The sequence below is a fragment of the Polynucleobacter finlandensis genome, from assembly GCF_018881755.1.
GTDB lineage: Bacteria > Pseudomonadota > Gammaproteobacteria > Burkholderiales > Burkholderiaceae > Polynucleobacter > Polynucleobacter finlandensis.
The window spans coordinates 1-55598 of record NZ_JACVPS010000014.1; the positions used below are offsets into that span (position 1 = coordinate 1).

Genomic DNA, 55598 nt, shown 5'->3' on the forward strand with positions numbered 1-55598 from the left:
ACAAGGGCTTCGAGTTCCAGATCTCGTTCGATGTGATAAATCCGAAAATCACTATTGCCAAAGAGCACGGCTAAATCGGTTTTTGCCATTCCGGTAATGGCCATATACCAAATACATTGCGCTAGATAACTCATAGGCACTTGGTCTGATCCTGCCTCGCCCCATTCATGTTGGCTAAAAGGATTGGCCGTCTTGCACTCTAAAATTTTGCAAGGAGCACGATCAGCTCCCACCTCCTTGCTTTTACTTTCATCCCCCAGTACAAAGCGATCGATATGGGCGCTCATAAATGAATGGGTGGGGTGGATATAAATTGATTCATCGTGCAGCAGGTCTTCTCCAGTAGCCTTGCTGTATTCCCGGGCGACAAATTCTTCAGCAAAAGAGCCAAAGCGCATGGGAAGGGTGTCGCCCTGATTAGTTTCTTTCCCCGTCTTTTCCATCCAGACCTCTAAAGGGGTGCGGAACTTAGATAGACCCAAAATAGCCCCAATGTCTGAGCCACCTATATATTTTGTGCGATCCACGGTAAAATCTTGTTTAATAAGCATTTTTATTCTCCTATTTTAAATAATCATTACCTATAAAAGAGTAATGATTACCTATTATAAGGTAACAGTTACTTGATTACAAGTGGTCAAATTCGTGCGGCCCGTTCATTAATTAAATGGACAGGAAAAGAGCTTGCAGTAGCTTCAGGAGTAGCTTTTTCAACTTTAATGCGCCTGGAAACAGGTGAAGGGGTCCCAGCAGCCCAGGCCAAGACACTTGATGTAATTCAAAAAGCCTTTGAAAAAGCCGGCGTTGAATTTATCGGCACCCCAGAATCCGGGTCAGGGGTGCGCTGGAAGCCTTAAGGCCCAATATTGCCTAGCGCTTGCAAGGCCAAAGAATTTCAGTTAAACTAACTCCATTGAACTAAGTTTATTCGGAGCGTTTTATGAAAACCATCAATATGCACGAGGCCAAGACCCATTTGTCCTCTTTAATTGAAAAAGCCGTTCAAGGCGAGAGTTTCATCATTTCTAAAGCAGGCAAGCCCTTGGTGCGAGTCACCCGGGTAGAAGCGCCTACTCAAACAACGCGCACAGGTTTTTTACAAGGGCAACTCACTGTGCCCGATGATTTTGACGCGATGGGCGCAAAGCACATTGCAACTCTGTTTGCTGGTAGTAAATGAAGATACTCATTGCGAAGGGTAATGTTTTGCGATGAAATTATTACTTGATACCCACATCTTGCTATGGGCAGCGGCAAATCCAAAAAAAATCAAACCTGCTATGCGCAAGCTCATTGAAGATGAGAGCAACACCTTATTTTTTAGCGCGGCCAGTATTTGGGAGATTGTGATTAAAAACAGACTAGGCAGAGACGATTTTCAAGTCGACCCACGCATCTTTCGCAATGCCTTGCTTGATAACGGTTACCAAGAAGTCCCTATTACGACAGAGCATGTCTTATTTGTTCATGATTTACCTCCGCTACATCAAGATCCATTTGATCGGATTTTGGTGGCGCAATCAAGTATTGAGGGCATGCCTTTACTCAGTGTGGATCCAGCGGTGATTGATTATGGGGGTACGGTGATTACCGATCAATGAGAGTTTGATGGGCAACCAAACATTTTAAAAATTTTGTAAAATAGCATTATTGTTTTATTCCTTGCAGAAAACTTCAGACAGCAAGTTTGTTACGCAGTAGGCACACAATCTACTGCAGTACTGCAAGTGCCAGTAGTACTCACCCCAAACCGGTGAGCCCTGTCAAACCCAGGGGCAAGCTCTAACGCTCGGACATGAGCGGGCAGTAGGCGCCGACACAAAGGCGGGTTTTTATCAGCAACCGGATAAAAACTTACAAGAGGACATTCTTGTAGCAGTTGGCTTGCGGGGTCCGTGCCCCTGATCACGTGCAAATCTTGGTTTTAAAAACAGCGCTATTGGTGCGTCCATTGTTCGGGCTCGCTCATGGCAAGTAAATTATTTAACGGCTTTGAATAGCCTGGAGAATGAGCATGGAACATATTCATACAGCAGTACCTGAAGTAGTAAAAAAAGCAGAACCAAAAGCAATACCAAAAGCAGTACCCGTACCCAAACTGGCAACTGAACAAGCAACGAAGTTAGCAAATGAAGCAGTGGAAAATCAGCAAATCAATAGTGCAAAACCCACAGGTAAAGCCCATGGCCAAACGGGGCCTAAAAGTATTGCAGGGAAAAATAGCGCGCGTTGGAATGCGCTCAAAGATGGAGCCACCGCTAAAAGTATGGTGCTACCGTTTGAAGATGAGCGTGCCTATAAGCGCCATATTAAAGAAGTCGAGCGAGCCTTATGCCCAGCCAATTATGTAGAAGAGCAGATGGTGCGCGAGTATGCCGAAGGATTATGGCGCATTATTCGCCATGAAAAGCGGGGCGCTTATGAGCGCGATGAGATTTTAAATTGCCTAACGCCGCAAATGGCCGCGCAAATGCTCGGTTTAAAAGAGTGCTATGTCAATAGCGCGCCAGATTATTTAATCGATCTCCAACATAAAATCCCCAAGTTGGCACAAGCGCTTGCCACTAAGGCATTTGATCAATATGAGCATTTGATGGCCAATGCCAAAGGGATTGGGAACTTTAATTTAGTCTGGCGCCAGTATCCGATCTTGTTTGAAGAGCTTGCCATTTGGCTATTAAAGCGTAACCCCGGATCCACCCCCATATTTGCCAATACTGGCAAGGACCTGAATTTAGCTTGGCAACAAAATCCGCAAAAGCTATTGCAGCTCTTAGAGCGCTTTGCCAATCACTTGTATTTTGTCGAGCAATTTGAACGCTTTAAGCCGACGATTCGGGTGTGGATGGAGTCTTGGTTCTTTTTACAAAAAACGGAGATGCGCAAACTAGAGCATGGCGAGCAATTGCTGTTAAAAGAGCGTAATTACACCTATGGCATCTTAGAGCGTCTCTTGCGTTTTCGAAAAAGCAATGTGTTTTTAAATAGCCTACCACCTGGTTTAAGTGTGATGGCGCAAAAAGGGGGAAATTAAAAAACGAAATGAGTAATTGATTTTATAGATCAAGCACTTAGCATTTTTTGGTGCTGATGATGTGCTAGCAAGATATCAACAACGACTCACCCCTGTGGGCAGTTGCGCTCTTTAACAATTGGAGAAGTTTAATAGCTACCCCCTGCGTTTTTTGCTGCGCAGGGGGTAGGGAAGGTTTTGCTAGTTTTTTTACCGCAGCTTAGCTGCCCTTGCTGATTAGGGAACTAGGCTCAAGAACAAATACTCAAAAAAGATAATCAAGTGAACCACCCCTTGCAGCATGGTGGTTCGGCCTATTGCTAGTGTGAGTGCGCCAATGAAGAAGGATAGGTACATGAGCGTCATATTGAGGCTGCTAATACCCAGACTTAAAGGTAAATTAAAAAAGATGGCAATGGCGGCCACCGTTGGGATGGTTAGTCCAATACTCGCTAGCGCTGAACCTAGCGCCAAGTTCAAACTGCTTTGTAGACGATTGGCTCTGGCTGCTCGCACGGCCGCATAGCCCTCAGGCATTAATACTAAGAGCGCAATGGCAATACCCACAATCGTCTTAGGTGCTCCAGCAGCATTGACGCCTGCTTCAATAACTGGACTGAGTAACTCTGCTAATCCGACCACTGTTATTAATGAAAGTAGCAATAAAAAGCAGCTGGTTCCAGTTTTGAGATTGCTCGGCTTTTCTGCATGGGTATGAATATTGGTTTTTTGCTCTTTAGATTTAGGTAAGTAATAGTCGCGATGACTAATAGTTTGAAAGAATAAAAAGGCAATATACAAAACGAATGAAGCAATACCGGCAAAGGCTAATTGGCTCTTGGTGAAGTCTGGCCCTGGAGTGCTAATAGTCACAATCGGCATGACCAGAATGAAGGTGGCCAATGCAGTTAGCACTGCCAATGCAGAATTAGTTCCCTCATTGCGAAAAGTCATTTCATGATGCTTAAAGCCGCCCATAAAAATACATAGGCCAATGACACCATTGACCACAATCATGACTGTTGCAAAGACGGCATCGCGCGCAATAAATTCTGAGCCCTCATGGCCAGAGAGCATCATGGCGATGATGAGGGAGACTTCGATAATGGTGACGCTGATCGATAACACTAAAGTGCCAAAAGGCTCACCCATTTTATGCGCAATGACTTCTGCATGATGAACGGCCGAGAGAACCGCCCCAATCAAAATGGCTGCGAGTATGGCAATAAACCAAGAGTGGGTAAGTAAGTTGGCCATAGTTTGATAATCGATAAAGGTGACTGTGAATACGACTAATAATAGGTAATATAGAGTAAATCCATATTAAGGTACTAGTAGAGTATGAAAGCAATGATTCTGTTTGGTCATGGTGCACGAGATGCCCGCTGGCGTGAGCCTTTTGATCGCCTGGCCGCCCTATGGAAAGCCCAGCATCCAGACACTTTGGTTCAATTGGCCTTCCTGGAGATGATGGATCCCAGCTTAGAGACTGCGGTTGCCAGTCTTGCGAGTGCAGGCGCCTCTGACATTGTTGTAGTGCCGGTCTTTTTTGGACAAGGCGGCCATCTACGCAATGACTTTCCTGTGCTACTTCATTCCTGCCAGGACAAGTTCCCCAGTGTGAAATTAAGCGCGACGCTTGCTGTTGGCGAGGATGAGGCTGTGTTGCAGGCTATCGTTGATTTCGGGGCTAAGGCTCTGTAAATCTTTGAATCCTATGTTCATTTTTTCTTGTAGCGCCTCACCAATCATAATGAGTGCTGGTGATGTGCTATCAAACCACTGATCTGCTACGCCCTTAGCCAGATACTCTAGAGTGCTAGACCAATGACGTTCTCTTGGGGTGCTGACTGCTTCCAAGATATGCACGGAAGTATCACTATTGAAGTTTGGACTATTGGTAATAAGCTGTTTTGCAATGTTCGCCGCATCCTTGCGACCCATGTAATACACCAAGGTATCAGCCGTAGGATGTTGGATTGGACCTCTAGATACTTCTGTTTTACTCTTTGCTGTATTTTCTGTAGCTTGCGCAAGTGTCACAAATGCCACGCTTCTAGAGACGCCTCGCAGTGTTAAGGATTGCTGCAGGCTTGCTGCTCCGGCTAATGCCGCAGTAATGCCTGGCACCACTTCCACTGCAATACCTTCATTATGAAGTGCTTGTAATTCTTCATCAGCTCGCCCAAAGAGCATGGGGTCACCACCCTTTAATCTGACTACAGTTGGGTATTGTTTTGCTGCATCAACCAAGCGCTTATTAATAAAGTGCTGGGCTGAAGACAATTTACCGCAGCGTTTACCAACAGCTACTTTGATCGCTTGCGGACAAAGATCAAGCATCTCAGGTTCTATGAGCGCATCGTGAAACACAATATCCGCTTGGGCCAACAGTTTCGCGCCGCGAACAGTAATGAGGTCGGCAGCGCCAGGGCCGGCACCAACCAAATAAACTTTTCCGAGGGCATTGTTGTTCATGAGATTGTGATGAGCTGTACTTAGGCTTCTAGCAAGGTTCTTTTGCCACGCCAGCTATTCTGAGTGCTTACTGAGAATAGATTGAATTGCTGAAGGCCTACTGTTAGATCTTGATCTGGACGCAGTTCAAAAGCGTCAAAGCCAACACGGGCACCCTGGAGCAATTGGTCAATTAATACATCGCCAATCGCGCGCACTTCGTTTTGCCAATTGAAACGCTGACGCAATAAGGCAGCGGTACTAAAACTTCTACCATCTCTAAAAATCGGGAAGTGCGCTGCCACTACTGGCCATATTTTTTTGCCTGCTTCAATGATTTCAGCATGTTCTAGGATGTCATCATCAGTAGCAAACCACACACCGATTTCACCTTTATTGGCGCGCTCAATGATGTCGGCATTCTGATGATGGCTGCTGAAATGACTGCACCACCAATGAAACGGCACTAGTACCTTATTGAGACCCTGCTTTAAATCAGGGATATTGAATGGTGCGCCTTCATCACCTTCACCATCCCATACTTGCCACTCATTGGCTAGAAGGCTAGCTTGCCCATCTTTAGGGAATCGAATAATGTGCTTGTTCATCATTAACTCGCAGCACTTTCTTTTTGATCGACTGCTTTATCTTTTTTCTTGGCGTTTTTATAAGCTGCTTCTTTGAAAGGTGTCACACCAATTCTGCGATACGCATCGATGAAGGATTCATCATCCGTGCGTTGCGCTACATAGGTATTGATGACATTGGTGATCACATCCGGAATCTCATCGGCATAGAAAGAGGGCCCAATGACTTTGCCAATGGCGGCATCATTGCCTTGCTCGCCACCCAAGGTAATTTGATACCACTCTTCACCGTCTTTATCGACACCCAGCACGCCAATATTGCCAACGTGATGGTGACCACAAGAGTTAATGCAGCCGGAAATATTTAAACTGATATCACCCAGATCAAATAAGTAATCTAAGTTATCAAAGCGTTCCTGAATCGCTTTGGCGATCGGTAAAGATTTAGCATTCGCTAAAGAGCAGAAGTCCCCACCAGGGCAAGCAATGATGTCTGTGAGCAAGCCAATGTTCGGCAGGGCGACATGTTGTTGCTTGGCGGCCTGCCAGAGCTCCAATAGTTTGGATTGCTCAACGTCAGCTAGTACCAAGTTTTGCTCATGAGAAACACGGAGCTCACCAAAGCTGTATTGATCAGACAAATCAGCAATGGCGTTCATTTGCGCAACAGTCGCATCGCCTGGCGCAACCGTGCCGTGCGGCTTTAGGGATAGGATGACACTAGCGTAGCCTGCTACTTGATGCGGCTTCACATTACGCTCAAGCCAACGCGCAAAGGCGGAGCGCTCGGTTTCTGAAGCTTCCGCAACGATTTGTTGTTCGCTTAACGCACTCAGTTGCTGATAGGCGGGCTTCGTAAAGTGTTTGGCAACGCGATCCCACTCAGCCTGGGTGAAGTTGTCATCACCATTTTTAATGTGGGTCCATTCACCTTCAACTTGGCGCGCAAACTCTTCTGGCCCTAAGGCTTTCACCAGAATCTTGATGCGAGCTTTATAGAGGTTGTCTCTACGACCAAAGCGGTTGTATACACGCAGCAGCGCTGTTAGGTAGCTAGGCAGTACTTGCCAAGGCACATCTTGTTTAATCAGTGAACCCAGGATTGGTGTGCGACCCATGCCACCACCGGCATAGATATCAGCAATGAGTTCGCCTTGAGTGTTTTTCTTAAGCTCAATACCAACGTCATGACAGAGCAGTACAGTGCGGTCTTCTTTGGCGCCATTAATTGCAAATTTAAACTTGCGCGGTAAGTGGGCGAACTCTGGATGCAAGGTTGACCATTGACGCAGTAATTCGCAAACAGGGCGAGGATCAATATATTCATCACCAGCAACACCAGCAAAGGCATCACTCGTAATGTTGCGAATACAGTTGCCAGAGGTTTGAATGGCATGCATCTCTACCTTAGCAAGTTCAGCCAAGATGTCGGGAGTTTGATCTAACTCAATCCAGTTAAATTGAATGTTTTGACGCGTCGTAAAGTGACCATAACCACGATCATATTTTTCTGCAATCAGAGCCAAGGTGCGCAATTGCTTTGCACTTAACAGACCATAAGGAATGGCAACGCGCAGCATATAAGCATGGCGTTGGTGGTAAAGACCATTTTGCAAGCGCAGTGGGCGAAACTCTTCCTCGGCTAAAGTGCCGTTGATGCGTCTAGCTACCTGGTCTCTAAATTGGGCAACCCGTTGATCTACAAGGGTTTGGTCAATAGCGTCATATTTATACATAGCCGATGATTGTCGTGGATTTGGGATATAACTTCAAATACTCAAAAGTGCATCTGATATACCTATTTGGATATATAGAGAAGTCTTTAGGCAGAAGACTGAAATTCTGTTTAAATACAAGGAGATACCTAAATTTACGTTTTTGGTATCAAGCAAAAACATAAGAAAATGGAGACAAAATGAACGTATTAAAGGCCGTCAGCCTCTTGGCGACACTATTAGCTAGCACCGCTCTATACGCAGCACAAGCCACATCACCCTTACCAGCAGCTCAAGGTAAGGGGTTTACACAAGAAGGCATTGCCAAAATCGATGGATTCTTTGCGGATCAAATTGCGACAAACCAGACTCCAGGCGCTGTGCTGGCAGTGGCAAAAAATGGCAAGTTGGTGATTTATAAATCCTATGGCTATTTAGATAAGGCAAACAATAAGCCGATGACTAAAGATGCTATTTTCAATTTAGCTTCAATGACCAAAGTGATGGCTGCAGTTGGTGGCCTCACGTTTTATGAGGAGGGCAAGTTGCCGCTCAATGCACCCATCTCCAATTGGTTCCCACAATTTAAAGATACCAAAGTAGGTCAGGTGGATCCCGATGGTAAGTTAACGTCCGTACCCGCAAAAAATCCCATTACTGTTCAAGATTTGATGCGCCATACCAATGGCCTCACATATGGCGGACGAGGTACCACTCCAGTACATAAGTTATTTCCAGCGGGCTCTGCCCCTGCAGCCTTGGAGTACAGCGGCGATCAATTCATTAACAAGCTAGCTAGCACTCCATTGCTATATGAACCAGGTACTGTTTGGGATTATGGTTTCGGTATTGATGTGCTCGGTTTGATTGAAGAAAAAATTGCGGGAAAACCGCTCGGTAGTGTTTTGCAAGAGCGCGTCTGGAGCAAAGTGGGTATGCCTGATACGACCTTTCAGGTGGCAGATAAAGACCGTGCGCGTTTAGCCCAACCTTTACCAGTCGATCCGTTAACTGGCAAACTCCAGAAGCTAGATATCCTCACTGAAAAGGTGAAGTTTGATTGCGGCGGTTCTTGCGCTTTTTCAACAGCGGGAGACTACGTTCGATTTGGGCAAATGTTATTGAATGGCGGCAGTCTTGATGGCAAGCGCGTTTTGGGTCCGCAGACAGTGGCTTTCATGACATCGAATCATTTGAATAAAGACATTAAAAATATGGTGGGCGGCACAGAACCAGGTCGAGTCGGTTATGGCTTTGGCTTGGGTGTTGCGGTCCGTATGGAGCGCGGCCTATCTGCGATCAATGGCAATGTTGGTGACTACACTTGGAATGGCGCTAATGGCACCATCTTTTGGGTTGATCCACAAGAGCAAATGGTTGTCGTCATGATGTCAGTTGCACCAGGAGAAATTCGGAAGGTACATCGCGAGAAATTAAATGCACTCGTTTATGGAGCGCTTGAGAAATAATTACTTCGTTGATATCGCAAAAAATATGATCATCAACGCCGGACAAGAAATAACAGAGTCATGAAGCAATGGATGGATGGGAGGGATTTTGACCCTATCTTTGAAGAGCGCCACAAGCATGAGGCTAATTATTCTTGGTGGTAGGGGTGGACTTTCTGCGTTTTTTTCCAATAAAACCCGATGTAATGTTTCTTAAAGTATACAAAATATAATTAATGTATATAATAAGAAACATTATGAATATAGCCGCAGACCATGAAAAACGTCAAAATCCCCTTTCCCTATTGAGTTTGGGAGCTCAAATCACAGCCAGGAGAAAAGTACTCAAGGTTCGTGCGCTGTCATGCGCGGGGGCTGCGGGTATTTCTAGGGTGACATTGCATCGTATTGAAAAGGGCGAACCTTCAGTGAATGTAGGAGCTTATTTGCAAGTATGTGAGGCCCTGGGCTTGCATCTGGCTTTGCTGCCTTTAGGCTCCCAGGAATTGAGGCAGGGAAAAAAATTAAAAAAAGAAAGCGCCTCAAATAACGATATGCCCCATATTCGTATTCAGGACTACCCCCAGTTAAAAGCTTTGGCTTGGCAGTTAAAGGCCGACATGTTGTTGACTGATGATGAAGCAATAGGGATTTATGAGCGTAATAAACGTTTTCTAGATTTGAATCAAATTGATGATCAAGAAAGGGTTTTAATGAAAAGGCTAATTGCAACAAAGGGTATGGAGCGCTTACTTGTTTAAGCGCCCACATCATCAGAGAATTTCAGAGATTCTTGAAAGACTTAACCATGAACTCTTGATGGAGCATCACTGCTTTTTTGGTGGTGGGACAGCCATTGCTCTTTTGTATGAGGAGTATCGCGAATCGGTAGATATCGATTTTTTAATTTCCGATCTGGAGCATTATCGCGCCCTTCGAGAATTGTTGACGGGTCCTGATGGCATTGGATCTATCACTCATAAAAACATGAAGCTAGCGTTAGCCCGAGAGATTCGGGCTGATCAATATGGTATTCGAACTGTCATTCAGATGGGTGATGTAAGAGTAAAGTTCGAAATAGTTTTAGAGGGGCGGATTTCATTTGAAATGCCCAAGGATAAAGATCGAGTGGGGGAGATCGCCACCCTAAGTAGAGGGGATCTGATGGCTAGCAAGCTTTTAGCTAACTCAGATCGTTGGAATGATGGCAGCGTATTCAGTCGGGATATTATTGATTTGGCAATGCTGGACTCTAAAAAAGAAGAGCTCCAAAAGGCATTACAGAAATCTCAACTAGCTTATGGCGATAGCATTTGTAGGGATTTGCAAAAAGCTGTAGAGCGCCTACTCACCCGCGAACACGAGTTGGAAAAATGTATGGAGGCGCTACAGATGAATGTGCCCCGGGCCTTGTTATGGCAGAGGCTAAATGATTTGAGATCAAATGAGTTCCTAGTGCGCCCAAAAGATCAATAACACTAACCTTTTCTAAATCCTAAATTCTCGATAGTGCCTATAAAGGTTGGCGATGGATGCAAAGCCTAGAACTACGATCAATACCGAGAAAAGATAGTCGATGGTCAAGTAATTGAAGATGCCAAGCTGAATGGCTAGTGTAGCGGCTATGAATGCACCAAGCGCCCCAAAGACAACTAACTTAAATTGGGGAATAAAGGCGCCCAAGGTAATGGCCACAAAAATCAAGACGAGATCTGAAACGAGTTTGTCGGCAGTCTCAAAAATACGGTTGGTTAACTCGGGGTTGGTGAGCTTACCTACAATAGCAATGACTAAAATGGCAGCGAGCACTGCAAAATTTAACTTCGCTTTGCTAAGGATGTCTTTAAGCTGCTCGTCCATCATTTTTGCATTTTCTGTTTAAGAAGTGCTGCCATTAAATACCAGACTCATGCCAATCCACAAAATAACAAAAGCAAGCAAAGCAGTGAAGCCCAGTTTTTTGAGGAAGTAGCCAAGGGTATCCATATACGCTTCATCATTTCTACCAAAGTGCTGATCAAAGCGTTTCCAAAATAGGCGACCCACGAAGAGCGGTAAAAGGATGGCAACAAGGCCAAGAACAACGGTAAGGGTTGTATTCATCTGAGTGTGCTAATTTCTAGGTGGGGAAGTCGTAAAGCATACAGGGGTTGTCTACCAAGATGGCTTTTCTGAGCGATTCGTCAGAAACCCACGATCCAAGCAGCTCACACAGGTCAGCATCATGGGGCATGTGCTTTTTGACCATCACATGTGGCCAATCACTGCCCCAGATAAGTTGTTTTGGGTTTGCCACAATAACTGCATCATTGAATGGGCGCATATCGGCATAGGGCAGATCGCCATCACAAATGCGATAAGGCCCTGTCATCTTGACCCACGCCTTTTGATCTTTCATTAAATTGAGCAATCCGATAAACCCCTGATCGCTGATGCCATGCTTTGCATGCGAATAACCAAAGTGCCCAAACACCAAATCTACCGGAAAGTTCGCAAACGTTTTATCCAGATCGGGATATTCATTGACATGCATGAGTAACTCGAGATGCCAGCCAAAGGGCGCAATACGCTGAGCTAATGCAGTGAGCGCTTGAATAGGTAGGCCAGCTGATTTATCTGCTACATCCACAATATTGCAACGTAGTCCTCTCACGCCTGTTGCATGGAGTTGCTCTAGTTGAGCATCGCTGATTTTCTGTGGATCAATATCAAGCACTGCAACCCCCCGAAACTTTTGGGGATGGGAGTTGAGTGCGGCAAGCATGGCGCGGTTATCGCTGCCATAAACACTAGGCTGAACCAAGACGGCACGGCCAATGCCGAGCATAGCTAGCAGCGCGTTATATTGCGTGAGCGTCGCATCAGGTGGCGTGTAGATGCGTTCATTTGCATAAGGGAAGGCTGATGCAGGCCCACAAACATGCGCGTGACAATCTACTGCCCCAGCCGGAAAGACGATCTTGGGTGAACGGATTTCTGGATCTGGAGCCTGACAGAGTGGTGCTAATTCAGGCATCAATGAAAAATAAATTATTGCGGTTCGATATTAGCGTCTCTGGCAATCTTTTGATACTTCGCCATTTCATCGCGCACAAATTTACCGAACTCTGTTGGACTCATTGGGGTTGCTTTAATGCCTTTGGTTTCGTAAGCACTTTTGACTTCTGGATCTTGCATGGCTTGAGTCAAATCTTTATTAATCTTATTCACGATGGCTGCTGGGGTGCCTGCAGGCGCCCACATGCCAAACCATAATGAAATATCAAAGTTGGGATAACCTTGTTCTGCAATCGTTGGGATATCTGGAACTGCAGCGTTACGTGTTTTGCCAGTAACGCCCAGTGCGCGCACTTTTCCGCCTTTGAGTTGGCCAATTGCAGTATCTAATGGGGCCATATAAAAAGCAGTGCGTCCAGACATCGTGTCTTGAATGGCTTCTGGGGATCCTTTGTAGGGGACGTGAACCAATTTAATACCCATCATGTTGTTGAAGTACTCCGCTGCTAAGTGTGCTGAGCTACCGACGCCGGCAGAGGCAAAAGGGATTTCTCCAGGTTTGGATTTCGCAGCAATGATGAGGTCGCGAATAGATTGATAAGGGCCATCAGCAGCGGTCACCATGACATAAGGAGTCTGCCCCAAAATAGCGACGTCAATCAAGCTCTTGAGCGGGTCGTAAGGCAGTTTCTTATAAATCGCGGGATTTGCCGCATAAGAGGCTGATTGCACTAATAGGGTATAGCCATCCGGATCAGAGTTCACCACCACGCCTGTGCCAATGAGGCCGCCAGCACCAGGACGGTTTTCAATAATGACGGGCTGCTTCCAGGATTCCGTAAGGCTTTTTGCCAGTACGCGACCAGCAATATCAGCACCCGAGCCTGTAGTGAGGGGCACGATCATTCTGACGGTGTGGTTAGGGTAGCCTTGGGCGCTAGCTAGACCAGCGAGGATCGAAAGGCTGATAAGCACAAGAGCGAGCAGCAGGCGAGGGGTATGCTTTTGTTGGTTCATGATGTCTCCTTAATGTTTTTTTAGATTCGTTGGATAATCTAACATGCCCTTGGGGTTGCTAGCTATCAGACAAACACCTAATGAGGCAAAAGCAGCGTATTAAATAAGCTAAAACTAAAAATAAACCAAAAATGCAAGGTAGAGACAGATGAACCAGACAAGTAGCAAACAAGCTCAAAATACGATCAAAGTAAATGGCTTAGATGTGGCCTATCGTTTTGACGGTCCAGAGAATGGCCATGTGATTTTGATTGCCAACAGCCTCATGTCTGATTTGAGCATGTGGGATTGGAACGTACCTGCTCTAGCTGATCGTTATCGTGTTCTGCGCTATGACAAGCGTGGCCATGGTGGATCACAAACTACTCCTGCTCCTTATAGCATCCCGCAATTGGCTGATGATGCTGTAGCACTATTAGATGCTTTGAAGATTGATAAGGTGCATTTCATTGGCTTATCAATGGGCGGCATGATTGGCCAGCAATTGGGCGCGCGTTACCCAGAGCGCGTTTATTCACTTTCCTTATGTGACACCGCTAGCGAGATGCCCCCACGCAATTTGTGGGAAGAGCGTTTTGAGATTGCGCGCAAGGATGGTATTCCAGGTTTGGTTGATGGGACCATTAAGCGTTGGTTTACCGCCCCCTTTATTGAACGTGCGCCGCAAGACATTGCAAAAGTGCGCCAGATGATTTTGGGTACGGGGGTCGAGGGTTATATTGGTTGCGCTAGTGCAGTGCGCGATATGGCTCAAACCACCATGCTATTGAAAATCAAGGCACCAACCTTGATTTTGACAGGGCGTCAAGATCCTGCTTGTACGGTTGATCAAGCGATTGTGCTCAATCGCATGATTGATGGATCCAAGATGGTGATTCTGGAGGAGGCCGCTCATTTATCCAATATTGAGCAGCCAGAAGCATTTAATCGTACTGTTCGAGCATTTATTGATACAGTAGATAACACTTTATAAGGGGTAGACATGACCGAGAACAATTCACAATTATCCGTAGCTCAGCTTCAAGAGATTCGTACGGCTGTTTTAGGCGCGGCTGCCAAGGCCCCTGGAGCCCTCATTGGGCTCGGTATTTTATTTATTATTTTGGGCATGATTGGTGTAGCTGGCCAAGTGATGTTCTCCTTTGTGACGATTAATGTGCTCGGCGCATTTTTGATCATTGGCGGCGGCTTACAGTTTGCTCACGCGATTAAATCTCATGGCTGGAAGAGTGTTGGCATTCAAATAGTGTTGGCAGTTTTGTATATTGCTGCCGGCCTCTTTACTTGGGCATTTCCAATTCCTGCGTTAGAGGGCATCACTTTGTGGCTCGCTGCCATATTCTTTGTCACAGGTTTCTTGCGTCTAGTCTCGGCATTCCAGCATCGCCACTTTGGCGAATGGTTCTGGCTGGTGTTGTCATCGGCCATCTCCATCTTGATGGGCGTGATGATTATGAATGGCTACCCAGCATCGAGCTTGTGGCTGCCAGGATTATTAATTGCGATTGAGCTTCTTTTGCAAGGTTGGTCAATGCTGTTCTTGGGCTTGGCTGCGAGCAACTTGATTAAGGGCAAATAAAATAGTGAAGAAGCTCAGCAAGCATCACTGCACTGCAGATGAATAGATAGCAATGAAAAAAACAGACTTATATAAAAATCTAGGCTTAGCGACAGCCCAACGCATGAAAAATGCTACGAAGCTTGCTAAGCCTGGCGGTACTGATAAAGCTAAAACCAAAAAAGAACTGGCCAATGCAAATCCCTTGCTCGCTTCTTTGATGGGTAAAGCCAAGTCTAAGTAGTAGCAGTATTTATTTCGTTAAATGGATTTCAGTAAAAATGCGTAGCCATCGCTTTGCTCTTTTGCTGATTGTGCCATCGGCTATGTCATGGGCGCAAATTGCACCACCACCAAACTATGATCAAAAGCTCAGCGATGTGGTTGTGAACGCCACGCGCTCAGACACGCCCTTAGATCAGATGCCACTCAATACCACCATTCTGACAAAAGAGGTGCTCGAGTCATCACCCGACCAAACGATTGATCAGGTACTCAAGAATGTACCTGGTGTCTTTTTAAACGATGTACCTTATTACCAAAAAGATCCCACAGGGCAAAGCATTAACGTGCGCGGCTTAGGCTATGGGCGCACACTGGTATTGATTGATGGTCTGCCAGCAAACGATGCTTTCTATGGAACAGTGCAGTGGAACTTAGTTCCTATGTCCTCAATTGAATCGGTAGAGTTTGTGCGCGGCGGAGTATCGAGCCTTTACGGCAACTACGGCATGGGCGGTGTCATCAATATCAACACCAAGACACCCAAAAATAGCTCTCAAGAGGTATCAGCAAGTTATGGCTCATTTGGCACTGGCAATGTGGCGGCTTCAAAAGATTTAATCGTATCTGATGCCATGCAGATGCGTTTTTCTGCTGATTACTTTTCTAGCGAAGGCTTTCAGAACTACGCGACGATTTCACCTGGGTCACCGAGCAATATTAAAAACGGCATGGGCACCGATGCAGTGAAAAATTCCAACGTCCGTTTACAAAACTACTTCAAGCCAACTCAAGATACCAATGCTTTTTTGAGAATGGGTTACAGCACGATGGCTGACTTGAGTAATAACTACGCTATAGCCCCCAATTTAATTCAGACGGCAGATGTGGCCGGCGGTTCAACCACCAATCTTGATGTCGATAAAAAAGTACAGGTCAATGCTTATTATCAAAATACCAATTTTTTTAAGCAAACTGCTAACAACCTAACCGCTGCACCCCAAAAGCCTTATATCAATGCTAACTACACCGATCCTTACTCAACACTTGGGGCATCAGCTCAATATACGCATGACTTGAAAGCTGTAGGAATTGATCAATACATCATTGGCGTTGATGCTAGAAATATTTCGGCATCCAATTTGACGAACAATCTTAATACCACTACTGGTAGTGGCGCAGTGACTTCTGTGAACTATGCTCAAGGACAACAAAATTTTTATGGGCTGTTAGGGCAAATTAAATCAAGCGCCAGCGTTATTCCGCTAGAGACTACTCTGGGTGCTAGGGTGGATGTGTGGAATAGTCAGACCCCAACGCTATATAACGCAGGAGCAAATGGTTCTAGTCCTGTGTATCAAGCCATTCCAAACCAAAGCAAGACTCAACTGAGTCCATCCTTGGGCTTGCTCTACAACGTTAGCTCCGATTGGGATTTGCGATCTGCTGCATACCAAGCGTTTCATGCTCCGAGCATGAACAATACTTTGCGCAGTTATGGCAACTCTGTCAGTGGATACTCCTTGGCTAATCCTAACTTGACGCCCGAGACAATGACCGGCTATGAAGTCGGAACAGACTATCGGTGGAAGAGTGGGTTTGCGCAGCTGACAGCTTTTAATAATTACATTACCAATGCTATTACTAGTTACAAAATTACGAGCGCGAATTGGGCTTTTGCAAATAGTCTTTGTACCTCGTCAGGCATCTCAGGTTGTAGTCAAACCAGCACTAGCCCTGGCTACACCAACGTGAGTTATTACACCAATCAACAAAACCTTCTGAGCCAAGGTTTGGAGTTGCAGTATCACCACGATATCAATCCTCACTGGGGTTTGGATGGCGGTTATAGCTATACCAAAACTACTTTGACCTGGAGTGCAACTAGCGATCCGATTAATACCCAGGTGGGAGGCGTTCCTAGGAATATGGCCAATGCTGGCTTGACTTATTACCCTATTCCACAAGCAAGTCTGACAACCACAGTGCGATATGTTGGTAACTCTTGGATGGCAACCGGCTCTCTGCCTGTTCCGGCTTATGCAGTCGTTGGCCTTAAGGCGAACTATCAAGTAACGCCTCAAGCTGCAGTTTTTGCATCGGTAGTGAACTTGTTCAATCGCCAGTACGTCACATTCAATATCGCATCGCAAGCAAGCTCCTATCAAGCGGGCATGCCCCAAGCGATTACGGTGGGTGCCCGCATTCAATTTTGATGCAGTGCATCACAAAAATTGCATCGTGCTAAGTTAATAAAAATGCTTTAGGATTGTGTCAGGGATGTAAAAGCAGAAATAATGCTGCATCCATCATTAATAAGAAAACAAAAAACACAGGGAGACTTACCAATGAAGTTGAAAACTATTCATGCGCTGCTTTTTGCTGCCGGCATGGCTGTTGCTACATTAGCGACCGCCCAAGCGCCAGCTGCTACTCCAGCGATTCCAGCTACTTGGGCGCAAGGCCGAACAGCCGATGGTATGAATCCTGCCCTGTCTCCCAATCCTCCTGGCATTTCTGCTTTGCCAGCTGATGAGATTCCAGTTAGCAAGCTAAAGGTTCCAGCAGGGTTCAAGATTGAACTCTGGGCATCTGGCATGCCAAATGGCCGCTCCATGACTGAGGCACCAAGTGGCACAGTGTTCGTTGGTACCCGCTTTACCGGTAACGTTTATGCCGTAGTCACAAAAGATGGCAAGCGTGAAGTCAAAACCATTGCCAAAGGTTTGCACCGTCCTAATGGCGTTGCCTTTGCTAATGGCTCACTCTATGTAGCTGAGCTCTCACGCATTATTCGCTACGACAATATCGAACAGAACTTAGATAATCCACCAGCTCCTGTAGTGGTATTTGACGCACTTCCTAAAGACGAGCCACACGGCTGGAAATATATGAAGTTGAGTCCGGATGGCCAGTATTTGTATTTCCAAATTGGTACTCCAGCTAATATCGTGGTTCCACCGGCTACCCATGCAACGCTCAATCGCTTAAATCTGAAGACTAATGTGATGGAGGTGGTTGCAACGGGCGTTCGTAACAGCGTGGGTATGGACTTCCAACCAGGCAGCAAAGAGCTTTGGTTTACCAACAATGGTCGTGACTGGGCGGCTGAAGATAAGCCAGGTGACACCTTGAACCGCTTGGTTCGTCCTAAAGGCATGAACTTCGGTTATCCGTTCTGCCATCAGGGCGACTTCTTGGATCCAGAGTTTGGCAAAGGCCGCTCATGTGATGAGTTTGATAAGCCTGTTTATAACCTAGGTGCTCACGTTGCGGCATTGGGTATGCGTTTTTATAACGGCAAACAATTTCCAGCTGAGTACAAAGGCAATATCTTTATTGCAGAACACGGCTCTTGGAATAAAACACAGCGCGTTGGTTATCAAGTGGTTCGCGTAGTGCTTGACTCTAAGAACAATGTTGTGAAGTCCGAACCATTTATTACAGGTTGGCTGGACGGTGACAAATTCTGGGGTCGCCCAGTGGATGTGCAGATGCTCAAAGACGGATCCATGTTGGTATCCGATGATGAAACTGGCGCCATCTTCCGCGTGTCTTACGCAAAATGAAGTTGATGTTTAAAACTAAGGCCATCCTCGTGGTGGCCTTTTTTAATGCCCTTTTAGTCAGCGCTGTTGTCAATGCCGCTCCACCTGATCCCGTTGCCGGCAAAGCAAAAGCACAAACATGTTTTGCTTGCCATAGTGAGAACGGCATTTCTATCTCGCCAGATATTCCGAATCTAGCAGCCCAGCCCCCACTATCCATTACCTATCAATTGATTCAGTTCCGAGGTCAACAACGTAAGGGCGGGGGAATGGAAGCGATCACCATGATCTTGAGCGATCAAGACATACGGGATATTGCTGCTTATTATGCTGAGTTACCTGCACCACCAGCAAAGTCAGGCAATGCTGACAAGATTGCCAAGGGGCAGCAAATTGCAGGAGCTCAGTATTGCAATTCTTGTCATGGGCCGCAATTGCAGGGCCAAAAGCATATTGCACGTTTAGCTGGTCAATCTCCAGAATACCTCACGACCCAATTGAAAAATATCCGTTCTGGTGCACGTATCGATATGGATGGCACGATGGGCAGTGCGGCGCGTGGTTTGAGTGATGAGGATATAGAAGCTTTGGCTAGCTATGCAGCTTCGTTAAACTAGTGACTTCTCTCATCACACCTTCAGAGCTCATTGCAGTCTAAAAACCACTTCTTACTCATTGATTTCTTAAAGGTCTTTGCCGCCTTATTAATCATTCTTCACCATCTCTCTAGTTATGGGCAGATGGCTGAAGATGCACGGCAATTTTTGCCTGGCGTGATGACTTGGTTATTTGAGTATGGGCGCTATGCAGTACAAATTTTCTTAGTCATGGGCGGTTACTTAGCTGCGCAATCTTTAACGCGTACAAGGGATATTCGAAATCCCCGCACAGCACTTAAACTGATTTTTAACCGTTACCTACGCCTCTTTGCTCCGTATGTAGTTGCATTGCTAATCACAATCCTGTGTGCATGGGTAGCACGGTTCTGGGTACAAGATGAATTCGTTGGTGAATCAGAAACCCTCGGACAATTTTTAGCGCACCTATTCTTCTTGCAAGGTATCTTGGGTTTAGATTCGATTTCGGCTGGTGCTTGGTATGTTGCGATTGATTGGCAGTTGTATGCGGTCCTTGCGATCATGTTCGGAATGTTTCCGGGCTTTCGATCGCTGATTTGGGTCTCGACGATTTTAATCGTCGCCTCTTTGCTGTATTTCAATCGCTTGAGCGATTACGAAAATTACTTCATCTACTTCATTGGCTCTTATGGCTTAGGAGTATTGGCTCAGCTAGCGAAAAATGATGCCGATCCAGCGGCCAATCGTTTAGCCAGGATTTTGATCATCATCATTGGCCTTGTTATTTTAGTGACGAGTTTTGATCATCTGTGGATCAGAAATATTTTGGCTTACTGTGTAGCCATTGTATTAATCGTTTGGGGCGGCCGCGCCTACAAAGATGAGAAGCATGCCAAGATGCACAATTTGGTGTTTTCTATTTTGTGGGGAAGTCGCAGATCCTATTGTGCTTTCTTGCTGCACTTTTCATTTATCTTACTAGCGAATACTCTCTATATCGCCTGGGGTATGGACCAACGCCATGATGGTGCGATGGCGCTAGCAATGATGTTTCTTGCTTTAGTGGCAAGCTGGGTTGCGGCAAATTATTTATACCGCTTTGTGGAAGTACCATCACGGCACTTCAAACTGTAAGTGTTACAGCCCCAAATCTTTTAAGACGCGAAAAATTTCTCGATAGGCTTTAGGCGGTTTGTTTTGCTCTTTTTCTCGACGGGCATTGCGAATCAACGTACGCATATTCTGAATATCCATGTCAGGGAACTTCTCAATAAGGGCAGTGAATGTCTCATCATTAGCGATGAGTTTGTCGCGATAGTTTTCTAGAAAGTGGAGTTTGGCAGTTTCTGCCTTGCTAACTCCCTGAATGGCATCCAAGCGTTTTTGAATCGTCTCTAGCTCTTCTTCATTTAAAAAGCGCATGAGTTTGCCAAGATACTGTTTATGGCGACGAATTGCTTCAAAACTCTTGATCTTGGGCGTTTCAGCAATAGCAGTCTTGATGAGCTCATCCATGGGGATGGACTTCAATGCATCGCTACTGAGCGCCGCCAGAACCTCGGCCAGCTTTTGGCGCTCGGTCATTTGGCGCTTTAGCTCAGATTTGCTTGGTCCCGCATCAGGATCTTCCTTCTTGGGGGTACGGTTCTTTTCATTAACGTGCATGGGGCTATTTTAGACGGGTATTGACAGTTTCTAGCCCAATATGCAAATTTCTTCGTAAGGAAAAAAGTTGGTAATAATAGAGAGCAAGATATCGGCATTGATAAAAACAGAGACATGACTCAAACAAGCCATAACAATACCTACGACTACATCATCATTGGGGCGGGCAGCGCAGGCTGCTTGTTGGCTAAACGCTTGACTGAAAATCCCGATAAGCGGGTTTTATTGATTGAAGCTGGAAAAAACGATAATTACATTTGGATTCATATTCCAGTGGGTTACTTGTATTGCATTGATAACCCGCGTGCTGATTGGCGTTTTCGCACCAGTAATGAGGTCGGATTAAACGGACGATCTTTGATATATCCCCGCGGTAGAGTCCTCGGTGGTTGTTCTTCGATTAACGGCATGATTTATATGCGCGGCCAATCTGGCGATTATGAATCTTGGGTAACTGCAACTGGTGATGATGCTTGGTCTTGGAAAAACGCACTCAAGCGCTATAAGCAAATCGAGGATTATCACAGTGATGCCAATGAGTGGCATGGTAAGGGCGGCGAGTGGACCGTTTCTAAACAACGCTTGCGTTGGCCCATCATGGATGTATTTAGGCAGGCTGCAGTACAGGCTGGCATTCCGGCATCAGATGACTTCAATCGTGGTGATAACTTCGGTGTGGGTTACTTTGATGTGAGTCAGCGCGCTGGCTGGCGCCTCAATACAGCCAAAGCTTTCCTACGCGATGCTGCTAAGCGTAGCAATCTCACCGTGATTACTGAAGCAATGGTCACTAAGCTCAAGATCAATCCAGTGAGTAAAAATTGCTACGGCGTTGAGTATCTGCGCAATGGCATTGCGGCTGAGGCAATCTGTGCAATCGATCGGGGCGGTGAAGTCTTGCTGGCTGCTGGCTCTATTGGGAGTGTGCAGATTTTGGAACGCTCTGGTGTTGGAGCAGCCACGCATTTAGCAAACCTGGGTATACCGGTGATCAGTGACGTACCTGGCGTTGGCGAAAATTTACAAGACCACTTGCAACTGCGCATGATCTACAAAGTCAATGGCATTCAGACGCTGAATACCAAAGCCAATAGCTTATTTGGCAAGATGATGATTGGCCTAGAGTATGTATTAAAGCGCTCTGGTCCTATGTCGATGGCACCATCACAGTTAGGCGCATTCGCTTACAGCTCACCAGAACAAAAAAGTGCCAATGTGGAATATCACGTGCAACCTTTATCGCTGGAAAAGTTTGGCGAGGATTTGCATTCCTTTAATGCCTTTACTGCGAGCGTCTGTAATGTACGTCCCACCTCTCGTGGCAGCGTTCACATCCATTCTGTTGATGCTGAGGCACCCCCAGTGATTAGTCCCAATTATTTATCTACAGATGAAGATCGAAAAATTGCCGCCGAGTCTTTGCGACTCACTCGCAAGATTGTTGAGAGTGCAGCACTCAAGCCATACATGCCCGATGAATACAAACCTGGAAAACAATATCAAAGTGATGCAGAGCTCATCAAAGCAGCCGGCGATATTGGTACAACAATTTTTCACCCAGTCGGGACTTGCAAGATGGGTCGTGCTGAAGATCCGATGGCAGTGCTAGATTCTGAGTTGCGAGTCAGAGGGGTTCACCACCTGCGCGTGGTCGACGCTTCTGCCATGCCAACGATTACCTCTGGTAATACTGCAGCGCCGACAATGATGATTGCGCAGCGCGCTGCTGAACTGCTTACTGGTGAATAGCCCCCATAGAAGCTCTCATTTACCCCTGAGTCATTTATTGCTGGCTCTGGCAATCGTTGCAGTATGGGGTACCAATTTCGTGGTGATTAAGCTTTGTTTGGCAAGCTTCCCCCCATTTCTATTTGCCGCACTTCGCTATACCTTTGCTTTTTTGCCCATAGTCTTCTTTGTCCCTAGGCCCAAAGTCTCTTGGGGGAATCTTTGCGTGTACGGAGTGGCGGTGGGAGTGGGGCAGTTCGGGGTCCTCTATTACGCTATCAACGGGCATATTTCTCCAGGCTTGGCTTCCTTGGTGATTCAGACCCAAGTATTTTTCACAATTGGCTTTGCCATGTTTTTTGCCAAGGAGAGACTGCGGCTTTACCAAATAGTGGCGGTCAGTGTCGCGATGATCGGTCTAGTAATTATTGCAGTGCACACAGATGCTTCTACAACAGTCTTTGGTCTGGCCTTAGTAGTGTTAGCTGGCTTTTGCTGGGGTATCGCAAATACAACCAGTCGACGTGCCGGGTCTATCAATATGTTCTCGTACGTGGTCTGGGCCAGTGCATTTGCCATTCCACCATTGTTTCTAATCTCCTTCATCTTTGAAGGGGGTTGGGACACTCTAAGTGCCTCAATGGCTTCTGCGCCAATAGGAGCTTGGGTTGGAGTCCTTTGGCAGTCTTGGGGTAATACTCTTTTTGGGTACGCTGCTTGGGGATGGTTGCTCTCGAAGCACCCTGCAGCATTGGTAGCGCCCGCGCCTCTATTAGTACCCATTTTTGGAATGGGGGCATCTGCCTTTTTCTTAAGTGAGCCATTGCCCGCTTGGAAGATGTTGGCTGCAGGTTTGGTCATTGCCGGTTTACTAGTGAATTTATTCTGGCCAACGCTCAAAGGTCAAATCAGAAAACAATTTTCTGAGACCTAAGGGCTAATGTAAAACCCTAATACAAAACCCTTTTTTTACCCCTGCATTAACAGTAAGATAACTGTTCGTTATTCGCTTTATCAATAAAAAAGTATTTATTTAATTAGTAACTATAGTCATGGAGACTTTATGAATATTCGTCATCACATTTTTGCGGTAGCTGCTGCTGCAATGTTAACAACCGGCGCTTATGCTGCCGATATCAAAGTTGGTGTTATTGGCCCATTCACAGGCGGCTCATCCTCAATGGGTGTGAGTATGCGTGATGGCGTGCGTCTTGCTACTCAAGAAATTAATGCTGCTGGCGGTATCAACGGCAACAAGATTGTTTTAGTAGAGCGTGACGACGAAGCTAAAAACGAGCGCGGCGTACAAATTTCACAAGAGTTGATTAACAACGAAAAAGTTGTTGCTGCTCTCGGTTACATCAACACTGGTGTTGCTTTGGCTTCCCAGCGTTTTTTCCAGGATGCAAAAATTCCTGTGATTAATAACGTTGCGACTGGTACTTTGATTACCGGCCAATTTCCCAACGCACCTGAGAACTATATCGTTCGTACTTCAGCTGCTGACCGGATTCAAGCCCCAATGATTGCCAAAGAGGCTGTTGAAAAACGTGGCCTGAAAAAGGTAGCGATTTTGGCTGACTCCACCAACTATGGCCAATTGGGCCGTGAAGACATGGAAAAGGCTTTGAAAACCTACGGCGTAACACCTGTGGCAACTGAAAAGTTCAATATTGGTGACGTTGATATGACATCACAGTTGCTCAAAGCAAAAAATGCTGGCGCTGATGTGATTTTGACTTACGCAATTGGACCAGAGCTGGCGCAAATTGCTAACGGTATGGCGAAATTGGGTTGGAAAAAACCAATCATCGGAAGCTGGACCTTGTCTATGGCTAGCTTTATTGATACATCCGGTAAAAATGGTAACGGCGCAACAATGCCAGAAACATTTATTCAGCAGCCTGCAACTACTCCAAAGCGCAAGGCATTTGTGGATGCTTACCTCAAAGAGTTCAAGCCTAAGAATGGCGTTATTGCTTCGCCAGTTTCCGCAGCTCAAGGTTACGATTCTGTTTACATCTTGGCCGCAGCTATTAAACAGGCTGGTGGAACAGAAGGACCAAAGATCTTGGGAGCTTTGGAGAACTTAAATGCCCCTATTAACGGCGTAGTGATGACTTATAACAAGCCATTCAGCAAAACCAATCACGAAGCAATTGATACAAAAGATGTGGTGATGGGTGTTGTAGAAAATGGCCGAGTTGAGTTCTTGAATGCTGAAGATGCAACTAAGGGCGCTAAGAAGTAATAATGTAGCTTAATAAATGGGCTAATTGATGGCCTATTTTGCGCTGCACCATTAGTAAAGCAAAACGCCGCCTCTAAAGCGGCGTTTTGCTTACAATGTCGGATTCTTCAATAAAACAGTTTTAGCATTTTTAAGGCAACACCATGGAACTTTTGGCACAGATTCTTTCGAGCGGTATTGCTGTAGGCATGATCTATGCGGTCATCGCTTTTGGTTTTCAGCTGACATTTTCGACATCAGGTACTTTGAACTTCGGTCAAGGCGAGGCTTTGATGTTGGGAGCCTTAGTTGGTTTGACCTGCGTAGACACTCTTGGAATGAATTACTGGTTAATGATCCCAGTCGTTTGTTTATTCGGCATGATTCAAGGTGGCTTCGTAGAGCTCATTGGTGTTCGTCCTGCCATCAAAATTAAGTCAGAGTTTGGTTGGATTATGTCTACGATTGCGCTCGGTATTATTTTTAAGAACGTCGCTGAAAATATTTGGGGGCGTGATGCATTGCCATTCCCATCGCCATTACCCATGGAGCCAATGACTTTCTTAGGCGCTAATATTCTGCCAATGGAAATTTTGGTCGTGGTAGGTGCCTTAGTCATGATGTTGTTAGTTGAATTCTTTAACCGTAAAACGATTTACGGTAAAGCAGTGGTTGCCACTGCAAATGATCGCGATGCTGCAGGGCTGATGGGCATCAATACCAGCATGGTGATTACTTTCTCGTACGCCCTATCTTCCTTGACGGCTGCTTTCGCAGGTGTGTTGATTGCACCATTGACCTTGACAGGTGCAACCATGGGTGGCGCTTTAGGTCTGAAGGCTTTCGCGGTTGCCATTATTGGCGGCCTCTCTAGCGGTCTCGGAATTATTGTTGGTGGTTTGATTTTGGGAATTGTGGAGACAGCCACTGGCTTCTATATTTCTACTGGCTATAAAGATGTACCTGGTTTGATTTTGTTATTGCTCGTACTTGCGTACAAGCCATCAGGTCTCTTTGGTAAATCTGCAATTAAGAAAGTTTAATGATGAAATTGAAGTCTCATATCCCTCTATTAATTGCGATAGTCGGCCTCTTTTGTTTGCCGCTATTTATACATAACCCTTATTACATTCACTTGGCTGAAACCATTCTGATCTATACCATTTTGTTATTTGGTTTAGATATTGTGGTTGGCTACATTGGGCAGGTTTCCTTAGGCCATGCGGCCTTATTTGGAATTGGATCCTATACCGCCGGTGTTTTATTCATCCATTTTGGATTTCCTGTTTGGGCGACTATTCCAGCTTCCATCATCGTGACGGCATTCTTCGGCGGTATTTTGGCTTTGCCGGCATTGAAGGTTATCGGACCATACCTGGCGATGGTGACCTTGGCATTTGGAACCATTGCGCAAATTCTCATTAATGAGATGACTTGGTTAACCGAGGGCCCTCTAGGCATCAAATTACCAAAACCTCAGCTCATGGGTGCACCTATGACAGAGGCTGAGTTCTTTTGGGTAGTTGCTGCGATCATGATTCTGGCTTTGATTGTGGTTGATCGTTTCGTTAAATCACAAATGGGTCGTGCATTTGAAGCGTTGCGCGACAGCCCAGTGGCTTGCGACTGTATGGGCGTATCTGTTTATCGTTTTAAGGTGATTGCATTTGTGATTAGCGCTGGCTTTGCTGGATTGGCTGGTTGTTTATATGCTTATTCAGAGCAGTACATCTCACCAAATACCTATAACAATGAGTTAGCCGTACTCTTCTTGCTCGGCATCATCATGGGCGGACGTAAGTCACGCTTGGGTGCAGTTATTGGCGCTGCAATTATTGTGCTACTACCAAAACTCCTGGATGACATCAATCTATTCCGTATCGTTGCTTCGATTATTGCGATCGTTGTGGTGGTTGGTGCTGCGATGGCCTTATCTAAGAAAGTCACTACTGCACGTCGAGTTGCAGTTCCTTTGGCTGGTGTTGTAGGCTTGGCCGTGTTCTCGTTCTGGCTCAATAGTATTGCCGACTGGCGTTTGAGTATCTTTGGCTTCATGATTTTGTTAGTGGTGTACTACTTGCAGAACGGTATTGTTGGCTTTGCCAAGAGCTTCTATCAGTCAATCGCGGGTAAAGCTAAAACAACCCGCGGTGAGGTTGCTGAAGAGGTGGATGATTCCATCAGCTTTATTAGTGCTGTAGCCAACCAAAACACTGGCGCTGAACTTCTCAAGGTAGAGTCCCTGTTGATGCAGTTTGGTGGCTTAAAAGCACTGAACAATGTAGACCTCAGCATTAAGCGTGGCACCATTCATGGTCTGATTGGGCCTAACGGCTCTGGTAAGAGCACCATGATGAACGTGCTGACTGGTATTTACGTTCCTACGGCTGGTAGCGTTCTGTATGCTGGCGAGAGCGTAGTTGGTAAGACATCTTCTGATATTGCTTTATCAGGCATTGCTCGTACCTTCCAAAACGTACAGCTCTTTGGCGAGATGACTGCAATCCAAAATATTTTGGTTGGTTTGCATCACACCTTCCAATCCAATATGGTGGAGATTGCTCTCCATTTGCCGCGTTACATGAAAGAAGAAGCAGAGGCACACGCTCGCGCCTTAGCACTCTTGAAATTCGTTGGCCTTGAGGATTTGGCTAATGAAGAAGCGCGTAACTTGCCTTACGGTAAGCAACGCCTTTTAGAGATTGCTCGTGCATTGGCGCTCGATCCAGAATTACTCTTATTGGATGAGCCTGCGGCCGGCCTGACAGCTCCGGATATTAAAGAGCTGTTGCGCATTATTCGTAAGATCCGCGATAGCGGCATTACCTTCATCTTGATTGAACATCACATGGATGTGGTGATGTCAGTTTGCGATACCGTTTCTGTATTGGATTTCGGTCAGAAGATTGCGGAAGGTAAGCCAGCTGAAGTTCAGGCAGACGAGAAGGTGATTCATGCCTACTTGGGTACTTAATCACTAGAACCATATTGAATCGGTAAATACCATGTTATCTATTAAGAATCTTGAAGCAGGCTACGGAAAAGTAAAAGTTCTACACGGCATCAGCATTGATGTGCCTAAAGGACAAGTGATTACTTTGATCGGATCTAACGGCGCCGGCAAAACTACCACCATGCGTGCCATCACTGGCATGATCAAACCCACTGGCGGTGAAGTCACCTTGGGCGGTGAAAAAATTGATGGTTACGACTCTCATAAAATCGCGCGCCTAGGTTTGGCTCACAGCCCTGAAGGCCGTCGAGTGTTTACAACGATGTCAGTCAATGACAATCTTCTCTTGGGTGCTTTTCCACGTTTTACTGGTAGCCGCCCTAAAGGCGATATCAAGAATGACTTGGAGCACGCTTTAGAAATGTTCCCTCGCTTGAAAGAGCGTCGCAATCAATTGGCAGGTACTTTGTCTGGCGGTGAGCAACAGATGTTGGCGATGGCTCGTGCCGTGATGCTCAATCCAGAAATTATTTTGCTAGATGAGCCATCGATGGGCTTGGCTCCCATTTTGGTTGAGGAAGTATTTAGAATTATTTCTAATCTGAAATCCCGTGGCGTCACCATGTTGTTGGTTGAGCAGTTTGCAGCCGCAGCTCTTAAAGTGGCTGATTATGGCTACGTATTGGAGAACGGCAAGATTGCTACTCATGGCCCAGCTAGCAAGCTTCAGGATGATCCTGCTGTGAGGGCTGCATACTTAGGCGGTGCTGGCGGTCATTAATTGATCACCGCAGTCAGCAATAAAAAGCCCTCAGTTGAGGGCTTTTTCTATTGTGGGGGCGACCTCTAGTTTTGCATCAACTTCAATGCCTCACGTATCAGGAGTGCGCGATACCCCATATAGATCGCAACGGCAACAAAGCCAATTAAAAATATCCTCGGGATCCAGGCACCCTCCATCACCAGTTCGGTGTTGAGAAGCCCAATAGCAACTGCCAAAAAGAAAAGCGCACCTAATCCTGCGATCAACCAGTTTTCATTACCGCTGACTTGCTGGGTCTTATTGGAATACGCTAATACTTGAAAGACATTGTTTTTGGGGTATCCAGCAACAGTTACCAGATCGCCCTCGTGAATCTTCATTGGTGATGAGAACTTGGCTTCTATTGCCCGATCACCTAAATTGAATTTAGAGACATAGAAGCGTTGGTAGTAAACGGAGGAGTGATCGTGGGTTGGTTTTTCAGGATTCACATATTCCAAAAGCTCATTATTGAGTTTGCTCACTGTGCCAGTGATAGCGGTAACGGGGTTGGATAAGAAGGACATCAGCAAGACTCCTGGTAGGCTGCATGCAATGATCAGTATGGACTTGGTCAGTCGTTTCATGGATTTATTGTATCGCCAGAAGGTGTATGCTCATATGAGGATAGAGATAGGAATCAGCAAATGAATATGACCCACTACATGCAGTTGTTGGCAGACAATCAGCCTTGGAATCTGATGCTGTTTATGGCTATTCCGATTGTCTTGGCTGAAACCCTAGCAATCACCGAGTTATACGTACTGTTTACACGCAAGTTTGATGGTCTGATTTGGAATATCAACCGCATTGCTGGCACCACTGTGGGAATTTACTTTATTGGGATCATTGTTTATCTGATGACAACAGCGGTCATTCCGATTACCAAAGCGGGTGAGTGGAGAACGGTGATTGATGTCATTGCAGTGGGAAGCTATTTAATTGGCGGCTTGCCACTTATCTGGATTGCGCTTCAGGAATTCGGTTTAGTAAATCAGGGAATGAATCGCGAAGGGAAGTTGAAGATTCATGCTATTTGTGTGGCGCTCTTCTTGGTGTTTGGACACATTGCGATGATCAGCGGCATGTTGGATCCTGGCCTCTTGGGGTATCAGCCTGCACACACTATGGAAATGCCAGATGCCGAGATGCCTGTATCGCACCAGCATTAATGCTGACCCACTATATTGGGCGCGGTTTTAGTTGGGCAAGTACGCCATGCACAATGAAGGTCGCGAAAAATAGCAGCCCAACTATCCAGTGGGTGATGATGACCTCATCACGTGTCTCTGCGGGGCCGTAATATAGCAAGGCTCCCGATATTAAAAGGATGGCTAGAAATCCAAGCTGGCTAAGACCGCTTACCATCTTACGTTTTGCTTTGAGGCCAGCTTTCAGGTGAAAGGGCAGAACAGATCCTAGTGCAAGCGTCGCGAGTATGGCGGTTATGCCATGCCAGGCGAGTACAGAGTGTATTCCTAGCCACTCTTTTTGCAATGAGAATTGATGACCCATCAAGTAGGCAGTACCTGAGAGGGAGCAAGCTAACATACTTGATAAAGCAAACCATCTTTGCCAGCCAGGCATTTTTCCCAGACGACTCATGCTGCAATCCTGATGGCTTGTGCCGAGAAATGGTCAAAGCAGGGATGATCCGTTTGACCCGATATTGCTAAGACTTTAGTAAGGGCATCCGCATAGATGCACTCGTTGGCGATGACGGAATATGATCCCGAGAAGTCAATATGTTCCTGAGTGAATGGATTGATGACATAACTCATGGACTGTTGTTGACGTTTAGAAAAATATAAGCTGGATGTCGCTATTGCGCCATGTTCGAGTGTCCCAATATGAATCAGTTCTGAGGGCGCTGCAGGGTTGCGAATTTGAATGGCTTGAGCTTCGCTACCAAAGACACGTAGATCTCCACCAGCATTGACACAGCCTGATTCGATACCATCTGATAGCAGACTGCTAATAGCAATATCTACTGCAAAGCCTTTAGCAATTCCACCAAGGTCTAGGCAAAGCGGTTTTAAAGAAAATACGGTATGTGCATTTACAAATTGAAGATCTTCAATTCCGCCGAATTGATGTTGTTCTAAATCTAGATTGTTTGGCAGCAAACCGGCAGCCACCAAGCGATGACCGATGCCGCAGTTAAATAAACCATGGGAATGATCGTAAATCTCACTTGCCACCCTGAGGACATCAGCTGTCCATGGATGAATTTCGATTTTCTGTAGATGCGACTGTGCATTGATTTTGGAGAGCTCACTTTGTGGGTTATGAAATCCCATCAAGTCTTGGACATTTTTTATAGCGGCGAAGGCTTTATCAATGGCGCGCTCTGGAGAGAGGCATGCTGTATGAATCGAGATCTCTACAAACGTTCCTAGTAGGGGCTTACAACGGATCATTTGCTATGAGCTTGCTTAAGCGCTAAGTCATATAGGGTGACAACCCGTTTCACACCATCTGTTATATGTTTGCAAGATAAGGTGGCGCCACCAATATTTTGAATATCTTGATTGAGTTTGATCGCGTCGCTCGCAGTTTTTCCAACAAATTGCTTGCGCCAGTTCGCTTCAGCCACTTCGTAGCCGTAGGACTCCACATACTCCAGGATCTCGATGCTTTGCAGGCTTCCAGTGGGGCTTAGCCCCACTGCATAGGTAATCATCTCGTGCTTGCCAACCACTTCATCAACGATGAACCAACTTCCATCAGATGCCTTCCAAATACGTTCACCTTGAAATGGATGGCGAATACTTGAGGCGCTGCGCATTTTATCTTGTAGATCTCCCGTAATCAGAATGGGAGCCTTAGTTAACACCTTATTTGGGAAAATGATTTTTTGTGCCTGCTCGATAGAGACGTAGATCTTTGCCTGTGCAACGATGGGCGCTGAGGTCATCGCTAGGCCCGCAATGACAAAGGGGTTGGGTTTCCAATTCATAATGATCTGATCGTTTAGTTCAGTGGAAAGCCAACTTTGACGATGAATTCATTGACTGAGTGGCTATCCCATACGCGGGCGTTTGAGCATTCTGCTTCTCCACCGCCCATACAAGTACCACCTTTGAGTTGATAGCGCCAAGCCCCCGTTACCCACCAGTCTTTGGCTGCATAGTGTATATTGGGCCCAACAAAAGTAGCTCTTTGGACTTGATTGCGTAAATTCAATTCAGAGTAGTCGTTGTGAAAGCGGGCTTCAACGCCGGCTGACCACTTCGGTGCGAAGCGATAGCTTGCGCCCACCAAGAAATCCATCATGGATTCAGGTACGTTGCCATTCTCGATAAATTTGAGGCGCTCATTGGCTACTACTACGTTGCCCGCTAATATCAATCGATCATCAATGAAATTCGATTGCAATAACAGTCTCGCCTCAATCTCATCTTTATTTCTACCCCAAGTTGGTTCCAAATACAGGCCGACTCCAACTGGTGATGTGACTGGGTTGGTAATTCGGTAGATAGCTTCTAATGAGCCTCCCTCAATGCCGCTCTTTCGGTACGCAGTGCTAGGGTCGTGACTAGAGGGCACGCCGTACCCTCCTGTGCAAGTTGGGGTGTCACCACACGCTTCTGGATTCGTATAGTTTTGATTTGCATTGGTGTAATAAGAATTGATATAGCCAGCCACCTGCAAATCATTTGTTAAGCCATATTCCAGCTCTGTTCTGGCTGTCCATGCGTCATAAGTGCCAGAGGATTGCTGCTGATTGAGTTGTAGCCTTTGCTCAAACTCCAGCTTTCCTTTAGGTTGAAGATCTAATGTATATAACCACCCAAATACGCCTTCACCGGCGTGGGCGAAGGAGAAATGAAGTGCTGTAGCCAAGAGGATGCAAAAAGCAATGAGTCTTTTAATAGTCAATTTCATAGTTCCGTGTTGATGGTTGGTGGATAAATGTAAATGAGAATGATTCTTAATATACAATATTAAATAGGAATGATTCTCAATTAGAAAATGACCATGACAGGGTTGGTGAAATGTTTTTTCTTGAGGACAATGCTCGCTTGTAAGATGACAGCTATGGATCCACAAGCACTTGAAAAACTGGTTTTAATGAAGATGCCTTTTGGTAAGCATGCTGGGCGCGCACTTGCGGATTTGCCTGGAAACTATTTGGCTTGGTTTGCGCGCGAAGGATTTCCGAAAAGTGAGCTCGGGCAATTGCTGGAGTTGATGCATACCTTGGACCACAATGGCTTGCGTGGGTTGCTAGCGCCTATTCAAAGTGCGCATGGTTTACAAGCGCGCTCTAAAACACCTTAACTTACTTTGTGCGAATAATAGCTGTGACTCGATTGCGTTCGTAAGTTACGGTCTTTGATTCTGGCGGACTATTTTGCGAAAGGCTCACTTGCAAAGAAGTTTGACTCTGGATTTCTAGCGCCAGTTGCTTGGCTAATTCAGCATTGCGGTCATACTGAATTTGAATGCTCGAAACCCTGCCCGCTTTAATGCTCGCAACAACTTCCTGAATCTTGCTTGGTGAATACTCATCGAAAAAAACCGGATACCAACCCCCTACTAATATCTGCTGAGTTTGACGTGCTGCATTGGTTTTCTTGCCGTGCAGGGGAGCGACATCTTCTGGTAAATGAAAGTCGATACCCGTTTTCTCTTTTAAGTCTTGGTAGGTGATGGGGGGAGACATGGTGGCGTCATTGGTGTTTTCTACCCAATAAGCCCAGGCAGTATTTTTGCTTGGCTCGTATACCAACTTGAAAAGATGTTCTGGAATGGTGACCTGCCCGTTCCCAATACTCCCGATCTTTCCGGTCGAGCCAGTAAAGACATATACATCTCCATCCACACGTTTGGCATATTGCCGAGTAGGCTCTTCTACATTCTTAGCCCAAATACCCTGATTGTTTTGTCTGGCTTGCGGCATGGTATTGGCCAAAGAGAAGGATTGCCCCATCGCTCTTTCATTAGTCATATCTCCAGCGGGAGCGTTGTGACCCCGGTCGTAACCGCTACCCCGATAGTCGGCGAGCAGGGCGCGTTCCCTGAAGGGCAGTCTGGCTTCCTCGTAGAACTGGTTGGTCCTGCGGGGGTGGGGCGCAGCCAAGCGCTCGCCATTCAACTTTTCTACTGTATAGATAGGCTTCTTATCTGCTGGGGAGTAGTAAACCGCAAAACTATTGAAGCAGAGGTCTCGGCCAGTCTGAGGGCTACTGGGAATTTGTTGATTGGGGAAAAGGTCTTGGCATGCTTCAAAGAGGGCAAAAGCACTAAGCGGGGTCAGCAGTGAGATAGATAGAAGAAGTTGTGGAAGCCATTGCATACTCATGAAGTGTAGGTGAGTCGCTCACCAAGAATCATTTTTCATAATCAAGTTAGCTTGAGAGCTAATAAGAATCAGGGTTTGCGAGCATTCAATTTGAATCTCTAGGGCTAACAGTTGGTTTTTAGGCCTTGAATTTTTCCTTGTTTGGGATGCACTGCACCAACACTAGCGGTAGAAATTTTCATCTTAGAAAATACTAGATGTATGGGTTTGCGGTCGATTTTTCTGTTTCAAATGGTAAAAAAGTCCGATTTATCCTCATTTTTTACACTGTGAAATTAGTACTTGCTAACATCTATAACTCATTGATAAATATAGCTTTATATAAAATCAGAGGGAGATGATCCTTGGGTATATGGATTTCTATATGAATTAGTTATAGAAATGGACATCCTTATTCTTGACTAGATATAAGAACCTTCTTAGGATGGCTCATGTTTTTTATATATTGCAGTGCAACATGAATCGGCGTATTGGTTTGTGTGGTGATGCAACCAGGTAAATGAGTAAAAGTTTTGTAAACAATTCGAGTGTCTTGCAGATTGCCCAGCAGCCAATAATGGCTGCTAAAGATTTGCTATCCCAAGCCATGGCTCCTGCCTATCGCGTAGTCAACGGCTTAGTAGTAGTTGCAGTATTTATGGTGGTTAGTCTTTGGCTCTCTGGCAACGGCACGAATGCCGGCGCTTTTGACTTGGCCCGTATCCTAGTTCCAGATGAAGCGCGTCATATCGTTTGGCAGAATGGCTTAGGTACTGCCGATGCCAATAGAGAGCCAGCTTCTAGTCAGTCAGCCGACCAAGACTTCTTGGCAAGTTCTTATAGCAAGTCCCGGATTGATCGACAGTCAGGCGAACTGAGCGTTAAAAAACAGACCGTTGCTTTGTTAACACCTTCTGTAGGGCATGCCCAGATCAAGCCAATTTCGCATTTAACCGATCAAATCCCGACTTCTAAGATTGATCCACAAGCGCTAGACACCAACTTAATGGGGTCTATCCAGAATCAACGTGCTGTAGCCGATTTCTTTGAAAAGAAGTACAGCCTGGATCGCACCAAGATTGAAGAGTATGTATCGAATGCGGTGGTGATTGCTAAGGAAGCCAATATTGATCCAGTGTTATTGCTAGCAGTGATCTCGGTGGAGTCTAATTTCAATCCCAATACAAAGAGTACTGCTGGCGCAGAAGGCCTGATGCAAGTGATGACATCGGTGCACAAGGATAAGTACGCGCTTTATGGTGGAACATCGGATGCCGTTAAGCCTGAAGTTAATATTCGTGTTGGCGCATATATTCTGAAATATCTTATCGCTAGTGCCGGCTCACTGCGCAACGGTTTGAAGTTTTATGTTGGCGCTGCCAATGCTGAAGATGATGGTGGCTATGCAGACAAGGTGATGGCTGAACGTCGCCGTATCATTGGGCTATGTCAGCCTGCAAGCTCAAATAAACTGACCCTGAACGGCAAAGACTTGCGTTCATAAGATTGCCTCGGACCTGATAAAAATAAAGGCCACCGTTTCGGGTGGCCTTATTCATTTGAGGCGCTCTAAATAAAAACCGTTTAGTTCACCCCATGTAATTCAACATCAAAGACCAGGGTAGCATTAGGTGGAATAACACCACCAGCGCCACGTGCGCCATAGCCCATCTCTGCAGGGATGATCAGCGTGCGTTTGCCGCCAATCTTCATGCCGGCAACACCTTCGTCCCAACCCTTGATGACATGTCCAGCGCCCAAGGGGAAGCTAAAGAGCTGGCCGCGGTCCAAAGAGCTATCAAACTTCTGACCTTTATTGTCTGGTGCATTCTCATCAAACAGCCAGCCGGTGTAGTGGACATCGACTTCTTTGCCTGCGGTTGCTGCTGTACCGTCACCTACAACGGTATCGATTTTCTTAAGTTCACTCACAATATTTTCCTCTTCAACTGAAATTGATTGGCTAGTATATTCTGAGCTCTGATTCATGTCCTATCGAGCTCAAATTACCCATGACTAATTATTGGCCAAGTTCCGCATATCAGACCTTAAAAATTGGTCCCGACAATCAATTACTGGCCACTGATGATTTTTTGCGCACTTACCTGCTAAGACCAGAGTTAAATTTAGTGCCCGAGTCCTGTGACGCTGAAAAAGCCTTGCATCAGAAATTGACAAACAATCCCCGCGCTGATATTCCTGTTGGAGAAATTGCTGCGATGGCGGATGAAGATATTCAGGCGAACTACCAAGTTTGGTTACGTTACCGCAGTAAGTTATTAACTGCTAGCTCTCTAGAAAATTTCTACATGAGTTTGTTTGACGGTGAGGGTGTCGATGTACCACCTCTATTCATTTCTCAGTTGGCGCAAATCTTTATTCGTCACATATTGGGGGATGACCCACATCCCTTGGATGTGCGGATGGGGGAGTTATTTTTCAGAACCCAGAAAATCAGTGTTCTCGATGATGGTGTGGTAATGGGCGCAGACGATGAAGTTGTTTCACGTAATGCACAGGCAGGCGAGACAGGCAACATCATGGATTTACTCAAAGGCAAATCCATGAGTATGCGATCCATCGATTTAGATGTGCTGCACGAAGAGAATGCAGATATCTATTGGGCAAGAGATGAAGACCATGACTTAGCGGTACAGCTCAACGTTGGTCAGTCACCCATCAATCACTTTTGCCGTATCTTAGAAAAATGGATTGATCATTTCTTGGGTGTAAAAGTGCGAATCACACCAATGCAGCAGATTACCGATACCAAATGGTCATGGCATGTCGGCTTAGATGCGGCTGCTACGGAGATTCTGAACAAGCTATACAACGAAGAGGCGCTTGAGACTGAGGAGTTGGCCAATATCATTTGTCTTTTCCGCTTGGACTTTATTGATACTGCTGCCGTGCCCAGGGCGCTTGAAGGCAAACCGGTATATCTGGGAATAGCTATAAATGATGAAAAGCAATTAAAGCTAAAACCCCAAAACCTTTTATTTAATTTGCCACTAGCTAAAACTTCCTAGCTTACTGATTCCAGGTTTTATTTTTTCGGTGATGGGTGCTGAGCCAAATCAGCGCGCCTCCAGTAATGATGACGGGAAAGATTGAGCCTAAATTTAATATGGTCCAACCTTGGGTGGTGACCAGAGCGCCCGAACCAAATGAACTGAAGGCCATGGTGCCAAAGACAAAGAAGTTGATGGCCGCCTGTGCTTTATCGCGCTCCTCTGGTTTATAAGCGGTCATTGCTAAAGATGTGGACCCAGTAAATAAAAAGTTCCAACCAACGCCCAGCAAGAACAGTGCGATGACAAATTGTTGCAAGTCAGTGCCTGTTAATGCGATCGCAATGCAAATGCAATTGAGCGCTACACCAACCCCCATAATTTTGAGAGCACCAAAGCGTTGAATCAGTGAGCCAGTAAAAAATCCAGGAGCAAACATGCCAATGACATGCCACTCTAATACTAAGGCTGTATCGGAAAATGGTAGCCCACAGATTTGCATGGCTAGTGGTGTCCCGGCCATGAGTAAGTTCATCACACCATAGCCAAGCGATGCGCCAATTACTGCCACCATAAACACTGGTTGTCTCAATATTGTTTTGAGATTCCTACCCGCTCCTAATGCATGTTCAGTTTTAAATTCGGCAGGAAAGTGAATGCATTGCATCACGATGATGCCAATGATCGCAGCAATCGAGAGTGTGAGATAAGCCCCCAGAAAGGCTGTTTCAAATAGATTCTTTGTCCAGGAGGCAAGGTTAGGACCTACCACCGCCCCCAGAATGCCACCCGCGAGAACCCAAGAGACTGCCTTGTCCCTTTGGGAGGCAATAGTTAACTCTGCAGCAGCAAAGCGATAGAGCTGGCCATTAGCGCTGTAGTAGCCTGCAATGAAGGTGCCACATACCAAGAGCCAAAAGTTCCTGGTAGATGCCGCATAGGCGCACAGAAGGGCGGAGAATACGGCAACCAACAGCCCCAACTGGAATGAGATCTTGCGTCCGAAGTAGTTTTGGGTCTTGGCAACAATGGAGGTGGAAACAGCGCCCCCAACCACATAGCCCATGACGGGCAGGGTGGCCATCCAAGAGGCAGGACTCAGGCTGAAGCCAACCAAACCATTAATAGCAATAAAGGTAACGTTATTGGTAAGAAATAGCCCTTGGCAAATGATCAGTAGTACAAGGTTTTTATTGAGTAGCGGGTGCTTGTTAGTCATGGATTGCAGTTTACGGTGAATTTGCCATGAAGATCGTGTTGGTGGATTCCCTTAAATTGGGCAACTTGAACCGCTTTAGGGCTTAAATCAGGCAGTTTTGACAATGTCGATGATTTAAAATAGAAGGCTCACCCCACTAACGTGCCCATTGAATCTGGTGAACGGAATAGGAGGGTGACAAGGTCTGAACCGGGCCCTGTAAATTTACCAAAATCGAGGAAATACTAATGGCTTCAGAGAAATCAAAGATCATTTACACGCTGACAGATGAGGCGCCCCTTTTGGCGACCTGTGCATTTCTGCCAGTGATTCGTGCCTTTACAGCGCCAGCTGGAGTTGAGATTGTGACAAGCGACATTTCTGTTGCCGGGCGAATCTTGGCTGAATTTACGGAATTTTTGACTGCAGAGCAAAAAGTCCCTGATAACTTGGCTGAATTAGGGCGAATGACTTTGCTGCCGGACACCAACATCATTAAGTTGCCAAATATCAGCGCCTCAGTTCCCCAATTACTGTCTGCTATCAAAGAATTGCAAGCAAAGGGCTACAAGATTCCGAATTTCCCAGATGATCCTAAAGATGATGCTGAGAAAGCGATTCGCACTCGTTATTCCAAGTGCTTAGGCAGTGCAGTGAACCCAGTATTGCGCGAAGGTAACTCCGATCGCCGTGCGCCTCCTGCTGTCAAGCGTTACGCGCGCAAGAACCCTCACTCTATGGGTGAGTGGAGTCAAGCTTCCCGTACTCACGTTTCGCATATGCATGGCGGCGACTTCTACGCAGGTGAGAAGTCAATCACTTTGGATAAAGCATGTGATGTGAAGATGGACTTGGTTACCAAGAGTGGCAAAACCATTGTGTTTAAACCAAAGACTTCTTTGTTGGCTGGCGAAATTATCGACAGCATGTACATGAGTAAGAAAGCGCTTTGCGAGTTCTATGAAAAAGAAATCGAAGACGCCTACAAATCCGGCATGATGCTTTCATTGCACGTGAAGGCAACCATGATGAAGGTGTCGCACCCAATCGTATTTGGTCATGCGGTCAAGATTTTTTACAAAGACGCATTTGAAAAGCATGCTAAGTTGTTTGAAGAGCTAGGCGTTAATGCCAACAATGGTATGAGCAGCTTGTATGACAAGATTAAAACTTTGCCAGAATCTAAGCGTGAAGAAATCATTCAAGATCTGCACGCATGCCACGAGCACCGTCCAGCATTGGCGATGGTCGATTCAGCAAAAGGTATTACCAACTTACATTCTCCAAGCGATGTGATCGTGGATGCATCCATGCCCGCCATGATTCGTGTTGGCGGCAAGATGTGGGGCGCCGATGGACGTTTGCATGACACCAAAGCAGTGATCCCAGAAAGTACCTTTGCGCGTATTTATCAAGAGATCATCAATTTCTGTAAAACCCACGGTAACTTTGATCCAACCACCATGGGGACTGTGCCAAACGTGGGCTTGATGGCTCAACAAGCTGAAGAGTATGGTTCACACGACAAGACTTTTGAAATTCCAGAAGCTGGCGTGGCACGCATTGTTACTGACGATGGCACTGTGTTGCTCGAGCAGAATGTTGAAGAGGGTGATATCTGGCGTATGTGCCAAGCAAAAGATGCACCGATTCGTGATTGGGTCAAATTGGCCGTCAATCGTGCACGCCTCTCTAATACTCCTGCAGTGTTCTGGTTGGATGAGTACCGTCCACACGAAGCTGAGTTGATTAAGAAGGTAAATACCTATCTGAAAGATTATGACCTTAAGGGTGTCGATATTCAGATCATGTCTCAGACTCGTGCAATGCGCTACACCTTAGAGCGTGTCATACGCGGTAAGGACACTATCTCTGTAACCGGCAACATCTTGCGTGATTACCTCACCGACTTGTTCCCCATTATGGAATTAGGTACTAGCGCGAAGATGTTGTCGATTGTTCCATTGATGGCTGGCGGCGGGCTCTTTGAGACTGGTGCTGGTGGTTCTGCTCCTAAGCACGTTCAACAGTTGGTTGAAGAGAACCATTTGCGTTGGGATTCACTTGGTGAGTTCTTGGCTTTGGCGGTATCGCTTGAGGATATCGGTGACAAGACCGGCAACGCTAAAGTGAAAATTTTGGCGCGCACTTTGGATGAAGCTACTGGCAAATTGTTGGATAACAATAAGTCACCTTCTCCACGCACTGGTGAGTTGGACAACCGCGGTAGCCAGTTCTATTTGGCAATGTATTGGGCTGAGGCTTTGGCTGCTCAAACAGACGACAAAGAACTGCAAGCCTACTTCGCCCCTCTCGCTAAATCCTTGCTTGAGAATGAGCAAAAGATTGCTGCTGAGATGAAGGCAGTTCAAGGTAAACCAGCTGATATTGGCGGTTACTTTATGGCTGATACGGCAAAGTGTGAAGCGGTAATGCGTCCAAGCGCTACATTCAACGCAGTATTGAAGGCGGCTACAGCCTAAACAGCCAAAGTTCCTTAAACCAAAAAAGGCAAGCCGTAAGGTTTGCCTTTTTTATTGCCACAAAGGCCTCTAATTTGGGCTTCTGCAATAAATCCATAAGCGTAGGAGAATGAGTCTTGTTTTGGATTTCTTTGAGAAAAAGGCTAAAGGTATCCCCATGCGCTTTATAGACAACACCATTTTGCCAAGTGATATCACCCCCAAAGGCGTCTTTGAGGGTCGTCGTGAATTGATTAAAGCGGCTGCAGCCGGCAGCTTTGGTCTAGCATTAGCACCTTGGTTCTCTCGTGAGGCATTGGCTTCAAATCCAGAGAAGCTTGCTGCCACTTTAAATCCCGCATATGCAGTGAAGGATGAGTTGAGTGGTTATAAGAACGTCACCACTTACAACAACTTTTATGAATTCGGAACGGATAAGACCGATCCCTTTGCCAATGCTGGTACTTTACAAACGAGGCCATGGACGATTTCCATTGAAGGTTTGGTCAAAAAACCAGTGACCTTGGATATTGATGCCTTGTTAAAGCTGGCTCCCATGGAAGAACGCGTTTACAGAATGCGTTGTGTAGAAGGTTGGTCGATGGTGATTCCTTGGGATGGCTATTCTTTATCGAAATTATTGAGCAAGGTCGAACCACTGGGATCTGCCAAGTATGTTGAGTTCATTTCCTTAGCAGACCGCAAGCAAATGCCGGGCGTCAAAAGCAATATTCTGGATTGGCCATACAAGGAAGGCTTGCGCTTAGACGAGGCCATGAACCCATTAACGCTGCTGACTTTTGGTTTGTATGGCGAGGCCTTACCAAAACAAAATGGCGCGCCCGTACGCATCGTAGTGCCTTGGAAGTATGGCTTTAAGAGTGCGAAGTCGATTGTGAAAATTCGCCTTACCGAAGAGATGCCCAAGACTAGCTGGAGTCAGTTTGATGCTCGTGAGTATGGTTTTTATTCCAACGTAAATCCATTGGTTGATCATCCTCGCTGGAGTCAGGCGACCGAGCGTCGCATCGCAGAAAACAAGGGCGTATTTGCACCAAAGATCAAAACAGAAATGTTTAATGGGTATGGCGATCTAGTTGCTAGCATGTACTCGGGTATGGATCTCAAGAAATTCTATTAAGCGCTATCTGATGAAGGTGGTGATTTTTCTCCTCGCACTATTGCCGCTAGACCGCTTAGTTTGGTTGGGGTTTACCGATGGCCTTGGCGCTAATCCTGTCGAGTTCATCACCAGATCTACGGGGACATGGGCTTTAGTCATGCTATGCCTTACTTTGGTAATGACGCCATTACGTTTGCTAACGGGCTCCCTGTTCTGGATCAAAATTCGCAGAATGCTGGGGCTGTTTAGTTTCTTTTACGCAGCAATCCATTTTCTCATTTGGATTTGGTTAGATCAAAACTTTGACTTAGCGGCGATGGTTAAAGATGTGATTAAGAGACCATATATCACCATGGGCTTTCTGAGTCTGCTCATGATGACCCCGCTTGCCATGACCTCCAATCATTGGATGCAAAAAAAGTTGGGGAGGCGCTGGGCCCAATTACATCGCTTGATTTATGTCATAGCATGCAGCGTGATACTGCATTACTGGTGGCATAAGGCCGGTAAGAACGACCTAGATACGGTATCGATATATGCCACAGTAGTCGTTTTGCTCTTGTGCTGTAGGATTCCTGTTACTAGAAACAAACTCAGTTTCAAATAAGGTCAGATGAAAATCCCATACTCAAAATTGGCAATCTCACTATTCGTTGTTAGCACCTTCCTGATGCAGGCCAAGGCTTATAGTCAAACTGCAGTAGCTCCAACACCAGTAAAGACCATTGCCTCGCTGGATGTACCGCGTTACCTGGGGACTTGGTATGAGATTGCCAAATTTCCGAACTGGTTTCAAAAAAAGTGCGTCGGCAATACCAAGGCAGTCTATGCACTCAAGGCAGATGGCAATTTGCAAGTACTCAATAGCTGCAAGACTGCTAATGGCGACACCTCCTCAGCTGAGGGGGCTGCAAAACAGATTGGAGCCAAAGACTCTCCCAAGTTAGAGGTGCGCTTTGCACCGGAGTGGCTGTCGTTTCTGCCGCTGGTTTGGGGTGACTACTGGGTGATTGACTTGGATGCTCAATATCAAGTCGCCGCAGTCAGTGATCCTAAGCGCGACTATCTCTGGATATTGTCTAGAACACCGCAGATGGATCCCAGGGTGTATGAGGACTTACTCATGCGTCTACAGCAGCAACAATTTGATGTGCGCAAGTTAGAAAAAACGTCGCACAATTAATTCACCATTAAATCAACATCATCAGCATGAATCTTTTTACTTTGCCGCCTGGAATGGAGATCTTCGAGAGAGGTTGGCTGTCCGCAAACAATATTTTTTTGTATGGCGATGGTGGTGAAGGTGATGTCTCATTGGTAGATACAGGTTATTGCGCTCATCAAAATCTGACCTTGAATTTGGTGAAAAATGCTTTACTAAAGCATGGCCTGCCAACACTAAACAAGATCATCAATACCCATCTGCATTCAGATCATTGTGGCGGAAATGCTGCCTTATCTAAGGCCTATCATTCTGATATTTACATTCCGAGCGCAGAAGATATCGCGGTGCAGACTTGGAACGAGGATTTATTAAGCTACCGCAATCTAGGACAAGACTGCCCACGTTTTTCACATAAGCATCTCTTAATTCCTGGACAAGAAATTTCCTTGGGGCTGTATGTTTGGCAGATCTTGGCTGCACCAGGGCATGACCCACACTCCGTCATGCTGTATCAGGCCGATCATCGGATCTTGATCTCGGCCGATGCTTTATGGGAAGAGGGCTTTGGGGTGGTGTTTCCTGAGTTATGGGGTAAGAGTGGCTTTGAAGAGGTGGCGCAAACATTGGATTTGATTGAAGGCTTGCAGATTGACTTGGTGATCCCCGGACACGGCCATCCTTTTACTGATGTTGCTAAAGCCTTAGGTGTGGCGCGCTCACGGTTGGATTACCTAGCTTCAGATGGCGATCGTAATGCCCGCCATGGCGCCAAAGTGCTACTGAAATACAAGCTACTAGAATGGCGTAGCATGGAGATAGACAAAGTTATTCAATGGATTTCTGCTACGCCTGCAATGCTTGCTGCCGCTCAGCAGCTCAATATGGAAATGGACGAGTTTGTGAAGTGGTTGCCACAAGCTCTTGTCAAATCGGATGCCGCCAAACTGGAAGGTGAGTGCTTGGTCAATGTCGATTAAGATTTGGCATTCAGAATAACAATCATCTTAAGAAAAAAATTCAATTGAAGGAATCATGATGGAACACACTGTTTTAGTAACTGGTGCTACGGCTGGCTTTGGTGAAGCAACTGCACGTCGCTTTCTGGCTCATGGCCATAAAGTCATTGCTTTAGGACGCAGAACTGAACGCCTAGAGGCTTTAAAGGCATCACTCCCTGCGGAGCAACAGAAAAAATTACTAACCTTGGCAGTAGATGTCTGCGATAGCGCCAAGGTCGACCAATTAGCGGCCACCTTGCCTGCAGAGTTTGCTAACGTTACTGTTCTGGTAAATAACGCTGGGCTTGCCTTAGGTCTTGAGCCGGCACATAAAGCAGTTCTGACAGACTGGGATCGCATGATCGATACCAATATCAAAGGGCTTGTGCATATGACCCGCGCCATTTTGCCCGGTATGGTTGAGCGTAAACGTGGCCACGTGATTAACCTGGGTTCTGTTGCAGCCAATTACCCCTATCCAGGTGGCAATGTATATGGCGGCACTAAGGCTTTTGTAAAACAATTTAGCTTGAACTTGCGTGCAGATTTAATTGGCACGCCAGTGCGAGTCACTTGTGTCGAGCCAGGAATGTGTGCTGGCACAGAGTTTTCGAATGTGCGCTTTAAGGGCGATGATAGTAAAGCGGAGAGTGTTTACAACGGCGTGCAGGCTTTGAGTGCTGATGATATTGCTGAGACTATTTTTTGGTCTGCCACTTTACCAAGTCATATGAACATCAATGTGTTGGAGGTGATGCCGGTGCAACAGGCGAGCGGACCTTTACAGATTCATCGGGGCGAGTTTAAGTAGACTCAGGCTTCCATTTGTAAAACTTGGGATATTGGCGCATCACTACCGGGCCATCAAAGTCCCAAGATTTACATTGCCCTAAATAGCGTGGCGGTTTATTTTCATCGGCGTCAAATAGTGCGCCCGGAATCGATTGATAAGCCGCGGTGCCAATGCTGGCCAGCACTTCACGTAAGTGGGTGCAGCCCTTAATGCCACCAAGGTGGGCATCCACTACTTTGCGCCAGCCTTTGCCTAGTTTGGCACCTATCAGAGCATCCATCGGCGGTATCACTTCTGGACATTCTGGGTGTGGGTGGCTATCCATTGCCACTTCGATGGCTTTAATCTCTAACTCGGTATTTAAGGTCAAACGTATCCACATATCGTGCAGCGCTTCTCCCGGAGCCCAGGTTCTGCTGCCAGTTGTGAAGGGGTGTGACTTAACATCTTTGAGATGCGCCTCAATATCCCATAGTCCATCTTCTCGAGCATATCCTGAGAAGGTGATTTCACGAGTGTGAAGCGGAGTGCGGGTTACTGGACTTGAAAGCATGGCGCTAGTTTAAATCATTCAAAACGCTGTAGTATGCTCACCAAGATATATGGCAAAACCACTTTCCTTAGAAAAAATTCTCTTTAGCCAAGGCTTTGGCACTCGGCGCTATTGTAGTGATTTGGTGTATGCCGAGTTAGTCAGCATCAAGGGCGTCTTATGCGAGGACCCGGAAGAGCGCATTTCGACTGAGGGCTTGGTACTCAATGTCGAAGGGAAAGATTGGGAGTTTCATGAAAAGGCGTATATCGCCTTTAATAAACCAGCCAACTATGAGTGCTCTCATAAAACCACACATCATCCCAGTGTCTACAGTTTATTGCCGCGGCCATTTGTAGAGCGTGGCTTGCAGTGTGTGGGGCGCTTGGATTACGACACTACTGGTTTATTGTTAATTTCTGATGATGGGCAGTTCATTCATAAGATGACGACGCCCAAGAAAAACATCGGCAAGGTTTATGAAATTACCACTCCAGAGCCTATTACACAAAAGCAAATCGATCATCTTTTAAAGGGGGTGGTATTGGATGATGATCCTAGGCCTTGTCTTGCAACTGCATGTAAACAACTCGGTGAAAACACTTTGGCAATGACGATTGTTGAGGGCCGCTATCACCAAGTGAAACGTATGATGGCTGCGGTGGGTAATCACGTGGATACATTGCATCGCACTGAGATAGGCCAATATGTCATGCCTACCGATCTAGCAGAAGGTGAGTGGCGTTGGCTCTACTCGGCGGACTTACAGAAGTTATCTAAGAGCGTGGATGCTGAGCGTGCCTAAGCTACTGCCAGAAGATATGGATTTTCAGGGCTTGCTTCCAGCTTGGAAGTTGAGTGCAGATGCAAAAACCTTATCTCAGGAATTTATATTCGCAGACTTCAAATGCGCCTTTGAATTCATGACGCTAGTAGCGCGATATGCAGAAGAGATTGATCACCATCCCGATTGGTCAAACTCTTGGAATAGGGTGAGCGTGCGCTTAACCACTCACTCAAAAAAGGGACTTACAGAACTGGATTTCGCGATGGCTAAGGTCATGGATCAGTTTGCCCTACAGCTTAAAACTAAAACCGAAGATTAATGCTCTTCTTCGTCACCTTCTTCTGAGTTCATACTCATCAAGATGGTAGCTAAAAGACCATAGACCACTTCAGTGGCAATCATGCCATCTTCATCCAGCTCATCAATCAGATCGTTTAAGCAATCTTCTGTTGGCTCATTCAAGAGGGTCATTGCACACTCACACCCGTAGTCGAAATCTTCGTCGTTTTGGGTTTGATTTTCGTCAGTCATATTTATCCTTGGTTGAACCCTCAGAATAGCAAATAAAAAGGAGTTTTAGGGAGGTGTTTTGGCTCTGCTCGCAGATAGTAACTTGGAGTATGCTTTCTCTCCATCTGCCTTTTCTACCTAGGAAAATATGAAACGTCGAGAATTTCTTGGGGCTTCCATTGCCCTTTCTTTGCCTTTTTCCGTTCGGGCCGACGCTTATCCAAGTAAGCCGATTCGTTATATCGTCCCAGTTGCTGCGGGTGGCGGGAACGATATGATTGCCCGCGTAGTGACCGAGCGCTGGGGGCGTGTAATTGGCCAGACCTTTGTAGTCGAGAATCAAAGTGGCGGCGGCGGTGTGATTGCCTCTCAAACAACCATGCGTGCTGTACCGGATGGTTACACCTTGATGCAGGGCTACGTTGCCACCCATGGCACCAATCCTGCAACACGTAAAGTACCTTACGACCCCATTAAAGATTTCACCCCGATTGGCATGATTGGCGCGACGCCTAATGTATTGATCGTGAATAGCCAGGTTCCCGTCAAAAATATGAAGGAGTTTATTGACTACGCCCGCAAGAACCCAGGCAAGCTGAGTTATGGCACTGCAGGACAGGGCTCCTTAACCCATATGACGATGGAGTTATTTAAACAAGAGACAGGTCTTTATATTTTGCACGTGCCTTATCGGGGTATTGCGCCGGCTTTCAATGACTTGCTGGGTGGACAAACCCAAACCATGTTCCCGGGCCTAGCAGCAGCCTTGCAATATATTCAATCGGGTAGGGTGCGCGCCTTAGCAGTGACCGGACCTAAGCGGAGTGCCGTCTTAAAAGATGTGCCAACGATGGAAGAGTTAGGCTTTAAAGGCTTTGATGCGATGCAATGGTATGGGACTGTAGGTCCCGCAGGCATCCCGGTAGAGATTGTCAAACGCCTCAATGAGACACAAGTTGCTACACTCAAATTACCCGAGATGCGTGAGAAGCTAGCGATTGAAGCAGTAGAGCCAATGCCAATGTCTCCCGAGCAATTTGGACAATTTATTAAAAACGAAACTCAGCGATGGACTGCCTTGGCAAAAGTTCGCAATATTCAACTGGAAGAATAAGGAATGTCTCAGAAATTACGTGTAGGAATATTAGAAGGCGATGACATTGGTCATGAGATTGTGCCGGTGGCAGTTGAGGTGGCTAAGGCTGCTGCGAAGTTACACCAAGTCGATATTGAATGGATCCCGCTTCCCATTGGGCGAAGGGCGCTTGATACCCATGGCCACACCCTTCCTCTAGAAACATTGGAAACCTTACATACCTTGGATGGTTGGATCTTAGGCCCCATTGGTCATCGGGCTTATCCAAAGGAGGCGAACGCAATCAATCCCCATCCTATTTTGCGTAAACAATTTAATTTGTTTGCCAATGTCAGACCCACTCGATCCTATCCTGATATTGGCTGCATTCGGGATGACATTGATTTGGTGATCGTTCGTGAAAACAATGAGGGTTTTCAGCCAGATCGCAATATGTTGGTCGGTAGTGGAGAGTTTCGCCCTAGCGATGAAATGACCTTATCCGTTCGCGTTATTACAAGAACAGGAAGCCGTCGCGTAGCGCAGGCTGCTTTTGAATTAGCGCGCCAACGTCGCAAACACCTAACTTACGTCCATAAAGACACCGTCTTCAAATTAGGTTGTGGCATGTTTGTGGAAGAGTGCAAAAAGCTTGCAGCCCAATATCCTGATGTGCGGGTGGATGATGTGATCGTAGACACCTTCGCAATGCGCTTAATTCGTGATCCTCAAAACTTTGATGTGGTGGTAACGACCAATATGTTTGGCGATATTTTGTCCGATGAGGCTGCTGGTTTAGTGGGTGGCTTGGGAATGGCGCCTGGCCTATGTATTGGAGATGGTGATGTTGTGATGGCTCAGGCAACCCATGGATCAGCCCCCGATATTGCTGGCAAAGGGATTGCCAATCCGTATTCCATGATTGAGTCGACGCGCATGCTGTTTGAGTGGCTTGGTCATAGTCGCGGCATTCCTGGGGCAGTAGCAATGGCCAAGTCTATGTCCGAGGCGACTACTGTGGCTCTTGCTAATCCAGACGCAAGGACTGGAGACATTAATGGCAAAGGTAATACTGCTTCGATGGCTAAGGCAGTGCTGGAAGCTTTGAAGTGATGTAAATTGAGCTTGATGAAGTGATGTGCTGATAAAAATATAAAAGATGGAGACAATATGAGCAACAGCAATAATCATGATGACGGTAAGGATGATCAGCGCCGCCAGTTATTAACTTGGCTTGCAGCCAGCCCTTTATTGGCACTGGCAGGAAATCAAAATGCTTTTGCAGATGATGCAAAAGAGCTCGTCAGAAATTTTACGAAGCGTCCCGACCCTATGATTTGGGCGCCAAATACGCCTTTGGATTTGATCTCTAACCCTAAAGATGCGATTAATGTATTTGATTTTGAGCCGGTAGCCTTTACTAAAGTTCCCCGCGCGCATTTTGCCTACATGGCTTCAGGGATTGATGATGAGGTGACATTGCGAGCGAATCGCAGCTCATTCTTAAAATATCAACTGCGCCCACGTCGCCTGCGTGATGTCAGTCAAGTGGATACTTCAATTACTCTATTTGGCAGTAAGTGGAAATCCCCCATCATCATCGCTCCAACCGGTGGTAACAAAGCCTATGACCCTGGAGGCGAGATTACTGTGGCAAAAGCGGCAAGAGCAGGTGGGTTTTTAAATATTCTTTCTAATGCGGGTGGCTCAACTATTGAAGATGTCATTGCTGCACGCCAAGGAGAGGTTTGGTTTCAGTTGTATGCCACTTCAAGTCCTGAAGTTGCCAAGCAAGTCATTCGACGCGTAGAAAAAGCGGGCGCCCCTGTTTTAGAAATTACAGTCGATCGTAATGGTGGCAGAAATCAAGAAACCTTCGCGCGCCTCAAAAAGTTAGACCCGCGCAATTGCGTAGGTTGCCATACACATGGTTTTGGAAGTGCTCAGGAACGCCCCAATTACGACGGTATCGATATGACGGGTGTAAAGCTATCTTCATCGAATATGACTTGGGAGTTCATTAAACAGGTGCGCGATACCACCAAGATGAAAATCATCATTAAGGGAATTCTGACAGAGGAAGATGCACAGCTTTGTCTGGATTACGGTGTTGATGGAATTCATGTATCAAATCACGGTGGTCGCAGTGAGGATGGCGGGCGCGGTGCAATTGAATGTTTGCCTGAAGTTGTGAGGGTGACTAAAGGAAAAGTGCCCATTCTCTTTGATAGTGGTGTGCGCAGAGGCAGCGATGTCTTTAAGGCGATGGCATTAGGCGCAAACGCTGTTTGTGTGGGTCGGCCCTACCTTTGGGGATTGGGCGCATTTGGCCAACCTGGGGTTGAGCGGGTCATGGAGATATTGCAAACCGAATTTAAGTCCACCATGCAACAAATGGGCGCTGCCAATATTGCCGCGATTAACGCTGCCATGATTTATAAAGAAGGCGGCTTTTCTTAATCCATTGGTTGCATTGATGTTCATCCGGATAAAGCCACCTACGGGTGGTTTTATCGTATTGAGGGTTTCTACTAGGTCGCCTATTTGCTCCTGAATTTATTCATAGAATGATTTATAGTCATTTGAATAAATATAAAAATTTAGCAAGCAAAAGCATTCAAGGAGACAGCAATGCAATTAACCATTAATGGGGAAGTCCACAATATCGATGTGGAACCCAATATGCCTTTGTTATGGGCAATTCGGGAAGTGGTTGGACTCACTGGTACTAAGTATGGTTGTGGGGTTGCTCAGTGTGGCGCCTGTACTGTCTATATGAATGGCGAACCTGTCCGCTCCTGTTCGATTCCAGTTTCAGCGGTAGGTGGCATGAAGATCACCACAGTCGAGGCGCTCTCTAAAGATAATTCTCATCCAGTGCAAAAAGCATGGATTGCTTTAGATGTGCCACAGTGTGGCTACTGTCAGTCGGGCCAAGTAATGGCCGCAGCAGCGCTACTCAAAAGAATTCCGAAGCCAAGCGATGCCGATATTGACAATGCCATGACCAATGTTTGTCGTTGTGGCACTTATCAAAAAGTGCGCGATGGCATTCATGTGGCGTCTGGGCAGAAAAAGCTAGAGGATGTCCTCGCGCAATACGATGCCTCAACTAAGACACGTGGATAAGGGGCGCGAGATGACTAAAAACACAGAAAATACCAATATGTTGGCAAGTGCTTCCCGTCGTGACTTCATCATTAAGGGATCTCTTGCTGGTGGTGGCTTGATGCTTGGACTTGGTGCTTTACCTGACCTGGCACTGGCGCAATCAAACAGCAAGTACGACCAAAATACCCCAATGAGGGCGGGCGATCCTGAGGTGAATGCTTGGGTCTCCATTAAGCCTGACGATACTGTGGTGATCAGAATTGCCCGCTCAGAAATGGGTCAAGGTACCCGCACAGGTTTGGCACAAATGGTTGCAGAAGAATTGGAGTGCAACTGGAAGAAAGTCACGACAGAGTCTCCAACACCAGGGCAAAGTTTGGCACGTAAACGGGCTTGGGGAGAGCATGGCACTGGTGGTAGCCGTGGCATACGTATCTCTGAGGATTACGTGCGTCGCGGCGCTGCTGCTGCGCGCATTATGCTAGTACAGGCAGCAGCAGATACTTGGAATGTTCCTGTTAACGAATTAAAAGTCGACAAGGGCGTCATCACCCACGTGCCGACAGGTCGCAAAACGACTTATGGAAAAGTGGCTGAGCGTGCCTCAACCTTGACACCTCCCGATCCAAAGTCGATCACCTTAAAAGACCCAAGAACGTGGAAGGTTGCTGGTCAGCCATATGCACGGATTGATACCGCGAATAAGGTAAATGGCACAAAAGTCTTTGGACTGGATTTACAACTGCCAGGAATGCTCTGTGCCTCTGTCAAATCCTGCCCAGTATTCGGTGGCAAGTTGCTTAGTTATGACGAAGCCAAAGTAAAGAACTTACGGGGTGTCAAAGGAGTTGTCAGAATTAATGACAGCACAGTCGCGGTAGTGGCTGACACTTGGTGGCGCGCCAATACTGCATTGAATGCTTTGCCGATTGTGTGGGATGAAGGTGCGGGTGCGAATACCTCCTCATCTGACATTAATAAGGCCTTGCGTGACGGACTAGATGAGCAAGGGGATTTTTGGCAACGCAAGGAAGGTGATGCTGTAGGTGCCATTGCATCCTCCAATAAAAAAGTAGAAGCCATTTATTTCACGCCATATCGTGCTCACGTCAATATGGAGCCCATGAATGCCACTGTCAAAATTACTGGCGATCGTGTCGAAGCTTGGGTGCCAACACAAAATGGTGAGGGCTCTCATGCAGCATTATCAGAAGCAACCGGTATCCCATTAGATAAGTGCGAAGTGTATAAGTTGGATTCTGGTACTGGCTTAGGGCGTCGTGGGTCCACTCAGGATTTTGTGAGCTATGCAGCTAAGGTGGCGCAAAAATATCCCGGCGTGCCAGTGAAGGTGATCTGGAGTCGGGAAGAAGATATGACGCACGACTACTATCATCCGATCGCCATGGCCAAGATGACGGCCGGCTTAGATGCGGCTGGTAACTTGACCGGTATGCATATTAAGGTGGCTGGTCAATCCATCAATGCCACGCTTGCACCAATGGCAATTAAAGATGGTAAAGATGAGCGCCAGCTACAAGGTTTTTATGAGAAGGGTCCTGATGCGCAATTGGGTTATCAGTTCCCAACCTTATTGACCGAGTATGTGATGAAAAACTCGCATGTGCCAGTAGGCCCATGGCGCGGTGTCAATACAAATCAAAATGGCATCTTCATGGAATGTTTTATGGATGAGTGCGCTAAGGCAGCTAATAAAGATCCATTGCAATTCCGCCAAGTCTTAATGCAAAACCATCCCAAGCATCTCGGCGTTTTAAATGCTGCTGCTAAGACAGGTAATTGGGGTAAGCCTACGGCACCTGGGGTGCATCGTGGTATTGCTCAGTTCATGGGGTATGCGAGCTACTCAGCTGCAGTTGCTGAAGTCTCCGTGAAGGGTAATATCGTCACGATTGAGCGCTTGGTATTTGCTTTGAATTGTGGGCACGTTGTGAATCCATATTTGACTCGCGAACAGATCGAAGGCTCGGTAGTGATGGCGCTAGGGGCAATCTTTAATCCAGAGATAACGGTAGAGAATGGCCGTATCAAGCAGCAGAATTTGGATTCTTATCCCTTGCTCAAGCTGTCTTCAACTCCTCGCGTTGAAGTAGTCCTTGTGCCTACCTATGACTTCTGGGGTGGAGTGGGTGAGCCCACGATTTGCGTAGTTGGTCCCGCTGTAGCAAATGCCATTTCCGCTGCAATCGGCAGACCGGTTCGAAACTTCCCGCTGTATAAAGAGAACCTCAGTTTGGCATGATGAACAGCTAGAGCAGTATTACTAAATGCAAGGCCGCCTTCGGGCGGTTTTTCATTTGTAAGTTCTCGATCTAAAACTATTTCACAAGACACGCAATATCATTAGAAATATAAAAGTGGTAAGCTATTAGTTCACTACAGGGCTTATGCATGGACAGTGTTTTAATTTTTGTTTCTGAAATTCAGTATTCTTGGCTAGTCGTCTGCCTTGTTCTGTTTGTACTCTTTGAATTCTTGTACAGACTGGTACGTAGAATTTTGTATGAATTCAAATACCTCAGAAAGCGTTACTCAGAAGAGCAAAGAAAAATGTTCTCCTTGTACATCATTGGCTTGGGCTTTTTAGTATCCCTACCTTTTTATAGTGCCAAATATCTCCGCATTCTGAATGCGCTAAATGATTTAATTCGTCTTTAAGAAAGCTTCAATGGCATTTGCAAGTGCCAGAATTCTCTTGGCATCCTGAATATGCAATTCTTCAACCAGTTTGCCATTGAGCACCGCAATACCAGCGCCCGAACTGATAGCGGCCTCATAAGCCGTAATTCTTTGCCGAGCCTCATCGATTTCCTCTAGTGAGGGTCCGAAGATTTGATTGGCAAGCGCAATCTGACTTGGATGAATTAATGTTTTCCCATCAAAGCCCATATCTCTCCCCTGAATACAAGACTGCCTCAGGCCGTCTTCATCATCTAGTGATAAATGGACCCCATCTAGCACGCACAGCTGGTGTGCTCTCGCTGCCAATACCGAGAGCGAGAGTGCGGTCTGGGTTTCCACTCTGCTTGGCGTGTGTCGCGCGTGCAGATCTTTGACTAGATCCGAAGTGCCCAAGACCAAGGCTTCTAGCATGGGGTGGGAACTGGCAATTTCTGGAAGCTTAAGGATAGCCAGTGGCGTTTCAATCATGGCCCAGATCTTCATAGTGCTTGCTGGGTTGAATTGCTTTAATCGGCTTGCCACTTCCCATATCTGAGAAGCTGATTCCACTTTAGGCAACAAGATGGCATCAGCCTTGGTGTCGGCAAAAGCCTTTAAGTCATCTAAACCCCATTGGGTATTTAAGCCGTTAATACGGACGACTGCCTCACGATGACCAAAGCCAGTAACTAGTGCTGCACGAATATTCTCCCGTGCCTGGGCTTTAGCATCGGGTGCAACTGCATCTTCCAAGTCTAGGATCAGCGAGTCAGCCGGCAGGCTTTTGGCTTTTTCTAGGGCTCGGGTATTGGCTCCTGGCATATAGAGTACGGAGCGTCTTGGTCGGCTGGTATTGATCATGGCAAATGGTTTCTATGGGTTTGATCTGGAGAAAAGTCAAAAGTGAATAAAAATATCACATGTCAGGGCAAATACGCCTTTAGATAATTCAGGTGGCTGGTTTTTTACCGCAATGCCGCAAAATTATTTCTCTTTCTAATGGTATTTCTCTATGAAATAAATGGCTCAGAAGAGTAGATTGAGAGCTTAGAGTGATGATTAAAAAGGAAACCCAGTGAGCGTGCGCCAATATTCGATGCTTCCTCAAAATCTTCAGGTGAATATTCCTGAGATTGATGTTGAGCATGATGAGCTTTTTGTATTCCTGGAGGGTTTCAAGGAGTACTGCTTTGAGCATTCTCCAATCCCGCAAGAAAAGCGTAATGCTTTATATGGGCTTCTAGTGAGCCACTTTAAAACTGAAGAGCGCTTGGCTACCTCAGCAAGCATTGATTTTTCTGGTCATGAAGATGCCCATGAAAAAATGCTGGAGACAGTGTCTCAAACGCTTGGTCAAATGGCGTCTAACAATAGCGATCTCTACAGCCTGATTCGGTATATCAGTTACTGGTTTGAGATTCATATCTTGCGCTACGACCTGACATTGGCTAAATGCTTAAGCGCTTCTGCTCACTAAATACAAAAATCTATTTTATGAAGCCCTTTTACATTGATTACCCGCAAGAGAAAATAGAGGAGCACCAGCACGCGTATCGCTGTGCATATTGCAAGATACCGACTACTGTGATTTTTGGTCTGTTGGAGAATCACGCCGAAGATTGTGGGTATCGGAAGCAGCAGAGTAAGTGGACGCAGCTGGAGGCCAAGTTAAAGCCACATAAAGAGCATTTCGATGAACCTCATGTCGATGAGGTGGATTAGATGAAGCACCTCATACCCTTGCTGTTGTTACTGGGGTATTCATTGGCATTTGCTCAAGCGACCAATTGCTATTCAATTCAAGATGCTGATCGTAAGAATTACTGCTTGGCAATGAGCCATCGTCAGGCCAGCTATTGTTATTCGATTCACGCTGGGGATGATAAGAACTACTGTCTTGCGCAAGTGCATAGTCAGAGAACCTATTGCTACTCCATTCATCAGAGCGATCTGAAAAACCAGTGCCTGGGATTGATCAAATAAATCTAAAGAGAGTGCGATGAGTCTGAATAACCCCACCTTGGCTGAGCTGTTTAAGCAGCTGGGACTATCTGCCGAGAAGATGCATATCGATCGATTTATTGAGCGGCATCAGCTCAACTCTCATTCAGACCTTGTGACGGCAATATTCTGGACTTCGGATCAGAGAAATTTTTTAAGGGAAGCTATTGCAGAAGACTCTGATTGGTCCGAGGTAGTTGATGAGCTGGCTAGCTTGCTTATTAGAAAACCTTAGGCTTCAATCACAATAAATTCACCTAAGGAAATCTTTTCTCGAAACTGAGAAAAAGAAAAAAGCGCCTTAATCTTTTTGGCATTAATCACCTCAATCTTCCCTTCGGGAGT

General features: G+C 46.2%; 64 protein-coding genes (1 of these 64 running past the window's edge). 42 read left to right on the plus strand and 22 right to left on the minus strand.

Annotated elements, in window-relative coordinates; all coding sequences use genetic code 11:
- On the minus strand, positions 1–551 hold a 551-nt coding region (locus tag ICN49_RS09505; RefSeq protein WP_216167834.1), incomplete at its 3' end, for a YqaJ viral recombinase family nuclease.
- Between the two features lie 72 nt (positions 552–623).
- On the opposite strand from ICN49_RS09505, the gene ICN49_RS09510 reads away from it, so the two are divergent.
- The 4 genes from ICN49_RS09510 to ICN49_RS09525 all read left to right on the plus strand — a co-directional run bounded on the left by ICN49_RS09510 (position 624) and on the right by ICN49_RS09525 (position 3034).
- Complete coding sequence (locus ICN49_RS09510; RefSeq protein ID WP_216167835.1) at positions 624–857, plus strand: helix-turn-helix domain-containing protein; 234 nt, start codon at positions 624–626, stop codon at positions 855–857.
- Positions 858–940: 83 nt separating this feature from the next.
- Positions 941–1180 carry a type II toxin-antitoxin system Phd/YefM family antitoxin gene (locus ICN49_RS09515; protein WP_216167836.1) on the plus strand — a complete coding sequence of 80 codons (240 nt, stop codon included), beginning with the start codon at positions 941–943 and terminating at the stop codon, positions 1178–1180.
- Positions 1181–1211: 31 nt separating this feature from the next.
- A complete protein-coding gene (locus ICN49_RS09520) occupies positions 1212–1601 on the plus strand; it encodes a type II toxin-antitoxin system VapC family toxin (RefSeq protein WP_216167837.1) in 390 nt (129 codons plus the stop codon).
- Between the two features lie 413 nt (positions 1602–2014).
- Entirely contained in the window at positions 2015–3034 is a 1020-nt protein-coding gene (locus tag ICN49_RS09525; RefSeq protein ID WP_216167838.1) for a hypothetical protein, read from the plus strand.
- A 216-nt stretch (positions 3035–3250) separates the two neighbouring features.
- Here ICN49_RS09525 and ICN49_RS09530 read toward each other — a convergent pair whose 3' ends face one another.
- Positions 3251–4270 carry a calcium:cation antiporter gene (locus tag ICN49_RS09530; RefSeq protein WP_216167839.1) on the minus strand — a complete coding sequence of 340 codons (1020 nt, stop codon included), beginning with the start codon at positions 4268–4270 and terminating at the stop codon, positions 3251–3253.
- Between the two features lie 84 nt (positions 4271–4354).
- On the opposite strand from ICN49_RS09530, the gene ICN49_RS09535 reads away from it, so the two are divergent.
- Positions 4355–4717, plus strand: coding sequence for a sirohydrochlorin chelatase (locus tag ICN49_RS09535; protein WP_216167840.1), 363 nt, complete (start codon positions 4355–4357; stop codon positions 4715–4717).
- Here the strand turns inward: ICN49_RS09535 and cobA are convergent.
- Genes cobA through ICN49_RS09550 form a run of 3 tightly spaced genes read right to left on the minus strand, consistent with a single transcriptional unit; the run spans position 4640 to position 7793 of the window.
- Positions 4640–5491, minus strand: coding sequence for a uroporphyrinogen-III C-methyltransferase (gene cobA / locus ICN49_RS09540; protein ID WP_216167841.1), 852 nt, complete (start codon positions 5489–5491; stop codon positions 4640–4642). The two genes, ICN49_RS09535 and cobA, sit on opposite strands and share 78 nt — an antisense overlap.
- Before the next feature lie 20 nt (positions 5492–5511).
- The gene (locus tag ICN49_RS09545; RefSeq protein ID WP_255535492.1) at positions 5512–6078 is read right to left on the minus strand and encodes a DUF934 domain-containing protein; all 567 of its coding nucleotides are present in this window, start codon (positions 6076–6078) and stop codon (positions 5512–5514) included.
- Between the two features lie 2 nt (positions 6079–6080).
- Positions 6081–7793: a nitrite/sulfite reductase gene (locus ICN49_RS09550; RefSeq protein ID WP_216167843.1), complete on the minus strand. Its 1713-nt coding sequence runs from the start codon at positions 7791–7793 to the stop codon at positions 6081–6083.
- Between the two features lie 179 nt (positions 7794–7972).
- Here ICN49_RS09550 and ICN49_RS09555 point away from each other — a divergent pair, with 179 nt between their 5' ends.
- The 3 genes from ICN49_RS09555 (at position 7973) to ICN49_RS09565 (ending at position 10696) form a co-directional block, all read left to right on the plus strand.
- Positions 7973–9241, plus strand: a complete 1269-nt coding sequence (locus ICN49_RS09555) for a serine hydrolase domain-containing protein (RefSeq protein ID WP_216167844.1) — start codon at positions 7973–7975, stop codon at positions 9239–9241.
- Between the two features lie 236 nt (positions 9242–9477).
- The gene (locus ICN49_RS09560) at positions 9478–9981 is read left to right on the plus strand and encodes a helix-turn-helix domain-containing protein (RefSeq protein WP_216167845.1); all 504 of its coding nucleotides are present in this window, start codon (positions 9478–9480) and stop codon (positions 9979–9981) included.
- The gene (locus ICN49_RS09565; RefSeq protein WP_216167846.1) at positions 9974–10696 is read left to right on the plus strand and encodes a nucleotidyl transferase AbiEii/AbiGii toxin family protein; all 723 of its coding nucleotides are present in this window, start codon (positions 9974–9976) and stop codon (positions 10694–10696) included. Before ICN49_RS09560 ends, ICN49_RS09565 begins: the two co-directional genes overlap by 8 nt.
- Positions 10697–10708: 12 nt before the next feature.
- Here ICN49_RS09565 and ICN49_RS09570 read toward each other — a convergent pair whose 3' ends face one another.
- Genes ICN49_RS09570 through ICN49_RS09585 form a run of 4 tightly spaced genes read right to left on the minus strand, consistent with a single transcriptional unit; the run spans position 10709 to position 13234 of the window.
- Positions 10709–11083 carry a hypothetical protein gene (locus ICN49_RS09570; protein ID WP_255535493.1) on the minus strand — a complete coding sequence of 125 codons (375 nt, stop codon included), beginning with the start codon at positions 11081–11083 and terminating at the stop codon, positions 10709–10711.
- A gap of 15 nt (positions 11084–11098) precedes the next feature.
- Positions 11099–11323, minus strand: a complete 225-nt coding sequence (locus tag ICN49_RS09575; protein ID WP_216167847.1) for a hypothetical protein — start codon at positions 11321–11323, stop codon at positions 11099–11101.
- Positions 11324–11339: 16 nt separating this feature from the next.
- A complete protein-coding gene (locus tag ICN49_RS09580) occupies positions 11340–12236 on the minus strand; it encodes an amidohydrolase family protein (RefSeq protein ID WP_216167848.1) in 897 nt (298 codons plus the stop codon).
- A gap of 14 nt (positions 12237–12250) precedes the next feature.
- On the minus strand, positions 12251–13234 hold the full coding sequence (locus tag ICN49_RS09585) for a Bug family tripartite tricarboxylate transporter substrate binding protein (RefSeq protein WP_216167849.1): 984 nt from the start codon (positions 13232–13234) through the stop codon (positions 12251–12253).
- Between the two features lie 148 nt (positions 13235–13382).
- Here ICN49_RS09585 and pcaD point away from each other — a divergent pair, with 148 nt between their 5' ends.
- The 7 genes from pcaD (at position 13383) to ICN49_RS09620 (ending at position 20274) form a co-directional block, all read left to right on the plus strand.
- On the plus strand, positions 13383–14207 hold the full coding sequence (gene pcaD, locus ICN49_RS09590) for a 3-oxoadipate enol-lactonase (protein WP_216167850.1): 825 nt from the start codon (positions 13383–13385) through the stop codon (positions 14205–14207).
- A 9-nt stretch (positions 14208–14216) separates the two neighbouring features.
- On the plus strand, positions 14217–14813 hold the full coding sequence (locus tag ICN49_RS09595; protein WP_216167851.1) for an HdeD family acid-resistance protein: 597 nt from the start codon (positions 14217–14219) through the stop codon (positions 14811–14813).
- Between the two features lie 52 nt (positions 14814–14865).
- Entirely contained in the window at positions 14866–15036 is a 171-nt protein-coding gene (locus ICN49_RS09600; protein ID WP_216167852.1) for a hypothetical protein, read from the plus strand.
- Between the two features lie 37 nt (positions 15037–15073).
- A complete protein-coding gene (locus ICN49_RS09605; RefSeq protein ID WP_216167853.1) occupies positions 15074–17230 on the plus strand; it encodes a TonB-dependent receptor in 2157 nt (718 codons plus the stop codon).
- Positions 17231–17362: 132 nt separating this feature from the next.
- Positions 17363–18583 (plus strand): PQQ-dependent sugar dehydrogenase, encoded by a 1221-nt coding sequence (locus ICN49_RS09610; protein WP_255535494.1) that lies wholly within the window; start codon positions 17363–17365, stop codon positions 18581–18583.
- Positions 18584–18588: 5 nt separating this feature from the next.
- Positions 18589–19179 (plus strand): c-type cytochrome, encoded by a 591-nt coding sequence (locus ICN49_RS09615; RefSeq protein ID WP_216167854.1) that lies wholly within the window; start codon positions 18589–18591, stop codon positions 19177–19179.
- Between the two features lie 30 nt (positions 19180–19209).
- On the plus strand, positions 19210–20274 hold the full coding sequence (locus tag ICN49_RS09620) for an acyltransferase family protein (RefSeq protein ID WP_216167855.1): 1065 nt from the start codon (positions 19210–19212) through the stop codon (positions 20272–20274).
- 3 nt (positions 20275–20277) lie between these two features.
- Here the strand turns inward: ICN49_RS09620 and yjgA are convergent, their stop codons facing one another.
- Positions 20278–20805, minus strand: coding sequence for a ribosome biogenesis factor YjgA (yjgA, locus tag ICN49_RS09625; RefSeq protein ID WP_216167856.1), 528 nt, complete (start codon positions 20803–20805; stop codon positions 20278–20280).
- A gap of 114 nt (positions 20806–20919) precedes the next feature.
- Between yjgA and ICN49_RS09630 the strand changes: the two genes are divergently transcribed.
- The 6 genes from ICN49_RS09630 to ICN49_RS09655 all read left to right on the plus strand — a co-directional run bounded on the left by ICN49_RS09630 (position 20920) and on the right by ICN49_RS09655 (position 28497).
- Positions 20920–22554 (plus strand): GMC family oxidoreductase, encoded by a 1635-nt coding sequence (locus tag ICN49_RS09630; protein WP_216167857.1) that lies wholly within the window; start codon positions 20920–20922, stop codon positions 22552–22554.
- The gene (locus ICN49_RS09635; protein ID WP_216167858.1) at positions 22547–23467 is read left to right on the plus strand and encodes an EamA family transporter; all 921 of its coding nucleotides are present in this window, start codon (positions 22547–22549) and stop codon (positions 23465–23467) included. The genes ICN49_RS09630 and ICN49_RS09635 overlap by 8 nt, the downstream gene beginning before the upstream one ends.
- Before the next feature lie 129 nt (positions 23468–23596).
- Positions 23597–24784, plus strand: coding sequence for an ABC transporter substrate-binding protein (locus ICN49_RS09640; RefSeq protein WP_216167859.1), 1188 nt, complete (start codon positions 23597–23599; stop codon positions 24782–24784).
- Between the two features lie 143 nt (positions 24785–24927).
- A complete protein-coding gene (locus tag ICN49_RS09645) occupies positions 24928–25806 on the plus strand; it encodes a branched-chain amino acid ABC transporter permease (protein ID WP_216167860.1) in 879 nt (292 codons plus the stop codon).
- A 2-nt stretch (positions 25807–25808) separates the two neighbouring features.
- Positions 25809–27737, plus strand: coding sequence for a branched-chain amino acid ABC transporter ATP-binding protein/permease (locus tag ICN49_RS09650; protein WP_216167908.1), 1929 nt, complete (start codon positions 25809–25811; stop codon positions 27735–27737).
- Positions 27738–27768: 31 nt separating this feature from the next.
- Positions 27769–28497 (plus strand): ABC transporter ATP-binding protein, encoded by a 729-nt coding sequence (locus ICN49_RS09655; protein WP_216167861.1) that lies wholly within the window; start codon positions 27769–27771, stop codon positions 28495–28497.
- 65 nt (positions 28498–28562) lie between these two features.
- Here the strand turns inward: ICN49_RS09655 and ICN49_RS09660 are convergent, their stop codons facing one another.
- The gene (locus tag ICN49_RS09660) at positions 28563–29105 is read right to left on the minus strand and encodes a hypothetical protein (protein ID WP_255535495.1); all 543 of its coding nucleotides are present in this window, start codon (positions 29103–29105) and stop codon (positions 28563–28565) included.
- A 60-nt stretch (positions 29106–29165) separates the two neighbouring features.
- Between ICN49_RS09660 and ICN49_RS09665 the strand changes: the two genes are divergently transcribed.
- Positions 29166–29690 carry a DUF6803 family protein gene (locus tag ICN49_RS09665; protein WP_216167862.1) on the plus strand — a complete coding sequence of 175 codons (525 nt, stop codon included), beginning with the start codon at positions 29166–29168 and terminating at the stop codon, positions 29688–29690.
- A gap of 10 nt (positions 29691–29700) precedes the next feature.
- Here ICN49_RS09665 and ICN49_RS09670 read toward each other — a convergent pair whose 3' ends face one another.
- Genes ICN49_RS09670 through ICN49_RS09685 form a run of 4 tightly spaced genes read right to left on the minus strand, consistent with a single transcriptional unit; the run spans position 29701 to position 32406 of the window.
- Complete coding sequence (locus ICN49_RS09670) at positions 29701–30123, minus strand: hypothetical protein (protein ID WP_216167863.1); 423 nt, start codon at positions 30121–30123, stop codon at positions 29701–29703.
- Positions 30120–30938, minus strand: a complete 819-nt coding sequence (locus ICN49_RS09675; protein ID WP_216167864.1) for an FAD:protein FMN transferase — start codon at positions 30936–30938, stop codon at positions 30120–30122. The genes ICN49_RS09670 and ICN49_RS09675 overlap by 4 nt, the downstream gene beginning before the upstream one ends.
- Positions 30935–31477 (minus strand): FMN-binding protein, encoded by a 543-nt coding sequence (locus ICN49_RS09680; protein WP_216167865.1) that lies wholly within the window; start codon positions 31475–31477, stop codon positions 30935–30937. Before ICN49_RS09680 ends, ICN49_RS09675 begins: the two co-directional genes overlap by 4 nt.
- Before the next feature lie 14 nt (positions 31478–31491).
- Positions 31492–32406, minus strand: coding sequence for a DUF6662 family protein (locus ICN49_RS09685; protein ID WP_216167866.1), 915 nt, complete (start codon positions 32404–32406; stop codon positions 31492–31494).
- A gap of 153 nt (positions 32407–32559) precedes the next feature.
- Between ICN49_RS09685 and ICN49_RS09690 the strand changes: the two genes are divergently transcribed.
- Positions 32560–32802, plus strand: coding sequence for a DUF3820 family protein (locus ICN49_RS09690; protein WP_216167867.1), 243 nt, complete (start codon positions 32560–32562; stop codon positions 32800–32802).
- A 1-nt stretch (position 32803) separates the two neighbouring features.
- Here ICN49_RS09690 and ICN49_RS09695 read toward each other — a convergent pair whose 3' ends face one another.
- A complete protein-coding gene (locus ICN49_RS09695; RefSeq protein WP_255535496.1) occupies positions 32804–33826 on the minus strand; it encodes a DNA/RNA non-specific endonuclease in 1023 nt (340 codons plus the stop codon).
- A gap of 556 nt (positions 33827–34382) precedes the next feature.
- On the opposite strand from ICN49_RS09695, the gene ICN49_RS09700 reads away from it, so the two are divergent.
- On the plus strand, positions 34383–35309 hold the full coding sequence (locus ICN49_RS09700) for a transglycosylase SLT domain-containing protein (RefSeq protein ID WP_255535497.1): 927 nt from the start codon (positions 34383–34385) through the stop codon (positions 35307–35309).
- An 80-nt stretch (positions 35310–35389) separates the two neighbouring features.
- On the opposite strand, the gene ICN49_RS09705 is transcribed toward ICN49_RS09700, so the two are convergent.
- A complete protein-coding gene (locus ICN49_RS09705; protein WP_216167869.1) occupies positions 35390–35737 on the minus strand; it encodes an FKBP-type peptidyl-prolyl cis-trans isomerase in 348 nt (115 codons plus the stop codon).
- Positions 35738–35817: 80 nt separating this feature from the next.
- Between ICN49_RS09705 and ICN49_RS09710 the strand changes: the two genes are divergently transcribed.
- Positions 35818–36834, plus strand: a complete 1017-nt coding sequence (locus tag ICN49_RS09710; protein WP_216167870.1) for a DUF6352 family protein — start codon at positions 35818–35820, stop codon at positions 36832–36834.
- A 1-nt stretch (position 36835) separates the two neighbouring features.
- Here ICN49_RS09710 and ICN49_RS09715 read toward each other — a convergent pair whose 3' ends face one another.
- Positions 36836–38035, minus strand: a complete 1200-nt coding sequence (locus tag ICN49_RS09715; RefSeq protein WP_216167871.1) for an MFS transporter — start codon at positions 38033–38035, stop codon at positions 36836–36838.
- A 227-nt stretch (positions 38036–38262) separates the two neighbouring features.
- Between ICN49_RS09715 and ICN49_RS09720 the strand changes: the two genes are divergently transcribed.
- The 6 genes from ICN49_RS09720 (at position 38263) to ICN49_RS09745 (ending at position 44573) form a co-directional block, all read left to right on the plus strand.
- Positions 38263–40497 (plus strand): NADP-dependent isocitrate dehydrogenase, encoded by a 2235-nt coding sequence (locus ICN49_RS09720; RefSeq protein ID WP_216167872.1) that lies wholly within the window; start codon positions 38263–38265, stop codon positions 40495–40497.
- A 157-nt stretch (positions 40498–40654) separates the two neighbouring features.
- Entirely contained in the window at positions 40655–41617 is a 963-nt protein-coding gene (gene msrP, locus ICN49_RS09725) for a protein-methionine-sulfoxide reductase catalytic subunit MsrP (protein ID WP_216167911.1), read from the plus strand.
- Between the two features lie 10 nt (positions 41618–41627).
- A complete protein-coding gene (gene msrQ, locus ICN49_RS09730) occupies positions 41628–42206 on the plus strand; it encodes a protein-methionine-sulfoxide reductase heme-binding subunit MsrQ (protein ID WP_216167873.1) in 579 nt (192 codons plus the stop codon).
- Positions 42207–42212: 6 nt separating this feature from the next.
- Positions 42213–42782 carry a lipocalin family protein gene (locus tag ICN49_RS09735; protein WP_369411529.1) on the plus strand — a complete coding sequence of 190 codons (570 nt, stop codon included), beginning with the start codon at positions 42213–42215 and terminating at the stop codon, positions 42780–42782.
- A gap of 26 nt (positions 42783–42808) precedes the next feature.
- Complete coding sequence (locus ICN49_RS09740) at positions 42809–43741, plus strand: MBL fold metallo-hydrolase (protein WP_216167874.1); 933 nt, start codon at positions 42809–42811, stop codon at positions 43739–43741.
- A gap of 58 nt (positions 43742–43799) precedes the next feature.
- Positions 43800–44573 carry an SDR family oxidoreductase gene (locus tag ICN49_RS09745; RefSeq protein ID WP_216167875.1) on the plus strand — a complete coding sequence of 258 codons (774 nt, stop codon included), beginning with the start codon at positions 43800–43802 and terminating at the stop codon, positions 44571–44573.
- Here ICN49_RS09745 and ICN49_RS09750 read toward each other — a convergent pair.
- On the minus strand, positions 44566–45108 hold the full coding sequence (locus ICN49_RS09750) for a DUF2889 domain-containing protein (protein ID WP_216167876.1): 543 nt from the start codon (positions 45106–45108) through the stop codon (positions 44566–44568). The two genes, ICN49_RS09745 and ICN49_RS09750, sit on opposite strands and share 8 nt — an antisense overlap.
- 49 nt (positions 45109–45157) lie before the next feature.
- Between ICN49_RS09750 and ICN49_RS09755 the strand changes: the two genes are divergently transcribed.
- Positions 45158–45892, plus strand: coding sequence for a 16S rRNA pseudouridine(516) synthase (locus ICN49_RS09755; RefSeq protein WP_216167877.1), 735 nt, complete (start codon positions 45158–45160; stop codon positions 45890–45892).
- Positions 45876–46193, plus strand: a complete 318-nt coding sequence (locus tag ICN49_RS09760; RefSeq protein WP_255535498.1) for a 4a-hydroxytetrahydrobiopterin dehydratase — start codon at positions 45876–45878, stop codon at positions 46191–46193. Before ICN49_RS09755 ends, ICN49_RS09760 begins: the two co-directional genes overlap by 17 nt.
- On the opposite strand, the gene ICN49_RS09765 is transcribed toward ICN49_RS09760, so the two are convergent.
- Positions 46190–46405, minus strand: a complete 216-nt coding sequence (locus tag ICN49_RS09765; RefSeq protein WP_216167878.1) for a hypothetical protein — start codon at positions 46403–46405, stop codon at positions 46190–46192. The two genes, ICN49_RS09760 and ICN49_RS09765, sit on opposite strands and share 4 nt — an antisense overlap.
- A gap of 127 nt (positions 46406–46532) precedes the next feature.
- Between ICN49_RS09765 and ICN49_RS09770 the strand changes: the two genes are divergently transcribed.
- The 6 genes from ICN49_RS09770 to ICN49_RS09795 all read left to right on the plus strand — a co-directional run bounded on the left by ICN49_RS09770 (position 46533) and on the right by ICN49_RS09795 (position 53249).
- A complete protein-coding gene (locus ICN49_RS09770; protein ID WP_216167879.1) occupies positions 46533–47498 on the plus strand; it encodes a Bug family tripartite tricarboxylate transporter substrate binding protein in 966 nt (321 codons plus the stop codon).
- A gap of 3 nt (positions 47499–47501) precedes the next feature.
- Complete coding sequence (locus ICN49_RS09775) at positions 47502–48572, plus strand: isocitrate/isopropylmalate dehydrogenase family protein (RefSeq protein ID WP_216167880.1); 1071 nt, start codon at positions 47502–47504, stop codon at positions 48570–48572.
- A gap of 57 nt (positions 48573–48629) precedes the next feature.
- Positions 48630–49919, plus strand: coding sequence for an alpha-hydroxy acid oxidase (locus ICN49_RS09780; RefSeq protein WP_216167881.1), 1290 nt, complete (start codon positions 48630–48632; stop codon positions 49917–49919).
- 171 nt (positions 49920–50090) lie between these two features.
- The gene (locus ICN49_RS09785; RefSeq protein ID WP_216167882.1) at positions 50091–50588 is read left to right on the plus strand and encodes a (2Fe-2S)-binding protein; all 498 of its coding nucleotides are present in this window, start codon (positions 50091–50093) and stop codon (positions 50586–50588) included.
- A 10-nt stretch (positions 50589–50598) separates the two neighbouring features.
- Positions 50599–52833 (plus strand): xanthine dehydrogenase family protein molybdopterin-binding subunit, encoded by a 2235-nt coding sequence (locus tag ICN49_RS09790; RefSeq protein ID WP_216167883.1) that lies wholly within the window; start codon positions 50599–50601, stop codon positions 52831–52833.
- Positions 52834–52982: 149 nt separating this feature from the next.
- Complete coding sequence (locus tag ICN49_RS09795) at positions 52983–53249, plus strand: hypothetical protein (protein ID WP_216167884.1); 267 nt, start codon at positions 52983–52985, stop codon at positions 53247–53249.
- On the opposite strand, the gene ICN49_RS09800 is transcribed toward ICN49_RS09795, so the two are convergent.
- Positions 53235–54113: an HpcH/HpaI aldolase/citrate lyase family protein gene (locus tag ICN49_RS09800; protein ID WP_216167885.1), complete on the minus strand. Its 879-nt coding sequence runs from the start codon at positions 54111–54113 to the stop codon at positions 53235–53237. The two genes, ICN49_RS09795 and ICN49_RS09800, sit on opposite strands and share 15 nt — an antisense overlap.
- A 214-nt stretch (positions 54114–54327) precedes the next feature.
- Here ICN49_RS09800 and ICN49_RS09805 point away from each other — a divergent pair, with 214 nt between their 5' ends.
- The 3 genes from ICN49_RS09805 to ICN49_RS09815 all read left to right on the plus strand — a co-directional run bounded on the left by ICN49_RS09805 (position 54328) and on the right by ICN49_RS09815 (position 55488).
- Entirely contained in the window at positions 54328–54729 is a 402-nt protein-coding gene (locus tag ICN49_RS09805; protein WP_216167886.1) for a hemerythrin domain-containing protein, read from the plus strand.
- Between the two features lie 245 nt (positions 54730–54974).
- Positions 54975–55235: a hypothetical protein gene (locus ICN49_RS09810; RefSeq protein WP_216167887.1), complete on the plus strand. Its 261-nt coding sequence runs from the start codon at positions 54975–54977 to the stop codon at positions 55233–55235.
- Positions 55236–55251: 16 nt separating this feature from the next.
- Positions 55252–55488 carry a DUF2789 family protein gene (locus ICN49_RS09815; RefSeq protein WP_216167888.1) on the plus strand — a complete coding sequence of 79 codons (237 nt, stop codon included), beginning with the start codon at positions 55252–55254 and terminating at the stop codon, positions 55486–55488.
- Here the strand turns inward: ICN49_RS09815 and ICN49_RS09820 are convergent.
- Positions 55485–55598 carry the 3' portion of a hypothetical protein gene (locus tag ICN49_RS09820; protein ID WP_216167889.1) on the minus strand. The gene runs 105 nt beyond the window's last position, so 114 of the gene's 219 nt are visible here — the last part of the coding sequence; the start codon falls outside the window, past its right edge; the stop codon is at positions 55485–55487. The two genes, ICN49_RS09815 and ICN49_RS09820, sit on opposite strands and share 4 nt — an antisense overlap.

Bases quoted from the DNA above. Each gene is read 5' to 3' on its own strand.
- ICN49_RS09795 (WP_216167884.1), top strand. From the start codon at position 52,983: ATGGACAGTGTTTTAATTTTTGTTTCTGAAATTCAGTATTCTTGGCTA.
- yjgA (WP_216167856.1), bottom strand. From the start codon at position 20,805: ATGCACGTTAATGAAAAGAACCGTACCCCCAAGAAGGAAGATCCTGAT.
- ICN49_RS09525 (WP_216167838.1), top strand. From the start codon at position 2,015: ATGGAACATATTCATACAGCAGTACCTGAAGTAGTAAAAAAAGCAGAA.
- ICN49_RS09760 (WP_255535498.1), top strand. From the start codon at position 45,876: ATGCTGAGCGTGCCTAAGCTACTGCCAGAAGATATGGATTTTCAGGGC.
- ICN49_RS09595 (WP_216167851.1), top strand. From the start codon at position 14,217: ATGACCGAGAACAATTCACAATTATCCGTAGCTCAGCTTCAAGAGATT.
- ICN49_RS09690 (WP_216167867.1), top strand. From the start codon at position 32,560: ATGGATCCACAAGCACTTGAAAAACTGGTTTTAATGAAGATGCCTTTT.
- ICN49_RS09535 (WP_216167840.1), top strand. From the start codon at position 4,355: ATGAAAGCAATGATTCTGTTTGGTCATGGTGCACGAGATGCCCGCTGG.
- ICN49_RS09520 (WP_216167837.1), top strand. From the start codon at position 1,212: ATGAAATTATTACTTGATACCCACATCTTGCTATGGGCAGCGGCAAAT.
- cobA (WP_216167841.1), bottom strand. From the start codon at position 5,491: ATGAACAACAATGCCCTCGGAAAAGTTTATTTGGTTGGTGCCGGCCCT.
- ICN49_RS09700 (WP_255535497.1), top strand. From the start codon at position 34,383: ATGGCTGCTAAAGATTTGCTATCCCAAGCCATGGCTCCTGCCTATCGC.
- ICN49_RS09655 (WP_216167861.1), top strand. From the start codon at position 27,769: ATGTTATCTATTAAGAATCTTGAAGCAGGCTACGGAAAAGTAAAAGTT.
- ICN49_RS09675 (WP_216167864.1), bottom strand. From the start codon at position 30,938: ATGATCCGTTGTAAGCCCCTACTAGGAACGTTTGTAGAGATCTCGATT.
- ICN49_RS09605 (WP_216167853.1), top strand. From the start codon at position 15,074: ATGCGTAGCCATCGCTTTGCTCTTTTGCTGATTGTGCCATCGGCTATG.
- ICN49_RS09650 (WP_216167908.1), top strand. From the start codon at position 25,809: ATGAAATTGAAGTCTCATATCCCTCTATTAATTGCGATAGTCGGCCTC.
- ICN49_RS09715 (WP_216167871.1), bottom strand. From the start codon at position 38,035: ATGACTAACAAGCACCCGCTACTCAATAAAAACCTTGTACTACTGATC.
- ICN49_RS09630 (WP_216167857.1), top strand. From the start codon at position 20,920: ATGACTCAAACAAGCCATAACAATACCTACGACTACATCATCATTGGG.
- ICN49_RS09550 (WP_216167843.1), bottom strand. From the start codon at position 7,793: ATGTATAAATATGACGCTATTGACCAAACCCTTGTAGATCAACGGGTT.
- ICN49_RS09575 (WP_216167847.1), bottom strand. From the start codon at position 11,323: ATGAATACAACCCTTACCGTTGTTCTTGGCCTTGTTGCCATCCTTTTA.
- ICN49_RS09660 (WP_255535495.1), bottom strand. From the start codon at position 29,105: ATGAAACGACTGACCAAGTCCATACTGATCATTGCATGCAGCCTACCA.
- ICN49_RS09695 (WP_255535496.1), bottom strand. From the start codon at position 33,826: ATGAGTATGCAATGGCTTCCACAACTTCTTCTATCTATCTCACTGCTG.
- ICN49_RS09615 (WP_216167854.1), top strand. From the start codon at position 18,589: ATGTTTAAAACTAAGGCCATCCTCGTGGTGGCCTTTTTTAATGCCCTT.
- ICN49_RS09765 (WP_216167878.1), bottom strand. From the start codon at position 46,405: ATGACTGACGAAAATCAAACCCAAAACGACGAAGATTTCGACTACGGG.
- ICN49_RS09610 (WP_255535494.1), top strand. From the start codon at position 17,363: ATGAAGTTGAAAACTATTCATGCGCTGCTTTTTGCTGCCGGCATGGCT.
- ICN49_RS09645 (WP_216167860.1), top strand. From the start codon at position 24,928: ATGGAACTTTTGGCACAGATTCTTTCGAGCGGTATTGCTGTAGGCATG.
- ICN49_RS09670 (WP_216167863.1), bottom strand. From the start codon at position 30,123: ATGAGTCGTCTGGGAAAAATGCCTGGCTGGCAAAGATGGTTTGCTTTA.
- pcaD (WP_216167850.1), top strand. From the start codon at position 13,383: ATGAACCAGACAAGTAGCAAACAAGCTCAAAATACGATCAAAGTAAAT.
- ICN49_RS09680 (WP_216167865.1), bottom strand. From the start codon at position 31,477: ATGAATTGGAAACCCAACCCCTTTGTCATTGCGGGCCTAGCGATGACC.
- ICN49_RS09570 (WP_255535493.1), bottom strand. From the start codon at position 11,083: ATGATGGACGAGCAGCTTAAAGACATCCTTAGCAAAGCGAAGTTAAAT.
- ICN49_RS09740 (WP_216167874.1), top strand. From the start codon at position 42,809: ATGAATCTTTTTACTTTGCCGCCTGGAATGGAGATCTTCGAGAGAGGT.
- ICN49_RS09580 (WP_216167848.1), bottom strand. From the start codon at position 12,236: ATGCCTGAATTAGCACCACTCTGTCAGGCTCCAGATCCAGAAATCCGT.
- ICN49_RS09800 (WP_216167885.1), bottom strand. From the start codon at position 54,113: ATGATCAATACCAGCCGACCAAGACGCTCCGTACTCTATATGCCAGGA.
- ICN49_RS09600 (WP_216167852.1), top strand. From the start codon at position 14,866: ATGAAAAAAACAGACTTATATAAAAATCTAGGCTTAGCGACAGCCCAA.
- ICN49_RS09585 (WP_216167849.1), bottom strand. From the start codon at position 13,234: ATGAACCAACAAAAGCATACCCCTCGCCTGCTGCTCGCTCTTGTGCTT.
- ICN49_RS09775 (WP_216167880.1), top strand. From the start codon at position 47,502: ATGTCTCAGAAATTACGTGTAGGAATATTAGAAGGCGATGACATTGGT.
- ICN49_RS09710 (WP_216167870.1), top strand. From the start codon at position 35,818: ATGACTAATTATTGGCCAAGTTCCGCATATCAGACCTTAAAAATTGGT.
- ICN49_RS09745 (WP_216167875.1), top strand. From the start codon at position 43,800: ATGGAACACACTGTTTTAGTAACTGGTGCTACGGCTGGCTTTGGTGAA.
- ICN49_RS09545 (WP_255535492.1), bottom strand. From the start codon at position 6,078: ATGAACAAGCACATTATTCGATTCCCTAAAGATGGGCAAGCTAGCCTT.
- ICN49_RS09665 (WP_216167862.1), top strand. From the start codon at position 29,166: ATGAATATGACCCACTACATGCAGTTGTTGGCAGACAATCAGCCTTGG.
- ICN49_RS09735 (WP_369411529.1), top strand. From the start codon at position 42,213: ATGAAAATCCCATACTCAAAATTGGCAATCTCACTATTCGTTGTTAGC.
- ICN49_RS09685 (WP_216167866.1), bottom strand. From the start codon at position 32,406: ATGAAATTGACTATTAAAAGACTCATTGCTTTTTGCATCCTCTTGGCT.
- ICN49_RS09790 (WP_216167883.1), top strand. From the start codon at position 50,599: ATGACTAAAAACACAGAAAATACCAATATGTTGGCAAGTGCTTCCCGT.
- ICN49_RS09750 (WP_216167876.1), bottom strand. From the start codon at position 45,108: ATGCTTTCAAGTCCAGTAACCCGCACTCCGCTTCACACTCGTGAAATC.
- ICN49_RS09755 (WP_216167877.1), top strand. From the start codon at position 45,158: ATGGCAAAACCACTTTCCTTAGAAAAAATTCTCTTTAGCCAAGGCTTT.
- ICN49_RS09785 (WP_216167882.1), top strand. From the start codon at position 50,091: ATGCAATTAACCATTAATGGGGAAGTCCACAATATCGATGTGGAACCC.
- ICN49_RS09560 (WP_216167845.1), top strand. From the start codon at position 9,478: ATGAATATAGCCGCAGACCATGAAAAACGTCAAAATCCCCTTTCCCTA.
- msrP (WP_216167911.1), top strand. From the start codon at position 40,655: ATGCGCTTTATAGACAACACCATTTTGCCAAGTGATATCACCCCCAAA.
- ICN49_RS09640 (WP_216167859.1), top strand. From the start codon at position 23,597: ATGAATATTCGTCATCACATTTTTGCGGTAGCTGCTGCTGCAATGTTA.
- ICN49_RS09810 (WP_216167887.1), top strand. From the start codon at position 54,975: ATGAAGCACCTCATACCCTTGCTGTTGTTACTGGGGTATTCATTGGCA.
- ICN49_RS09780 (WP_216167881.1), top strand. From the start codon at position 48,630: ATGAGCAACAGCAATAATCATGATGACGGTAAGGATGATCAGCGCCGC.
- ICN49_RS09555 (WP_216167844.1), top strand. From the start codon at position 7,973: ATGAACGTATTAAAGGCCGTCAGCCTCTTGGCGACACTATTAGCTAGC.
- ICN49_RS09530 (WP_216167839.1), bottom strand. From the start codon at position 4,270: ATGGCCAACTTACTTACCCACTCTTGGTTTATTGCCATACTCGCAGCC.
- msrQ (WP_216167873.1), top strand. From the start codon at position 41,628: ATGAAGGTGGTGATTTTTCTCCTCGCACTATTGCCGCTAGACCGCTTA.
- ICN49_RS09770 (WP_216167879.1), top strand. From the start codon at position 46,533: ATGAAACGTCGAGAATTTCTTGGGGCTTCCATTGCCCTTTCTTTGCCT.
- ICN49_RS09720 (WP_216167872.1), top strand. From the start codon at position 38,263: ATGGCTTCAGAGAAATCAAAGATCATTTACACGCTGACAGATGAGGCG.
- ICN49_RS09815 (WP_216167888.1), top strand. From the start codon at position 55,252: ATGAGTCTGAATAACCCCACCTTGGCTGAGCTGTTTAAGCAGCTGGGA.
- ICN49_RS09515 (WP_216167836.1), top strand. From the start codon at position 941: ATGAAAACCATCAATATGCACGAGGCCAAGACCCATTTGTCCTCTTTA.